We start from the raw sequence: 53,267 nt of genomic DNA, 5'->3' as shown, positions 1-53,267 counted from the left end.
CTACGTTCTCTTCTTGTTGTCATTTTCTTTTCCTCGCTCTTCTATTTTACCATGACAACCTTATCTTTTCTGTCTACTTTATTGTAGCCTATCCATCATGGCCTATGATACTTTTTTAATTTTCTAGCTTATAAAATTGCTTTGTTTTATGCAACAACAAAAATATCTTATCAATTGCTTTTTAAGCTTGCTATTAATTTTATCATTCCCATTTCCATCATTTCTATATAATACATTTATTCTTCCCTTGACATAAATTATAGCAACTTATCTTACTCTTTTCAATTCTTTATAGACTTTACAAAATTTTATATCTATTTAGAATGTCGTTATTACAATACTTCTTTATATACTCGCAATACATTCTTATAACAAATCTTTTCAATTTCTTCTTGGGTAAAATGTTCTTTTAAAAGTGCTGCTTCTAATTTCCCCATTTGTGAAGCATCTTCAATTTCTAACACAGAATCAATTCCATCAAAATCACTTCCTAAAGCAATGCAATCAATCCCCCCTATTTCTTTCATATGTTTAATATGTTTCACCATATCTTCAACACGTGAAGCAGCATTGCCAGTTTCACTTTCTACAAGAAAGTCTCCACAGAAATTAATTCCAATCACTCCCCCACGTTTTGCAATTTGAGCAATCATATCATCACTAAGATTTCTAGAAACTCCACAAACACTTCGTGCATTTGAATGTGATGCAACAAAAGGCTTACTTGTATATTTACATACATCATAGAATCCTGCATCTGATAAATGTGAAACATCAATAATAATACCTAAACGCTCCATCTCTTGAACATAAGCGATACCAAATTCACTCAACCCATCTTTTGTATTATATGAAAACATATCTTGGTATGCTTTTTTACTTTCCATATTAAAGTTAGGAGAACCTATAGCATTGGGATAATTCCATGTTAATGTAATCATCCTTACACCTAAACGATAATAATTTCTTAATATAGCTAAACTATCAAATACAACATCACCTTCTTCAAGTGTCAGCATTGCTGACATATATCCTGCTTGTCTATTTTTTTCAATATCATCATATGTATAAACAGCTCTTATATAGTCTTTATTTTTTTCTAACTCTTGATAATACAAGTCTATACCTTCTTGTACATGTAACATAAGATCATCATTTTTAAAATCCGTGAAGATGGCAAAGTTTTGCAATAAATAATCACCTTGTTTCATTTTCTTAACATCTATATGTTTATGATTATCAAACAAAGATACATCTTTTCCTTCTTTTTGTAATTGTAATAATCCAATAATCGTATCACAGTGCATATCTACTATTTTCATTGTTATTCCCTCCTTAAGCATTTATTCTATTATAGCAAACTTTCGCATTCTAAAAACAGAACTTCATCAAAAAAAAGAGCATTTAAAAATAGCTTTTATAATATCCTTACTGCTACTTTTCTTAGCTCTATTTTCTCTTTTTCTAAACTTTTTACATTTTCCTAGCCAAATGTTTTAATGTCCTCACCAACACTATTTATACCACTTATTCCATAATGTTCTACTAAATATGCTGCTGTATTTTTACTTAAATACCCTGGTAATGTTGGTCCCACTTTAATATCCTTAATTCCCAAATGCAACAACGACAATAAAACAATGATAGCTTTTTGTTCATACCATGCAATATTAAATGAGATAGGTAACTCATTTATATCATTTAATTCAAATACCTCTTTTAACTTCATCGCAACTACTACCCAGGAATATGAATCATTACATTGTCCTGCATCCAAAACTCTAGGTATTCCATTAATATCCTTAAGTTGTAATTTATTATAACGATATTTTGCACAACCAGAAGTTAAAATAATCGTATCATCTGCTAATGTTTTAGCAAATTCTGCATAATAGTTACGATCACGTTTTCTTCCATCACATCCACTCATTACCACAAACTTGCGAATGGATCCATTTTTAATATTTTCAACTACCGCATCTGCTAAGCTTAACACTTGATTATGTGCAAATCCACCAACTATTTCACCATTTTCAATTTCTTGAGGCGGTTGACAATTTTGGGCTTGCGCGATTACCTCACTAAAATCCTTCGTTCCATCTGGTAATTCTTTTATTCGTTTGAAGGTTGGATAATCACAATTTCCTGTTGCATATGTTTTATCTACATAACTAGCATTTGCTTTTGGTGGAACAATACAGTTCGTTGTGAAAATAATTGGTCCATGAAAAGATTCAAATTCACTTGTTTGCTTCCACCACGCATTTCCATAATTACCAACCAAATGATCATATTTCTTTAAATTTGGATAATAATGAGCTGGAAGCATTTCACTATGAGTATAAATATCAACACCACTTCCCTGGCTTTGTTCTAACAATTGTTCAATATCTTTTAAGTCATGACCTGATACCAATATTCCAGGACGCTTTCCTACTCCTATATTAACTTTCGTGATTTCAGGATTCCCATATTTTGTAGTGTTTGCATGATCCAATAATGCCATTACCTTTACACCATAATATCCACATCTATCACTAATTTTAAGCAATTCATCTAATTCCTTTATATCATTTATTTTTGCTAATGTCTCAATTAAGAAATTATGAATTTCATTATCTTCATGCCCTAAATGAATTGCATGAGAATGATAAGCGCTCATCCCCATCAAACCACCCATAATTAAAGATTTTAAAGCATTTAAATCTTCATCTTCTTCATAAATTGCTACTACATCATCTCTTTTGGTATACGTCTTTGCAAGCAATATTTGTTTTTGGATACTCTCGTGACTAAAATTTGCATTTGTAATTAATTTAAACATACTATTCATAATAAAATGCTTTTCTTCCAGTTTTCCTTCTTTCTCATCTTTAATTTGTAAAGATAAAACTTTAAGATACTCCTTTAATTCATCCATCAAATTTGCTAACTCACTATCTTTTCCACAAACTCCACTAACCGTACATGCTTTATTTGCTGCCGTCTCTTCACATTGATTACAATACATTGCTGTTTTCATAAAAAATAACATCTCCTTTATAGCTATACTATAAACTTGAGATGTTATTTAAGATGTGATAATTCCAACACTTTTAAAAGAATTCTTTATTTAATACATATTTTTGTTTCTCTACTTTTATAATTCCATCCTTTTCCATTAAATGAATTTCTCTTGATAAGCTACTTCGATTCACACATAAATATTCAGCCAATTGTGTCTTATTAAATGGTAAATTCACAATGTGAGATTGTTGTTTAATACGATAAAAATTCAATACCTCATATAAACGTTCTTTCACTGTATTCTTATTAAGACATTCCAATTTATGAGTTAAGAACGTATTTTTTGTTGAAAGTATGCAAATCATATTTTCCAAAACTTGTTTTGGAAATGTAAACATAATTTCTTTTGTAATATAAGCAACCTTTAAGGGTTTGGTTGCGATAATATCAAATGGTGAAATATGATCTTCACCCAAGGCAACCGATTCTGCAAACATTTCCCCTTCATCTAATACCGTTACTAATTTTTTATTGCCACCAATATCATAACTACATATTTCTAAATTACCTTCTAAAATCACAAAAACACCTTGAATTATATCTCCAATATGAAAAAGTATTTCATTTCGTTTATAATTTCTTATCGTTACTTTTTGTGAAATGATATGTAATGATTCTTCACTAACACCATCAAACAACCCAATATCTCTTAAATATTTCATAATTCTCACTTTCTACTCAATTATACTTTATATTAGTATACAACTATTTTTAATCCATCAATCGACTTTTCAAATCTTTAACTTTCTGTTCAATTATCTGTGCTGTTTTTTCAAACTCAAGTAAAGACTTGCCACTAGGGTCTTCTAATCCCCAATCTTCATAATATACACCATCAATGATTGGACAATCTACATTACAACCCATTGTTATAACGATATCTACAGGTGGAATATCAGATAATAACTTTGGATATTGGATTTCTTCCATATCAATAGAATAGCACTTTTTCATTGTTTCAATCGCATCATGGTTTATATTTGCTTTTATTTTTGTACCTGCACTATAGGATTCAAACACTTCGTTTGCGAAATGTCTCCCTAATGCTTCAGCCATCTGTGATCTACATGAATTATGAACACAAACAAAAGCCACTTTTTTCTTTTTATCCATTTAAAATAATCATCCTTTTTAGATTAATTCCTTAATTTGTTCTATGGTTAATACCTTCCCATAACTTACTACTTTTCCTTGATAAACCAAGGCTGGTGTTGACATTACACCATATGCTGCTATCTCACTCATATCTGTAACTTTTTCAATGTCTGTACTTCTACCTAATTCTTCTAATGCTTGTTTAGCATTTGATGCTAACTCAACACACTTCGCACATCCTGAACCTAAGACTTTTACTTCTGCCCCTTTTACACTGTTGGTAGTATCACTATTACCACCACAATCGCATTCCGTTTTTTTCTTATTAAATAATTTCATCTTACTTCCTCCTTAAAATAAATATTGAAATGTATTAAATCCATATCCAATCAAAATGATTCCTATCCCTACAATCACTACAAAGGTTGCCAACAATTTAGGCTTTACTGCTCTTTTCAACATTATAATCGATGGTAAAGATAAAGCTGTTACTGCCATCATAAATGATAATACTGTTCCTAATCCCACACCTTTCGCATATAATGCTTCTGCAATTGGAATGGTTCCAAAAATATCCGCATACATTGGAATACCAACAATCGTAGCAAGAATTACAGAAAATGGATTATTCTCACCTAAAATACTTTGAATGAAAGTTTCTGGTAATACATTATGAATAATCGCTCCTATTCCTACTCCCACAATAACATATGGAAACACCTTTTTAAAGGTAGATGCTACTTGTTCTTTAGCAAAATCTATTCTTTGTTTAGTCGTTGTTGATTCATCATCAATAGTCACATTAGGCGCATCTTTAATGAATTTTTCTACATATTTTTCCATGCCCATCTTTTCAATCAACAAGCCACCAAATACAGCAAGTACAAGCCCAACAAGGACATATACTATGGCAACCTCCCAACCAAACACAGACATTAACAATACAAGGGAACCTAGATCAACCATCGGTGATGAGATAAGAAAAGAAAAAGTTACACCAACTGGTAATCCTGCACTTGTAAACCCCATAAATATTGGGATTGATGAACAACTACAAAAAGGCGTAACCGTTCCTAGTAATGCACTGATTACATTTGCCCATATTCCTTTAAACTTTCCTAAAATTCTTTTTGTTCTTTCTGGTGGAAAATAACTCTGTATATAAGATATTCCAAATATTAGAACCGATAACAGTACTAGTATTTTAATTGTATCATAGATAAAAAATTGGATACTTCCACCTAATTGTCCTTGAATATCAAAACCCAGACTTACAAGTATATTGCCAATTAAGTCGTTTAACCATTTCATTCCTAAAAGTTGTTCTTGAATAAAATTCCACATCATTCTTCTCCTTATATATATCGATGATTACCGATATATAAATTATACCGATATATCGACAGTTGTCAATGTGTTTGTTAAAAAAAGAAATGATATATTTCTTTTTAACAACATGAACCATCAAATAATTCAAAAATACCATTCCGTATCTTTGAACAAACTTCTTTATTAATCGTATAATTTATCCACTTTCCATTTTTTCTAGCATTCACTAATCTACAATCTACTAATATCTTCATATGGTGTGAAAGAGTTGATTGGGCAATATTTAGATCCTCTAATAAATCACATGCACATCGCTCACCATGTTCTTTTAGTAAACGAAATATTTTTATTCTATTTTCATCACTTAAAGCTTTTAAAACCACAATCACTTCTTTATCCATAATAATTACCTCTTTATATTTTAAATATAGCGAACCCTCTTGCTTATGTCAAATGCTAATTATAAAACGTAATAAATGTTGTATTTTACATTTATTCGTTGTATTTTTTGTATTATGATAACATTTATTCGTTGTAAAAAATGTATAATCAGTGTATAATAGCCTTAAAGAGGTGATGTTAAATGTATAGGAGTGCTATTGAACAACTTCATAATTGGAAATATAAAAAAAATAAGAAACCTCTTATTATTCGAGGTGCACGTCAAGTTGGAAAAACATGGTTAATGAAAGAATTTGGACGCAAGGAATTTAAAAAAACTGTTTACATTAACTTTGACAACAATCCACAAATGAAGGAATTATTTTCTTTAGATATGAATATTCAAAGAATTATAACAGGAATCCAACTATACATAGGATTCAAAATAGATATTGAAAACACTTTAATTATTTTTGACGAAATACAAGAAGTCCCTCAAGCACTATCTTCATTAAAATATTTTAACGAAGAAGCTAGTGAATATCAGATTATTTGTGCAGGATCTTTACTAGGTGTGGCTCTACACGAAGGTACATCTTTTCCTGTAGGAAAAGTTGAATTCATGGACTTATATCCGCTATCGTTTAATGAGTTTATGCAGGCAATGGGGAAAGAACAGTATGTTGAACTATTAAATAAGAACGATTTTGAAATGGCTACTACATTTAAACTAAACTATATTGAATTGCTTAAATATTATTATTTTGTTGGTGGCATGCCTGAAGCGGTTCAACATTTTGTAAATAACAGAGATTTTAACGAAGTCAGAGTTATCCAGCAGAATATCCTAGATGCTTATGAACAAGATTTTTCTAAACACGCCCCAAACGACATTGTTCCTCGTATCCGAATGATGTGGAATAGCATTCCTAAACAACTTGCTAAAGAAAATAAAAAATTTATTTATGGACTCATTAAAACAGGTGCTAGAGCCAAAGAATATGAAATGGCACTTATGTGGTTAATCGATTGTGGTCTTGTTTACAAAATCCAACGCGTAACCACACCAAACCTTCCTCTGAAAGCCTATGAAGACCTAAAGGCGTTTAAATTATTTATCCTTGATGTCGGATTACTTAGTTGCATTGTAAATCTAGATCAATCAATTCTTATTAGCGGTAATACTCTATTTAAAGAGTTTAAAGGTGCACTAAGTGAGCAGTATGTTTTGCAACAATTAAAAACATTAGATAATATTGAACCATATTATTGGACAAATGATAGAGGTACAGCTGAAATTGATTTTTTACTTGATGCTAAAAATAAAATTATTCCGTTAGAAGTAAAAGCAGAAACTAATCTTAAGGCAAAAAGTCTAAAAGTTTTTTATGAAAAATATAAGCCTGAGATTGCAATACGTACATCAATGGCTGACTATAAACAAGAAAATTGGCTATTAAATCTACCTCTTTGGGGAATCAATACTATAAAGTAAAACAAAAAAGATTTTATCCAACTTGATAAAATCTTTTTTGTTTTACTCTTTTAACGCACTATAGTTAATTAACTCAATATCTTTATGATTCAGAATTCTATCTTTAAATTCTGAATTTATCAAGATATCTAAAACTTTAATCCTTAAATAAATTTATTTGATATTTTATTATTCTAAATTAGCATGCTTTCCCATTAAGATAGCATTATTTTCATCTAAACTTCTAGAAGATGTAATGTCAATGATAATTGCATCACCAAGCAATAAAACCATTTGTTCAAACGTATTTCCTCCAGGTTGAATAGAAGTTGTTGTTTTCACATCAATTATAAAATCTGCTAACTTACCTATTATAGAATCTTTATTCGCAGTAATAAGTGCTAATTTAGCATTTGTCTTTTTACACTTCTCTGCCATTACAGCTAGTGTTGAAGTACTACCAGATCCTGAAGCGATAATTAATAAATCATCTTCTTCAATTGCTGGGGTTACTGTTTCACCAACAACATACGCTGTAAATCCCATGTGCATTAATCGCATTGCCAATCCACGAATCATCATCAATGACCTTCCTGCACCAGCAACAAATATTTTATCTGCTTTTTTAATCTGTTTTTCTAGTTCTTGCAATTGTGCTTCATCTAAATCATGAATCGTTTGTGCTAACTCTTTTGTTATATTATCTAATATGTTCTTTACTTCCATTACTTCATATATCCTTTCATATCCATTACTGCTTTACGAATATCTGGTGCATTATATAAAGCCCCTCCAGAAATAATAATTTCTGGATTGTGCGCCGCATATGAGGCAACCGTATCAAGATTTACTCCTCCTGCTACTGCTACCTTTGAAGGTTCTATATCCACTACCAGCGTCTTTAAATCGGCCAATGGAGTACGTCCACTTTTTTGCATGTCAACACCTGTATGTACCCCAACATAATCAACACCTAATGCTAATAATTCTTGAGAACGCTTGCTTATATCATGAACACAAATTAAGTCAGCAAGTACTTTTCGTCCATATTTGTGTGCCACTTCCACAACTTCCTCGATTGTTGCATTATCTGCCAGTGCCAATACCGTAACAATATCCGCTCCTGCTTCACAAACATCTTCACATTCAATGGCTCCACCATCAACAATCTTGGTATCTGCTAATACGCATAAGTCTGGATATTTTGCTTTCAATTTCATCACTGGAGCTAACCCTTCTTTTATAATCACAGGAGTTCCAACTTCGTATATATCAATTACATCGTGAATCGTTTCAGCAATTTCTAGCACCTTATTTGTATCTGCAATATCTACTGCTATTTGTAATTTCATATTATATCCTCTTTACTTACTAAAATATTCTAATACATCTTTAGGAATATCTTTTGCTGCTTCTTCATCAATAACAAATTCTACATTTGGATGCATTCTTAACCATGAAACAGGAAATTGAGGATCTAATTTTTCTGATTCAAATAATTTTTTTAATAATGGCGCTTTATGTGCTCCAGAGCAAACTACAAAGTAATTTTTAGTTTTCATATGCTCTTCCATTCCCGTAGTAATTGCATACTCAGGAACCCCGGTTGCACAATCTGCAAAAGCATTCGCATTTTGCTTACGTGTAGCTTCATCCATTTTTACTACATGGGTTCTAGGTAACAAATAATCATTTGGTTCATTAAATGCAATATGACCATCATCTCCAATGGAAGTAATGGCAATATCCAACCCACCTGCATCAATGATTTCTTGTGCATATCTTTTACATTCTGCATCTAAATCTTCTACATCTGCATGTGGATATTTCACATTATCCAAATTCACATTCACATGATCCAAAAAGTGATAATGCATAAAATAAATAAAACTATGCGGATCATCCGGTGTTAGACCTGCATACTCATCCATATCAAAGGTTCTTAGTTTAGAATAATCTACTTGTCCATCTTGATACATCTTTACTAAATACTTATACATGCCAATTGGAGAATTCCCTGCTGGTAAACAAAACGTCAAATCCGGCTTTTCATTGATTAAATTTACTACCTTCTCTGCCATAACCCTACTAACATCATCAAAATCTTTACATAGAACAATTTTCATATTGTTACCTCCTTGCTCTCTATACTTGGATAATAGCACCACATTATAGCGAAGTCAATAGTTTTATTATTGACTTCGCTAATTTTATATGATATTTTTTGTTTATATCAACAAATTAGATTTGATATCCATTTTCTGATATTATGTGAGGGAGGTAATATTAATGCAAAATTCAAACAAAGTAAACAAACGTCATGAAGAAATTCGCAACTTACTCTTATCCAATGGTACTGTAACCTTACAAGAATTGTGTTCAAAACTAAATTGTTCACAAGCTACTATCCGAAATGATTTAGCTGCGCTTGAAAAACAAGGGGTTTTAAAAAGGATGTATGGTGGAGCGGTGGCTAATGAAAATACTGTTCGAAACTCTCGTATTAATAAACGTTTGAATGAAAATATAGAAGAAAAAGAACAAATTGCTGATTATGTAGCAAAAAACTTAATACAGCCAAATATGATTATCACCTTAGATTCAGGAACAACAACCATGGCGTTAGCACAAAAAATCTTAGATTATAAGATTCCTTGTACCGTTGTAACAAATTCATTTAATGTCGCAACCATTGTATCAAAATCAGAGGTTGTTAAATTGTATTTAGCAGGTGGCTTTTACGATTCTGATCATGGATCTTTCCATGATGAAACATCTGATTATATCCTAAAAAAATATCAAAGTGAGATTTGCTTTATTTCACCAAATGGTATTAGCTGTAATGGCCTAATAACAAATTCTGGCTCTTCTGAGAACCCAATAAAGAAAAGAATGATGGAACATGCTAATAAGACAATCTTATTAGCAGACCACACTAAGATTGGAATAAGTGAATTAAACATTTTAGGTGATTCACGAAATGTTGATTGCTTAATTACAGATAATAAAATAAAAAAAGAACAAGCTACCCAGCTAAAAAAAGCTGGATTAAAAGTTATTCTTGCTTCATAAGTTATAAATCAAAAAAGCCAACGCATGGCTTTTTCTTTTTTGTCAATCATTTGACTTAATGATATCTTTCTATATTTTGTGAATATTTTCTTTTTTCTTTATTGCTTCTTTACTACATGTTAAAAAACTAATTTTCTTTTATTATCCTTGAATATTAATAATGCTTAACTCTTTCTAAAATCAAATGACATCGGTAGGTAAGATATAGAGAAGGTTGTTTCTTTTGCCCAAACTCCCATCCTTTATACTTTTGAAAAACTGATTCCGGAGTAAAGAATCCATCTTCATCTTGTTTGCTTTTAATTATTTCTAACATTTCGATAAAACGTTTATCTTTTTTAACTGAATCAATTTGACTTAATACATCACTAACACTTACAATGTCATACCACATAAGTGGTGCTTTTAATTTTCTAAAATCGGTTCCCATATAAAACATATATGGGTGTCTTTCTAAACTATTCTCCCATAAAGAAAGTAATACATCTGCTAATTCTTTTACCATGTCACAATCTTTATATTCTGGAATCGCTAAAAGCAATCGCAACATTAACAAAGTCCCATAAGGACAACAATCACCTTTTCTTCCAGGTCCTCTAAAACTACCTGCTTCTGGCGATACAGTACAAGGAAAACCTTGTGGTTTATAAAACTGCAAAAGGTAATCCACACCTTGTTTTATATGGTTTTCATAATCTATACCAGCTTTCAATAACGCATACAACAATAAAGGCGCATCGCAAAGACACCAACTAAAGACATCTTCTCCACTACCACCAAAATGCTTAGGAATGTTTGTTAATGATTGATATACACCATATTCATCTTTATGTGCCATGATTTCATTGATTGCCAACTGTATTTCAGGTACATCCGTATCTAAACCAATATCTAATAAAAATATTAATTTATGAATTGGTAAATCTGGATTCTTATGATTACGTACTAGAATCCCATGAAAATTTGAAATATCATTTAAATAATTTTTAATTCTATCATCAGAAATAACTTGTTTGCGTAATTCCTGTAAATCTTCTTTGCGCTCCTTTAGCGTATTTACTCGTACAACATATTGCAACCATGCTTCACCATTTTCAATTACTTCATTATAAATATTCATTATTACCCCTCCGTTAGTGAAATTCTACAATCCTTATTTCACTATTATTCTACTTTGCTTCTTGATTTTACTTTTAATTACAATAAGTATATCATATTCGCTTACTTCTACATTTATATCCTAGATATTTTGTCATCAATAGTTTCTTCAAAGCTATTTCTCTATGCATCTACTACATCTTTCGAAGAAAGAAGAGTACATCCCTTTTTTTCATAATAAGCAAGCATTTCCTCTATTTTATTCTTATTATAACTTGTGATACAGTCTGCTAAAACATTCACTTTATAATCTGCTTTACGCATGTTGTAAGTAGTCGATTTCACACAAGCAACTGCATCTGCTCCGGTGATATAAAACTCAGATATCTCATGTTTATTTATAAAGTCTGAAAATTCTTTACTACTGAGTGCATTTCCTTTTGATTTAATAAAGATATTATCTGATACAACCTCTAAGTCTGAAACTAATTCTGCCCCTTCTGTATCAGGCTTAAACGTTCTTGTTAATGGTGTTAAATTATGATGTCTTATATAGACTACATGAAGATTGTTTCTTTGTGCCCAATCAATAGAATTGTTTACATTCTCAATTATTTCCTTATAATTTTTTGTTATATCATTTTGAAGATCGATAACTACTAAAGCTTTTTCCATTGTATTACTCCTCCTTGTGAATAGAAATCATCATTTACATATTTAAATGTCGTTTTTAAATATGTCACCCACAGAATATCACACATAACTTGCAACAGGGTGTCAAGTTTTATATTTTTCTATAATTTTTTCTATTCTTTTTGCTATTATATCCCGAATTTTTTGCGGAGCTAATACTTCTACCTTATCTCCATATGAAAGAATATATCGAAATAACAACTCATTATTAGGCATTTGTGTATGCACGATTAAATTACCATCTTCGTTTTTTACTACCTCATCATCAAATTCTTCGTATACTTTAACTAAGACACTTTTATCAAACAAAAGCTTCACTTTTATCATATCCATTTCAAATTCCGCTGATCGTTTGAAAATTTCTGCAGGTATTGTCCGCTCATATTCGTCCTCCATCATTTTCAAATCTTTGATACGTATTAACTTAAAGAAGCGATAATCTTGTCTCATTGTGCAAAATCCATATACATACCAATCATAGGATTTAAAGACAATTTTAAGCGGTTCTACGATTCTTTCAATAGCATCTCCATTACTGTTATAGTATTGAAAAAATACTTTTCTACGTTTAAAAATAGCTTCTTGTAATGTTTGAAAAGTCTCTTTCCTAGCACTTGTTTTTGTCCATCCTGAAAAATCAAATTCAAACCAATTTGTATTTTGCTTTTGAAATACTCCACTGAGCTTTGACAAAAGTTGATTCGTATTTTCTTCTTCCATCACTTTAGTACCTTGTAAGGCCATTAGAATTTGTTGCTGTTCTTCCTCACTTAGAATTGATTTATTAAGTACAAAATTATCCTGAATAAAGATTCCCCCACCCTTACCTTGGGTAGCGTATACAGGGATACCAGCTGAACTTAAAATATCAATATCACGATAAATCGTTCTCACTGACACTTCAAAATGCGCAGCAAGCTCTGGTGCTGTCATTTTACCTTTTTCTAATAAGAGATAAATCATTTGAAAATATCGATTTTCTTTCATGCATACCACCTCTCATCCATTATACTAAACTTGACATTAGTAGTCATGATTAAAAATACTATTTAAACACTATGACTTCCGATTTTCCTTTTGTGCTTATTTATGATACAATTTAAGCACAAACAGGAAATGAGTGATTCAATGAAAAATATCAGTGAAGTTAAATCATACATTTCGCAAAGTAGCGGAATTATTACAAGTAAGGAATTTAAAACAAATAATATTGAAAAATATTACATAAATAAGCTTATTTCTGAAGGTATTATAGAACGTTATAAAAAAGGAATCTATATTAGAACTGATGTATTTGAAGATGAATTCTATATTCTCCAAAAGAAGAATCCTTCTATCATTTTTTCATATAATACAGCTATGTATTTACTTAATAAAACTGAAAGAACTCCAATCAATATAGATATTACAGTATATAGTGGTTTTAACGGACATCGTCTGCCAAAAAATATTAAAATTCATTATGTTAAAAAGGAAGATTTGAAACTTGGTTGTATAAAAGTTAAGACACCTTTTGGTTTTGAAGTTGTCACTTATAATAATGAAAGAATTATATGTGATTTGATAAAAAATAAAAATCATGGAACTGATAAAGAACAAGCTAATAAATTTATTAGAGAAATGTTTTTAGAAAAACAAATTGATATCTTAAAATTAATTGAATATTCTAAACTTTTGAATTGTGAAAAAAAGGTGCGTACAATAATGGAGGTGTTTATATAATTAAAAATGTAGAATCATTGAAAGCAAAGGCAAAACAGTATTCTAAAGCTACCAATTTAACAACTCAGCAAGTTTTACAAAATTTTATGTTTGAACGTTTTTTAGAAAGATTATCTTTTTCAAAATATAAAGAAAATTTCGTTATTAAAGGTGGTTGTCTTCTCTCATCGATCATGGGCTTAGACATGCGAACAACCAATGATATTGATATGATTTATGTTATTATCTTTTAATGTCCACCCATGTTATTAACGGAACTATCATTTTATATTCCACTTTTAATATGGAAATTTTTATTATCATAAAAAAGGCAGTTCATCGTATAGATCAATTGCCTTTCTTATATGTCTTCATTTACTAAATCTTTATACTAATCAAGATTCTCTCCATTTGTCTTAATTACTTTCTGATACCAATAGAAAGAATCTTTTCTTATTCTTTCCCCTGTACCTTCTCCATAATCATCAATATCTACATATATTAATCCATAACGTTTACTCATCTGGTGACTTGAAGCAGAAACAATATCAATTGGTGACCACATCGTATAACCAATCACTTCTACGCCATCTCTAATTGCATCTCGAATATTGGCAATTGATTTTGATAAATACTCTATTCGATAATCATCATGGATTTTCCCATCCTCTACAACATCATTATATCCAATTCCATTTTCAACGATAAACAATGGTTTTTGATAACGATCATAGTATTGAGATAAACTATTATACATGACCTTATAGTCTAAATTCCATCCCCAAGCCGTTGTTTCACTTACTAAATCATTTTCAACAAAACTATCAATTGGAATTTTACATGTTCGATCCGCACAAATAGAGAAATATAATGAAAAAGCTAAGAAATCTAACGTATTTTCTTTTAATAATTGTAATTCATCTTTAGATACTTCAAAATGAATGTCTTCATCTTCAAAATACCGCAAACTATATTTAGGATATTCTCCTCTAAGTGCTACATCTGTATAAAAATAGTTATTCATTCGATTTTTCTTCATTGCTGTAATAACATCTTCTGGATGTGATGTTTTTGGATAACAAGTAAAATCTGCTAGCATAATTCCAATATTACAATCTTTATATTTAGCACTATGTCGCTTGATTTCAGCACCTGCAACAAACTGATTATGAATCGCTTGATAATAGTCACTTAAAGATAACTTTCCGCCTTCGGTAGCTATTCCTAGTGATGTAAACATATACATCTCTGCCATATTCATCTGATTTATAACAATCCAATATTTTACTCGATCATGATAGCGATCTACAACAAATTTCGCATATTTTATAAATGCTTCATTAAATTTGTGATGGTTCCATCCACCATATTTTTTTATCAATTCAAGGGGAAGCTCATAATGGGATAATGTAATAACGGGTTCCATATTTTGAGCAACAATTTCATTAATTAAATTATCATAAAATTTAACCCCTTCCATATTTGGTTCTTCATCATCCCCATTTGGAAATATACGAGCCCAATCAATTGAAGTTCTAAACGCTTTTAATCCACATTCATTCATCAATTTTAAGTCTTGCTTATAAGTGTGATAAAAATCAATTCCACTTCTTTTTGGAAAATGAACATTTGTTTTTGAAAGTGCTTCTTCTATAAATCTAAGACTTTTATCTTCGGTACTGAAGCCAATATTTTCATTATGTTCATTATACTCTGAATCTGCTAATATTAATCCTTTCCCTCCTACATTCCATGCTCCTTCACATTGGTTTGCTGCTACTGCACCACCCCATAAAAAATTATTCGGAAATCCCTTTACTGCTTTCATTTATTAACGCCTCCAATTTCTTTATTTTTTGATCATTATCTTTTAAAATTGTTATCATTTTCAAAGTCATATTATATTCTGAAAATATTGTCATCATGGTATCTTGTGCATGTGAGAACAATACACTATATTTAAACTCTGCTCCATTCGCCTCTTTTTGAATCGTCTTTGTTTGACATGCATGAGCTTCTTTTATCTTTTCATGTGCACTATTAAGCAAGATATTCGCTGCTGTAAAATCGGTTTGCGCAGCTTTATCCAATGCTTCATAAATAAGCCTTTTAGCATCTCCAGCATGTAATATTATTTCCATGCTCAATTCCATAAGTTCCTCTTTAGACACTTTCATTTTCTAAGCTTGACCTTTCCTCTTTCAATTTTTGATTTTCATAAACTTTAAAGAATGGAAAATAAATCGCATACGAAACAATAAAGATAACTACCAGTAAAACAATACTTGCAATGGATGGTGAAATTAGCCATGTAGACACACCTAAAGGAACTCCCATAACAAAGAATGCTTCACTTGGAATTGCTACAAGTCCCATCGATAATACCACATAAGTAATGGCTGGTACTACTATAGAAACAATCCACATAGGTATCATTAAGAATGGATTAAATACGATTGGTGCTCCAAACACAATCGGTTCATTAATATTTAATAATGATGGGAAAATGCAAGCTTTTCCAATCGCTTTTATTCCTTTTGCTTTGGAAAATAACATCATGATATTAAGAGGCAATGTAGTCCCTAATCCTCCTAATGCAACCCATCCAAAATATACTGTTTCTTGTGTGTTAATATTAATAGGCTCCAAACCTTTGGCTACCAATTCTGCGTTTTCTGCTATACCAGGCAACATGATTCCATAAATAATAGGAACTAATACCCATGGACTTACTCCAAAAGAATAGAAAATAACACATACAAAATTCAATAGTACAAATCCTGCAAAAGATTGTCCAATATTCAACATTGGTGAGAACAATTGAACAATTAATTCAAAGATGTCTAAATTGAAAATATAGATCAACAAAAACCCTGTAAATAAAACTAAGAATATTGGTATAACATTATTAAACCAATTTCGTACAAAATCAGGTATTGATGAACCTTCTTTGAATAAACTAAATTTATAAAATGATTTCATTATAACAGCTACAAATAAGCCACTTATAATTGCACACAACATACCTTCAGCACCAAGCCGACCAAAGGTTATTGTTGCTGGATCACCACTGAAGTCAATTCTAATAAACATAAAAAACAAACTGATTCCAGTTAATCCTGCTAATACTTTCGTTCTACTCATCTTTTTCTTTTCCAATACATTATATGGTGTTAGAAAGGAAATAAAGACTGCAAATAACCCGAAACTGAAAGTATTTAAAGGACTTAAATCTGGTACTTCCAAATTTGGAAAAAGCGATAAAAGCGACATTATAATTGAAGCTAAAGAACCAACAAAAATCATTGGTAATGCTTGTGTGATTGCAGCTTGTAATGCTTGTATATAAATATTGTTTGTAACCTTATTCATTATAGGAACTAGCTTTTCATTTAAAACATCTATAAACTTAGTCATCATGTACTCCTTTCGCCATTAAATCCAAAGCATTTTGTAATGCCATTTCCCCATTCAACGATCCATATGCTATTTGTGAAATACATGCTACTGGAACATTAAAAGGTTTCCCTTGCTTCTCATATTCTTTTTGTATATAAGCTAAATGTGGACCTAAGAGAACACAATCAACTTTATCCCAATAATCTTCTAGTTCAGCTTCACTAACTGCTTCTACAGCATAGTCCAAGCCTTTAGCTTTGGCAGCTTTACGAATGCTATTTGCCATAAAACCACTAGAAGCTCCACTTCCACATGCTAATAATATAAATTTTTCTGCCATATCAATTCTCCTTTCAAATAAGTATCACTTGTGACACTTACATTATGAATTTTATTTGCTAGATAAACAATTAATAATTTGCATATGGGGTGTGCAAATTATTAATTATCCTTACCTAGTAACTTTGTTATAATAAAATTACAGGGGGTGTATATATGCACCAAAAAGAGAAAGATTTAATTGATATCCTTCATAGGTCAAAGAAGTGGAAAACTGCCAAATCTTTAGCAGCGGAACTAAATGTTTCTGTACGTTCTATTCACAATTATTTGAATCGCTTAAAAGAACAAGGTGATATTCGTCTTGCATCTTCTTCACAAGGTTTTCGTTTATTGGAAAGCAATTTTACAAATGAAAAGAGTAAGGAACAAAATGATATACCTTCAACTCCTGAGGAAAGAATTAAATATCTCATTATCCTTTTAGCTACTCATTATTCAGATAAAAATAGTCCCTTTGATATATTGGATATTGGTGAAGAGTTATATGTCAGTGAATCAACCATAAGGTTAGATTTACAAAAAGCAAAAAGAGCCTTTACTAAAAATAGAATTTCTTTAAAAATTGAACAAAATAAATTTTGGATTGAAGGTAAAGAGATTGATAAACGCAAAATGGTAAGTAGTATTTTGTATTCTGAAAGCAGTGATCATTTTATGGATATTTCAACATTAGAAGCCGCTTTTCCTAACTTTGAAATATACGCCCTTTCAAAAGAAATATCTACCATCCTTGAAAACGCTAAATATTTTATTAACGATTATGCCTTTATGAACTTAATGCTCCATATTATAATTGCTGTAGATCGTTTGCATTCAGGCTTCCCATCAATCCCAATAAACAATGATACAAACATTCCAAATGACTATAAAGAAATTGCCTTAAAGATTAGTGCTTCTATCACAAAATTATTAAAGATAACTTTAGATAGTAATGAAATAGATCAATTATCTATTCTATTATTAGTGCGAGCTACAAGATTTAATCCTCAAGAAATAAATCTTAAAGATCTTCACCAAATTATTGACAATCAATATATTGAATTTACCAAAAATGTAATACAGGAAATCGATGATTATTTTAATATTGAGTTAAATGATGAAATGTTTTTTGTGCGTCTAACTCTGCATATCAATAATCTTATTCTTCGTTGTAAAATGAAATATAGTAATCGCAATCCGCTCTTGCAAAATATAAAGACAAGTTGCCCTATGATTTATGAAGTGGGTGTATTAATATCAAAAAGAATTCAAGAAGCATTTAATGTAAAACTATCCGAAGGTGAAATTGCCTTTATCACTATGCATATCGGTGGAGAAATTGAAAACAAGAAGAATTATGAAGATAAAATAAAGTGTTATCTTTTCTTTCCTGAATATAATGGATTGTCCTTCGAAGTAGCAAATCGCATTAAAAAGATATTTGCACAAGAATGCATTATTCTAGGTGTTATACATACTGAAAAAGCACTTGAGAAACTAACAGATTTTGATTTGCTGATTACGACAACATCCATTACTAACAAAGCTATTCCTTACATACAAATAACACCATTTCTTACCAATAAAGATATAACCATATTAACCAATTCAATCAATGAAATGAATGAGAGTAAAGAAGTAAATGAATTCAAAAACCGCTTACGTGAAATTTTCTCAGAAAACCTATTTAAAATAGATACAAGAATTGATAATTATAAAGAAGTAATCCATTGCATATCTCGTGAACTTTATGCACTAAGCTATGTTAATAGTGATTATGAAGCAAAAGTAATCGAACGTGAAGAAATGTCCAAGACTTGTTTTGGGAGTGTCGCTCTTCCTCATACGATACGCTTAGATGCGAAAAAAACTGGAATCTATGTTTGGATAAACCCATTTGGTATTGATTGGGATGGAGAAAAAGTGAAACTGATTTTTTCTCTTTCTATTGAATATAGTGATCGTTATGATTTCAGAAATATACTAAACAACCTAACAAAGCTATTAGCACAAAAAAATAATGTAGATAAATTAATAAATTGCAAGACATATGATGAATTCTTTGAGTGTCTATTTAGTCTTCTACACAACATATAATTTTCAAAAAAACAACCAGAAAAATTACCTGATTGTTTTTTCTTCATCATACTTATATATGATTCAATTTAAGCACATAAAATGAAATTATAAGTTACCTTTTTGTATCACTACTATATAGAAATATATCTTCTATTTTCTTATCAAAGAAAGCAGCTATTTCAAAGGCTAATTCCAATGATGGGTTATACTTCCCTATTTCAATAGCAATAATAGTCTGTCGACTAACATTTAATTTTTTGGCTAAATCATCTTGACGAAGATGATGCTCATGACGTAGTTCCTTCAATTTGTTTTCCATATACGCCTACATGTGTAAAAATATATTGAGAAATCCCATTACAATAAATATCACATAAAATAATGTCTGTAAATTAAAGCCTATGACTTTATCATGATAAGTTGTCATTTTATTTTCATAATATAGTCTTCCTACTAAACTTGTTGTAATGATTATCTCATAATAAATCCAATCAATTAGCGTTAAGCTTTCTACTTGATCGCTTATAAATACATAAGCATAACGAAGAACCAAGAATAAGAAAAGTATTTTCATGGTTAAATCTGATACTTTATAATCAATAACATTTTGCATTTCATCTTTCTTTTTTGAAAAAAGCATTCTAATCACCTCACTAATGTAAATGTTCCTTTACATTAGTAGAATACCACATATTTTTTTAAAAGTAAAGGAAACTTTACTTTTGAGTTATAATTATACCTACACATCATTCATTATATTTCGTATGTTCTTTCAACATATCAATAAAAGCTTTCATTTGTGGGGTTAATAGTTTATTTTTATGATAGACTACCTGACTCCACATGGTAACATTTACTTCTTTGATATCTAAAATAGTCAACTCTCCTTGTTCTACAAGTTCTTGTACTACATAGTAAGGTAAAAAAGAAATACCATAATTATTTAATATTAACTTCAAAATTACATCTGTATTTCCTATCTCCAATACAGGATGTAATTCCATATTCTTAGAAGCAAGATATTGTTCTAGGTCGTAACGATAACTCAGTCCTTTTTCACTTAAGATCAAAGGTTCTTCTAAAACCATCTGTAAGGTTATATCTTTATGATTTAAAAAGGGATTTTTTGAAGAAGTAACAAACACAATAGGTTCTTCTTTTTCTAATACTTTTATCCATTTAGGAAAATTTAATTTTTCATCTAAGAAATATATTAAATCGATTTGATTATTTTTAATCATTTCATACATTTCTGAGTTAAGCCCTGTTTTAATAGTTGTTGAAACATGTGGATATTTTTGTTGGAATTCAATTAAAATATCGGGTAATACACTTGTAGATAAGGATTCGATTACACCGATATCAAGGTTCCCTGCTGGTGCTTCATTTGTATGAACAATTTCTTTTGCTATTTCAATCTCTTTTAAAATAACTATGGCTTGTTGAAGAAAGGTTTCACCATAGTTTGTAAGCTTTACTTGCTTTCCTATTCGTTCAAACAACTGTACACCCAATTCCTTTTCTAATTGCTTAATCTGAACTGTTATCGCTGATTGAGAGTATCCTGATAGTTCAGCAGCTTTTGTGAAGCTCTGTAGTTCTGCCACATTTAAAAAGGCTTTCATATTTCTTATTTCCATCATACACCTCTTTCATTATAATTTTTAATCAATATCATAAATTCTATAAATTTAACTAATTTATAATCTAATGATAAACTATTCATGAAGTTACTTCAATTAGAAAAAGGAGATATATTTATGAACAATGAAATTATTTTTCAAAATATTCTAGAATTTATTAATGACTATCAGACGTTTCATGAAAATATAAATTCACAAAAAGTCTTCCCACCCATCGATAATGAAAAATTATCACAACTTGAAAAGATTCCTTTTGCTGATGAAGGTAGAAATGTTGATGAAGTGCTAAAGGAAATGCAAACACTAGTATATGCAAACCAAGCATACATGCAACATCCTAAATGCTTTGCCTTTATCCCTAGTCCTACTTCCCTGTTATCTTGGACTGGTGATATTATGACGAGTGCCTTTAACCCACATGCTGGGAGTTGGTTACAAAGCTCTAGTGCTAGTTGTATTGAAAGAAAGTTAATCAAATGGATGTGTTCACTCGCAGGCTATCCAGATAGTGCAGGAGGCTTATTTGTCTCTGGCGGTTCAATGGCAAATCTAACCGCGTTAGTAGCAGCAAGAAATGTGAAACTTCGTGAAGATGAGTACCCCAAGGGTATTGCCTATGTCTCTGATCAAACACATTCATCAGTTGCCAAAGGATTAAAAATCATTGGGTTTAGAGAAGATCAAATACGTAAAATTCCTACAAATGAAAAATATGAATTAATAACTTCTTCATTAGAAGAAGCAATTCATGCAGATATAAAAAAAGGATTCATTCCTTTTGCCATCATCGCTACCTCTGGTACAACCAATACAGGGAGTGTTGATCCTTTACATGCAATTGCTGATATATGTGATAAATATAGTCTATGGATGCATGTCGATGGTGCTTATGGAGCTACGGCTTTAGTTTCTTCAAAATATCGTCATATATTAGATGGTATATCACGTTGTGATAGTATTAGTTGGGATGCCCATAAGTGGCTTATGCAGACCTACAGTTGCAGTGCCCTACTAGTTAAGAATAAAGATTATTTACTAGATACGTTCGCAACTCATCCAGAATATTTAAAGGATGCGAAAGTGAATGATGAACAAATTAACTATTGGGATTTTGGACCTGAATTAACCAGACCTGCAAGAAGTTTAAAATTATGGATTACTTTACAAGTTCTTGGTATCAAAAAAATCGAAGAAGGCATTGAACATAACATTCAATTAGCAGAATACATGGAACAAGAAATAAGCAAATATGATTATTGGGAAATTATATCAACAGCAAAATTGGCAATTGTAAATTTTCGCTTTGCACCACAAGGTATTTCAAACCAACAACTTGATGTGCTTAATAAAGCTATATCAAAGAAATTAGTAGAGCTTGGTGAAGGAATTTTAACTACTCAACTAGATGGTAAAACCGTATTACGAGTTTGTACAATAAACCCTCAAACAACAACATACGATATACAAAATACAATAAAGTTATTAGTAGAAACAGCAAATTCATTTCTATAAAATAGATTTTTATAAAAGAGGCAAACTTTTGATTCCTTGTTTATCCATATATACATTTTTGGTATAATGAAATCACTAAAAATTATAAAAGGAGATAAACGATGAACTGGGAACCATGGAGTGGATGTTATATGATAAGTGATGGTTGTTCGCATTGTTATTTTTATGGACCTCATGCCAAACGATATGGACAAAATACGATCACAAAAACCGATAAGTTTGATTGGCCAATAAGAAAAAAAGCCAATGGTGAATACAATATTAAAGGTGATAAAATCTTAGCAACCTGCTTTGCCACTGATTTTTTTCTTCCGGAAGCTGATGAATGGCGTAAAGAAGTATGGGCAATGATAAAGCAACGACAAGATATTGATTTTTTGATTCTAACGAAACGAATTGATCGCTTTATGGAATCACTTCCTGATGATTGGGAAGATGGATATGACAACGTGAATATAGGTTGTACAGTTGAAACGCAGGCTATCGCCGATTACCGATTACCACTCTTTCTTTCTTATCCTATGAAAAGAAAATTCATATCTTGTTCGCCAATGTTAGAAGCAATTGATCTAACTCCTTATCTTGATGGTGTTGATCATGTTACAGTAAGTGGAGAAAGCGGCAAAGAAGCAAGAGAATGCAATTATGATTGGATTCTTAGTATTCGTGAACAATGTGTAAAAGCAAACGTTACTTTTTGGTTTAAAAGTACAGGAACCTTTTTCAAACGTGATGGGGTTGTTGAGAAAATAAACCCCTTTAAACAAACTACGTTAGCAAAAACATTAAACATAAATATTTTAGATGGCAAAAAATTGTTTTAATTATATTGATGAAACAAAAAATGAATAGAGAGGATGTGAAATGATGAAATCATTTCTAATGTTAGGACAGTCAAATATGGCTGGTAGAGGTTTTATCCATGAGGTAGAGCAAATTTATTATGAAAATATAAAAATGTTACGCAATGGTAGATGGCAAATGATGGTTGAACCCATCAATTACGATCGTCCTGTTGCTGGTGTTGGACTGGCTGCATCTTTTGCGGTAGCTTGGATAAATGACCATCCAGATGATACTATTGACTTGATTCCTTGTGCAGAAGGCGGTAGTTCCATTGATGAATGGGATGTTGATGGTCCCCTTTTCAAACATGCGATAAGTGAAGCTAAATTCGCTATGGAACATAGTGAATTAACAGGTATTCTATGGCATCAAGGAGAAAGTGATAGTTATCATGGCAACTACAAAGGATACTATCCAAAACTTCTAAAAATCATTGAAACACTTAGAAAGGAATTGGATGTTCCTACAATACCTGTTCTCATTGGTGGATTAGGTGATTATTTAGGAAAAGCAGGATTTGGAAAATCCGCTGAAGAATATAATTATATTAACCAAGAATTAGAAAGCTTTGCTACTACGCAAAAACATTGTTATTTTATAATAGCAAAAGAATTAACTTGTAATCCTGATGGTATCCATATCGATGCTATTTCACAAAGAAAATTTGGGTTGCGTTACTATGAAGCTTTTTCCAAAAAAGAACATGTTTTTGAACCACTAAAAAAGGAACCAGAATTAATTGCTAGCATTCATAAAAAAGAGTATACGAATACAGAAAAGATGTTTATAAAAAGTATGGAATTAGCTTTTGGAAAGATAACCTATGAAGATTTTGAAAAGGGATTAAAAAATAATATGTAGGATTATCTATTAATTTAGAATTAACTTATACTCAAAAAGAGACTATCATAAGTCTCTTTTTTGTCATCATCTCTTTATTTATTTAGTTCTTCCACTAAATCATTCATAATCTTTTCGGCATTCATAATTCCAAAGTCTTGCGCTGCAATCACCATGACTGGCTTATCTTCACTGACCATCTTTCTTACATCATTATATGCAAAACGAATCTGTGGTCCTAACAATACTGCATCACTGTCTTTTATATGATCATCGATTTCACTCATGGGAATCGCTAATACTTCTGCATCTAGATGAAGCTTTTGTGCTTCCTCTTCTAATTTCATTTGCAAAATACCTGTACTCATACCCGCATTGCAAATTAGTAAAATTTTCATTATGCCTCCTTTCCTGAGTTTAATTTCTCTTCCGCTATTTTTTGTTTCTCATACACCTTAAAGAATGGTAAATATATTAGCATATCAATTACAATTAATGCAAGTACCAAAATTACAGCTTTGATATCTAACGTTGAAATCAATGCTCCAATCGGACTAAACATATTCCAACTTGGATTCGCAAAAGTACTACCAACAATACCTAAGTTCATTAAAATATAAGTAATCACTCCATTTAATGGCATAACAAGTGCAAAGGGTACAAACATCGTTGGATTAAACATTAATGGCAATCCAAAAATGAGTGGTTCATTAATATTGAAGAAAGCTGGTACAATAGCAAGCTTTCCAACCGTTCTAATCTGTTTTGATTTAGAACGAAAACATAGGATTGCTAATCCAAAGGTTGCTCCACTTCCTCCAATTGCCATAAAGGTAAACCAGAATGGCTCGGTTAAAACAAAAGGTAATGCAACCGCTGCTGTTCCTGCTGCATAAGCTGTCATATTGGCTGTTAGGTTTGAATAAAGTAATGGTGATAATGGTCCTGTAATAACCGTATCGTGAATACCAAACCACCAAAATACCATTACAATTAGAGCTAAAATCATCACACCCCAAACATTGTCTACCAAACCTACAATCGGTCCCATCATTTTTCCAATTAATGCTGGAAACATATCTCCTGTAAAATGAATTACAAGCGCGCTTAACGTTCCCATAAAGACTGTAATAATAGCAGCTGGTACTAACGATTTAAATGATTCTGTCAATGCTGGTGGAACGCCATTTCCAGTAAGTTCAATTGCTCCTATTTTCTTATTCGTTAAGAACCGATACATTTCTACCGTTAGTGCAGAAATTACAATTGCACCAAATAAACCAACACCTTCAAAATAAGTAGCATTGAATGCCCAATCACGATCGATTGCATTTACAATAATGAAGGTTCCTCCAGCTAAAATCGTTGGTAAGAAACTATCCATTTTATATTGTTTTGACAAATTATAAGCTAATCCCAATGCTGTAAATAATGAAATACTTCCTATTGTTCCCATAAATACTGCACTTAATGCAGGATCACAGAAATTAGCAACATTTTGCCATCCCTCCATAAAACTTCTTAAGATTCCAGCATCCATGGTTGTGAAATCTACAGGAGGTGAAATAATGATAAGTGCAAAAGATCCAATTGTCATAAATGGGATTAAAGTTAAAAATGCACTTTGAATAGCTTGAACATATTTATTACGAGCAAGTTTATTTGCTACTGGTGCAATATGTTTTTCAATAAAATTAGTTAGTTTTTCCATAGTTAATTATTCCCCCTATTTTTAATAAAATCTCGATACCAATAATAACTTTCTTTTGGATAACGTTTATTATTATCTTCATAGTCTACATAAACTAAACCATAACGTTTCTTATACCCATTAATCCAACTATATAAATCCATTGTTGACCATACTAAATACCCTCTAACATCACACCCCTCCGCTTGTGCTTTATTCATCCATTCAATAAAACCTTTAAGATAATCGATACGATAATCATCTTTTACTGTGTTATCTTTAAAATCATCATAATATCCCACTCCATTTTCAGTAATGATAATTGGTGTATTTGGATATTGCCTTTTCAAATCTAATAGCAAATCATACATGGTTTTTGGATATACTTCCATTCCCCATGGATTCTTTTCAGTTGTTGGATCTTCATCAATTGTGAACCATCCTTCAACTTGCATGACTTCTTTTTTCCCATCCCCTTTATTATTTGTATTTAATCTTGTGCCACCTGTTTCATATGGTTTTACCAAGTATCTAAAATAAGCATTTAGACCTAGATAATCGATGACACCTGCTTTGAAAATTGGTAAATCTTGCTCCTTGATATAGTCTGTTTCAAAGCCACTAGTTTTAAGTTTTTCTACAAACCCTTTTGGAAACTCTCCTTTAATTGCTAAATCATTAACACTTGTATTATAGAACCAATCCGCATTTTGAATTGCTTCATCATAAGCTGGTGAAGAATCTAAAGATTCAATTGGATATGCATCATTAACAAGTCCAATCATGCCATCCTGTGTCTTTTTATATTCAATTACAGCTTTCGCACTTGCTAGTAATTGATGGTAGATTGCTTGAAAACGATGACTTAAATTTTTATCATTTGGCGGATAGTTTCCAAACCCATAACAACATAAAGTTTCATAACTAGGTTCGTTAATTGTCATCCAATATTTTACTCGATCACCAAAAGCATCAAAACATACTTTGGCATATGCTACAAAGGCATCAACGACATTTCTATTTAACCATCCTCCATCATTGTATATACCTAGTGGTAAATCATAATGATATAAAGTAACAAGTGGCTCAATCTCGTATTTTAAACAACAATCAATTACACGATTATAAAAATCAATTCCTTTTTGATTTACCTCACCTGTTCCATTTGGAAAGATACGAACCCAAGAAATTGAAAAACGAAAAGCATTTTGGCCTCCATCAGCCATCATCTTGATATCTTCTTCATAACGGTGATAAAAATCACTTGCTACATCTCCAGTAACAGGATTTACATTATTTCGTTCACTATGAACAAAGTCATCCCAATTTGACAAACCCTTTCCATCTTCATTCCATGCTCCTTCGCATTGATATGCTGCCGTAGCACTTCCCCATAAAAACTTACTCATTACGTATCCTCTCTTTCTGCATAAAGCGTAATAAACTCTCTAGCAACACGTTCAAACATTATGGTTGTCATTAAATGATCTTGTGCATGTATCATAATTACACTAAACTCAATATTCTCTCCCTTAGCTTCACTTGTAAGAAGATTTGTTTGACTTTGATGTGCCAATGAAAGGCTCGCTTGTCCTTCCTTCATGATTTTATTTGCTTCCTCAATATTACCTCCCCTAGCACTATCAATTGCTCGATAGAAGGCATCAAAAGCATCTCCTGCATGTCCTATAAGTTGAAATGCCATCGTCTGCATGTTCGCTTTGTCCATCTGATCACCACCTTTACACCTTCATCATAGTTGAGCTTTTATATCCAATCAATTTTATTTTTGCGGTGTACACCGCAAAAGTTAACTTACTTGTGTGATTACTTTTGCTATAATGTAAGTGAGGTAACATATGAATAGATTCAGTGATCGGCAACGAGCAATTATCAATTTGATTTCTCAACAAAAACAATACATTCCAGGTAAAAGCATTGCTTCTACTTTGGATTTTTCTTTGCGAACGGTACAAAGTGAAATTGTAAATATCAATAGAATTTTACCTTTGATTGAATCGACAAATCGTGGATATTTACTACACGATGATATGCGAAACATATTAAAGCCATTTAAAGAAAGAACCTTAAATGATTCTCACTCTTTATTACGAAAACTAATCTTTAATGATCGTTTATCACTTGATGATTTAGCGGATTTCTTTTATATAAGTACATCCACCTTAGAAAAACGTCTACGACAAATAAAACCACTTCTTCAAAAATATGACTTGAAGCTTAAGCGTAGTCGTAATCATGTATGGATTGAAGGAAGTGAGATGGCAAAACGTAAACTTATTAATATGTTAATTAAAGAAGAAACTGATTTTTCATTTGAAGAACTTCAAAACTTAGATGATTATTTCAAAGGTATCAACACTGGTAGAATTAAGATAATTATTACCGAATCCGTATTACGACATAATTATTATATCGAAAGCAATTGTGTGCAAAACCTTTTAGTCAATATCGTAATCGCTTTATATCGTATGCGTAGTGATGACTACATAGAAGAAAATATAATTACAACAGTTGAAGAATCAACTGTAGAATATAAAATTGCTGCTGATATTTGTTCTACTTATGCGACACATTGGAATATCAACCCAACCGAAGAAGATATTTCCTATATTGCTATGTTGCTCGCAGGACAAATAAAGCCACAACTATCAGGTAGTGAAACAACGGAATCAATATATGTAGATGAAACATTCTTACAAAAAATCGACGATATTCTCTTCTCAACTTTTAACTACTACTTGTTAGAGATCAACTATAAAGAATTCTTACATCCTTTCGCTTTACACGTGGATGCTCTTATCAAAAGAGCAAATGCAAAGCAAAGTGTCAATAATGATATCTTGGAGACCATAAAACGAAATACTCCATTTATCTACGATTTTGCGGTATCCATCGCCCAACAAATAGCTACTACTTTTCATATTGAAATCAATGATGAAGAAATAGGATATATTAGTATTCATATTGGTTTTCTAATTGAAAATCAAACAGAACAAAACAATAAACTACAAACGATTATCATAAGTAGTGAATATATGAAAATAAAAACCAATTTAATAAAAAAAATAAATGATAACTTTAATGATTTAATCCATATTAAAAAAGTAATTAACAATGTTGGAGCACTTGATATATCAGAAAACTATGACTTAATACTTACAACCAAACAATTTTCTAGCAATCGTTCTAACACCGTAGTGGTTTCTCCTTTTTATACATTAGAAGATCATTTAAACATCAATGAAATGGTTCATACATTAATTAGAAATAAAGATCGTAATAAACAAAGAGCTTTATTAAGTTCCTTCTTTAGCGAAGACTTATTCTTTGTCATTGATGAAGAAATTGATAAAAATAAAGCAATTGAATTTTTAGGTCAAAAAGCCATTTCCATAGGTTTAACAAACCCTGGTTTTATTGAATCGGTTAAACAACGTGAAGCATTGTCTTCTACTTGTTTCTTTAACACTTTTGCAATTCCTCATGCCATTGAATTAGATGCCAAAAAGACAATGTTTGCTGTAATGGTTAACAAACAAACCGTACACTGGGATGATAATAATATTCATTTGGTATTAATGATTACCGTCCAGCAAAAAGATCGCAAAGAGTTCGTAAAAATTTATAATGGTATTATTAAAACACTATGTGATCCAAATCGAACAAATGATTTAATTTCTTCAAATTCACTAAATGATTTTGTAAAGAAATTAACGAATTAACAACCATTAATTACAACAATAAAAGCAGGTAGTCATAGTTGCATAAAGACAATTATAGCCACCTGTTTTCTTACATCTGCACATAATGGTTTTTCACTTAAGGTCCCACTACTCTTCAAAATCATCATTCATGCTACCATCTACATGCCATGAAACAAATACCGTTTTTTGGTATTTTTTGCTAGTAACATCAAACACTACATTCACATAATCAGAATGACTTTTACACCCCACATATTCAAATTCTTCATCATATTTATTTTCTAAGTATTCCAATGCTTCTTTCTTTAATAATTCTTCATCATATTCCATTCCTATTTCAATATGCCTCGTAGAATCACTTATTGCTCCCTTCTCCTTATCCCATGTAACAATTATAAGTACTGTTTCTTTATCATTAGAATTATCTAAATCCTTGAACGTCGCTTCTACAGAAATTGAACCCCCTGGATTATCACTACTTTCAAATTCATAATTACCACCATATTTTTCTTCTAAATATTGTAATGTTTCTTTTTTCATTTGTTCTTCATCATACTCCATTCTACCTCCACCATCACAGCCAAGCAGCAGTGTAGAAACAATTAACATTAATAATATTTTTCTCATAAGCTTTCCTCTCATTTATTAAAGCAAACAACTCCATTATTCCTTAAAATTATCAGTCATTACACCATCTTCTCTCCATTTTACTGTCACAGTATTTTGCTTTGTCTTATCAACAACATCAAACACTACATCTACATAGTCAGGATGAGCCATACACCATCTAAACTCAAATTCTTCATCATATTTATTCTCTAAGTATTCCAATGCTTCTTTTTTTACTTTATCCTCATCGTAATCCATGGTTTTGGGCATATAATCCTCATAATCACTCATTACACCACTATCTTCATACCATATAACAATTATGAACATTGTTCCTTCATCATCTGATCTATCTAAATCTTTAAAAGAAATTTGAACAAAATTTGATCCAGCTGGGCTACTACTATTGCTAAATTCATAAGATCCCCCATATTTTCCTTCTAAATATTTTAATGACTGTTCCTTAACTTGCTCCTCATCATATTTCATAACATATCCGCCACAACCATAGAGTAGTAAGGATATTAGAATAATTGATATTATTTTTTTCATAATATTTCCTTTTTCCTATTCATACTCAATTATTTCAAACAAACTTGGCATGAATTTGTTTGTCTTTCTTGCTGGATTTTTCTATGTCTTTTTGAAGATATGTTTCAATTCTATTTAGAAATGAAAAAACATCATTATCTAATGATATTGATTGATTTTTAGAAGTTATATTTATTTGATTACTATATGTTGGTTTATTATTAGCACCACAAGCAATATCTTTTTTATTTTGTAATGTGGTTACTTGACTTGATACTAATTCTAAGTTTGATACTACTTTCATACTTTCCCCCTCCAAAGAACTACTTAAATTATATCAATAATAAAAGGCGTTTTCAAATCGCCATCATAAAGGGAAATACTATTATCTAAATGGGAAAATGATTACCCGAAAAGAAGTGTAAGCTTAATCCACACACATAAAATCTATATGTTATTCAATTTATAAAAAAACAACTTCAAAGAATTGACCTATTAGGTAAAATGTATTATGATGATATTAACCTAATAGGTCAAAGGAGTGATATTTTGAATATCTCTAACTTAGATACAGAGCGACAACAACTCATTTTAAATTCTGCATTAAAAGAATTTGCAACCCAAGGATACGATCATGCTTCAACCAATGAAATTGCTAAAAATGCTGGCATATCAAAAGCACTCATGTTTCATTATATTCAAAATAAAGAAACATTGTTTCTTTATTTGATTGACTATTGCAAAGATAAAATCAACACAGAATACCTTGAAAAAATGACGTTTGACGAACCCGATATTTTCAAAAGACTACAACAGTCATTTCTCTTACAAATTGATTTAATGAAAGAGCATCCTTGGATTTTTGACTTCAATAAGTTATCTGTAAATACAAAATCAAAGCATATAAATTCAGTAATTCAAAAGCAATTAAGCAACAATGACCCACTGTGTTTTCAAAAAATATTTGAAAACACAAGTGAAACTAATTTTCGTAAAGATTTAAGTGTTGATAGATGTAAACAACTTATATTATCTAATGTACTTGGTTTTTCCAATCAAATCTTAGAAATTCTTAGAGTCACAGAATATGCTAATTTGGATTTTAATGAATTAATTGATTCGATTATTTTATACTTTAAAGATTTGCGTACCATCTTCTGCAATACTGGTGATACTTATGATGTATAATCCAATAATAATTCAATTTCCTCTAAGAGGCGAATGGTATTCCCCTACCACTCCTGCTAGTAAAATTCCAAGCCATGGGACTAATCGAATGGGATTGCGTTATGCTTTTGATTTTTTGCAAGTAGACTGGCAAAACCACAGAAAATTTTACCATGCTAGTTTTCTAAGATATTTGCTATTTGGTGTTCCATTAAAAAAATGTATCTGTTGGGGACAACCGATACATGCTCCTGCTGATGGAAAAATTGTATATATTAAAGATGGTATCCCTGAGCGGAAAATTGTACACTGGCTCATTGATTCTATTCTTGCACTTAAACATTCAACTTCCTTTAATGAAAATGTTCATGATTATAGTAAAATAGCTGGTAACTATATTATGATGAAATGTGATAATGGAGTATATATGGCATTCGCACATCTTCAAACAAATTCTACTAATGTGTCCATAAATGATGAAGTAAAAAAAGGGGATATTATTGGAAATGTTGGTCATTCTGGGAACTCAACAGGTCCTCATCTACATTTTCAATTAATGGATAGTGCAAATATTAAGGTAGCGAAAGGAATTCCTTGTTTATTTGAAAAATATGAAATATTTCAAGATAACAAATGGACAACAATATACAATTCAATTCCATCAAAAGATGATCAATTTCGATTTATTGATTAACCTTAATGCTTTTAAAACTAATGTGAATTAGTGCATATAATCACTTAAGAAACATAAAAAGATACTCATACTATTAAAATTATAGTATAAGTATCTTTTTCATCTTACAGACATATATAGAATCGTGTCTTTATGTTGGGTTAGGTTTATTACTCATTAGGTATTTATAACCTAACTTTTATTCCTAAACAAAATTACTTTGCATAAAGCATTTTATGAATCTATATTTTTTCTATATCTACTGCGCGATCTCCTTTTGTATCACTCTCTCTATTAAACTGAATTTCATCGTTTTCATTCAAAATAAGTCCGTCTTTTACACCACTGATATGAAAAAATAATTCTTCATTTTCTTTAGCAGTAATAAATCCATAACCTTTTTTTTCATTAAAAAATCGTACTTTACCTGTTTCCATAGATACCTCCTAACTAGATTAAGAAGTATCTGCCTAATATACTACAAATAGTACTACTTATCTAGACTCATCATAACACGTTAATTACTTTATCGATACCATTATTTATTTGATACTCTTTATCTATTAATAATAAATTTTTTATTCTTACAATAGTAGCTACTTTAATAAAGATAAAACATTTACTTTTGTTAGAATTCCTTGTAATTGCTTTTCTTCATCAATAACTGCTAGTGGATATTTAGATATTGTCATTGTATCAATCAAATCTGTAATATATGTATCTAATGATACAGAAAATATTTCAATCAATACATCTTCAATTTGTAAATTCTCATTTTTTGCTCTTATCGTATCTTCTAATGTAATAATTCCCTTTAAATGCATTTGTTCATCTACCACATAAGCACTTGATACTTGAGCATTCTTCATTTCTCTTAAAGCAATAATTGGAAAATCATTATATTTTGCCACACAGTTTGGATTGATCATTACATTTTTAGCACTGAATATTTTTGTTTTATCCGTATTATCAATAAAACTTCTTACATATTCATTTGCTGGGTTTTCACACATTTCTTCAGGCGTTGCAATTTGAATAATCTTCCCATCTTGCATAATCGCTATACGATCTCCTAATTTGAATGCTTCATCCATATCATGCGTAATAAAAACAATTGTTTTATTTAGTTTCTTTTGAATCTTTAAAAGTTCAAATTGCATTTCTTTTCTTACTAATGGATCTAACGCTGAAAATGGCTCATCCATAAGAAGAATTTCTGTCTTATTGGCAAGTGCTCGTGCAATTCCAACTCGCTGTTTCATTCCACCTGATAAATTTGCAATTCTTTCATGCTCAAATCCATCTAAACCAACCATAGAAATCATTTCTTTCGCTTTTTCTAAACGTTCTTCTTTGGGTACACCTTTTACCTCAAGACCATATGCTACATTTCCAATAACATCACGATGGGACATCAAACCAAAACTTTGAAATATCATCGATACCTGTTATCGTCTAAATTCAAGCAATTCTTTTTTTGATAAAGATAAAACATCAATATCATTCATATAAATTTTTCCACTTGTTGGTTTTACAAGTTCAATAAGACAACGTATAAGCGTTGATTTCCCTGAACCAGATAGTCCAATTATACAAAAGGTCTCGCCTCGCTTTACATTAAAACTAACATCCTGTAAAGCGACAATCGCTCCTGATTTTTCATAAATTATATCTTTGCTTTCTTTTTTATCAATTAACTTTTGTGCAGTTTTATTCATTTTAAAAACTTTACTTATTGATTCTACGCGTATAATATCATGATTATTCATATATCTTCTCACTCTTTTTCACTATTCCTTGGGTTAGCCGATCTAATATAATCGCAAGAAAAACGATTGCAAGTCCTGGCAATAAAGCTTTTCCCATTTCCGTTCGATTTGTGGCAACAAGAATTTCCATTCCCAATCCATTTGCACCAATTAGCGAACATGTAACGACCATAGACATCGCCATCATCAATGTCTGGTTCATCCCTGTCATGATAGTCGATAATGATTGTGGTATCTGCACCTTTAATAAGGTTTGCATTGTTGTTGAACCAAAAGCTCTTGCTGCTTCAATCACTTCTTTATCCACATGTGATATTCCATGATTTGTCATTCGAATCATAGGAACAATAGAATAAATTGTTGTTGCCATAATTGCTGGTACCTTTCCTACTCCAAATAAAATAACTGCAGGAACCAAATAGACAAAGGTTGGCATTGTTTGCATCATATCTAAAATAGGTCTTATAATTTTTTCTGCTTTCTTACTTAATGCAATTAGGACACCTAATGGAAATCCTAATAATAATGATATTGCTACTGAAGTAATTACAATGCTCAACGTTTCCATCATATGTGACCATAATCCAAAAAAACCTATAAGTGTAATCAATCCCCCATATAATAATGATGTTCTTACTTTTTTAGTTACATAATATGTTAATGCAACAATTAAAATAATAAATAACCACCATGGTATCATCATAAGTATACTATTGATAGAATTGACAATCCAAATACCTGCTGCTTTGATTGCATCAAAGAATGCCTGATATTTTATACTGATAGATTTAATAAAATTATCCACAGCATCTCCTATATTAACCTTCCATTCTTCTGGAAATGAAGATGCGATTTCCAAGAGAGACATTATTTTTTACCTATATATTCTTTTACTTTGTCTGCTTGTTCTTTATTTAACCATGCATCCAATAGTTCTGGATGTTCTTTTAACGTCCATATAGCTGCCTCTTCATAAGTTGCTTGTTTGTCATCCATGTATGCCAGTGCTTCATTTACAATATCACTACCAGTCTGATAATTACTAAAGAAATCTACCAACTCAGGATAATCATCTTTAAAAGATTTGTTACTTACAATCTTTAATTCTTGTAAAGGGAAATCAGAGCCTCCTTTGTGATATGTTTCAGGGTCATATGGAGCATCTGTAAGACGAATCAAATCCAATTTTCCAGCTACCCATGTTGGTTCATAACAATAACCAACCCATGGTTCCCCTTTGTTGTATGCTGCTACCAATGATGCAAATAAAGTTGACTCACTACCTAAACGAAAGTACTCATATTGTGCATCTAATCCATGATATAGAAATTTAGCATACAAAGTTTCATCAATCATCCAACCTGCTATCCCACCATAAATTCTTCCTTTATCAGGATTCTCATCATTTACAAATAAATCAGGATATTTTTCTAAATCTTTTACTGTTTTTAACTCGGGAGCTACTGCTTTAATCCCTCTTTCACTATCCCCTTCAACTACATATCTTGGAACATAAAAACCTTGCTGACTATCAGGTACTAATACACCTATATCAACAATGTCTCCGTTTTCTTTATCTTTTTCATATGTAGCAACATTACCAGTCCAACTTTCAATGTCTAAATCAATATCTCCTGAAATAATTGACTGCCAATTCATAGTAGATGAACCAGTGGACACTTCAAGCTCATAGCCATCAAACCCATTTTCTACAACAATTTTTGCGAGTGCATTATGGTAACTTTGCGAATCAAATTGATTATCTGTTACGGTAATAACTTTAGCCGCTTCCTCCGAGGAACACCCCACTAATGCTAGTATTGTTATCATCAATACTATACTTAAATATTTTTTCATTTTAGACCTCCTAATTGATCTATCATCTCACTTTTTAAAGTGTATGAAGTTACTCTATGTACCCAAAAACACTTTAATTACAGTCTCTTTGATATTTCTATATCGATAGTCTAAAATTCATATTTCCATTATTCTATGTAGTTACATCATAACACAGTTTCAGTATTAATAGAAACTGGCCCTACAACATTCCAAAGGTATGAGGTATTTCACATCCCTTATAAAGGTAGTGTTTTTGTATTATATATGATAGTTATTTTGAACTACAGTAATCATATCTTATACTTACTAATCGTCATCATCAGCAAATAATCTATCAAAGTATTCCTCTTTTGATTCTAACTCAGGATTCCATGATTCATACACCTCTATTACTCGCAAACCTGTTGGATTTAGCTCTAACATTTTTTCTACTACACTTCGATGATATAGGATACTTGGTGTATTTCCTTGTTCAATAAATACCAAACGCTCTTCCAAAGGAATCTTTTTAATAATTTCATGATAATTATATGGGAATTTATTATATACATTAATAATATTGAATCCTTCATGTTCCTTACCCTTTGTATCTTGAATACTTACTGGAATGAATTGTACATCTTTTAAATTAAAACTTTTTAAAACAGCTGTTAATGCTTTTGATATAACAGGGTTATCTTGTTCAAAATAATTAAAATCTGCTAATTCTGTAGCTTCTGAATCAAATTCTAAAAACATTGATAAATGTCGGATAGATGTATCATCTAAAGGCTTTTGATCAAGTAAGTCTAATGAATCCTTCCACGTTCCTGGCGTATAGTGAAGATATGCATGTTTCTTTGATGCATGAATTCCTAATTTAAAATAGTCTTTATTTTTTCCATAACTTTCTCCTTTTTTAATCCAACAAATTCACATTTATTTAATTATCATCATGTTGTGATGCAAATTTATTTATCAAATCAATTTCGTTTTTTATTGATTTTATTCGTCTTCTTAAGACCAATAAGCTTTCTCCATCATATTCACCATATTTTGATCTTATACCACTTAATATAGCCACAATCACTCCAAAACTCAAAAAGATAAACATGATATAACTTGGTATTTTATCTATATTTGATAAATACGCAGAAACTAAAAAAAGCATTAAGAAAACTGATGCTATTATTCGCATAGCTATTAAAACCTTAATATGTACAAGTAATTGTTTTGATTCTTTTTCTAGGTTATCAATTTTTTTCAATTCATCCTTCGTCAGCACAACTTAGTCTCCTTTTTCATTTGTAATATCTACCAATAAATCATTTAAAGTGCTATTCAATCATCACTGAATTATATTATAACATTCTTAATATCACAATAAATATTAAAAAATGACAAGTAATCATAACGTTTACTTGTCACAGTGATATCACAAGGTTTCAATTTATAGATTGTTTTTATTTTTCTCAATAACTACTTCTTTATTGTATTCAACTGATCCATTTCTTTTTGTGAATAATAATCAAAACTAGATTTTCTAGAGTGCTGTTTCACAAATACAAAAGTATCATTTATTGAAAGTCTTTTATAATAGGGGTCACTTAAATCAAGTGTATATTCGCTTCCATCACTCATTTTAAAAAAAGCATTATAATGGATGATTTCTCTTATACAACTTTTTCCATCTTCGTAATAAACTTCTTTTTCAACTTCCATTTCTTTTTTAAAACACAGTCCTCTAGCAGCGAATAATTCACCTTTTACAAAATGTTTTATCTTTAATTTTGTATACGTCCTAAAAGCAACATTTGCTAATACTAATATAATTAATGCGATAATGCCTTTTGTAATACCTGTATTCGCATGAATTCCTCTTTGAAATTGAATGAGTACAATAATTGCACCAATAAAAGTTAATACTTTTCTTATTGCATTTAACCCATTCGTATTTTCTACTGCATATAATTTTTTCACCAACGCTTCATCATGTTCATTCATCACTTCCCATATTCTTTCATTTTGAAGCATTTCTTTTCGTTGATCCATATTTGTTTACCCTTCTACATTTCAAAAACTTGTTTAACATCTGTATCTTCATCTTTTGCCCAGCTATATACCGTTGGTATTCCTTTGCCATTCATAAAATCAAGAAACATGTTTTGAACTTCTAAACAAGATTTAGTTTTGTAATAATAGTTAATCAAATCGCTATCTTCATCAATATCTGCTACTGCATGTATTCTATAGTATGCATCTATTACCTTATTCTTTTTAAACATACCCTTTTCTCTTACTTCTACACAATCTACCATAAGCATAATAATTTTATCAAAAGGTGATTCAATCTCAATCGTGATACAAGTTCCAACTACTTCATTCATTAAGTTGTTAATCGCATCTTCTAATTCTTTTTCATCTTTTAATGTAATTAAATCTCCATTTAATTTTTCTAATGTTATTTCATATTCCATTGTTTTCTCCTTATCATTTCATCTGATTTTCATATTCATGTATTTGTATAAATATAACAAGTGCAAAGTTTAATTCAAGACAATATATCCTTGCCTTCTTTTATAAGTTGATATTCGTATCTATTAGGTTCATTAATACTACAACACAAACTAAAAGAGGTTACGTAAACAGCATATAAGTATAGCTAGATTATTAAACCTCTTAAAAATGATTTTGCATGAACGTTATTAAATGATTACATTAACTTCTAATTTTTACTATTTTATATTTAAGTTTATATTAAATATTTTATTTTCTATTATTTCTTCTTCAGAACCATGATTTAGATGAACCAAATTAATTCATACATGGGAATCAAAAAACATTTATGATAGAATTAATTCATAGTTTAGGAGGAATAGAATGAATATTTGGCTAGAAGGATTCTTTATATCTGCAATCTTTGGCGCATCATGGATATATAGCACAATGAAGCTTTTATCACCTATCTTTCATAAAAAAGGATGGTTTTTAAGTACGATTGTGTTTGTAATTATACAGATTGCTTTCAACTACATTTTTCTTTTGACAGATTTATATGACATTCTTTATGTAAAATATCCTTTCACCTTTGCCTTAGCCACTTATTCGATCCAATTCATCTTTATAGCAATTATCTTATATCGTTATTATCACAATGCATGGAAAATTCTTTCTGCTCTTGGGTTTACTTTGTATTGTATGAATACATTTCATACTATGGTTTCCTATTCAAGCCTTTTAATCATAAATCATTTTTCTATACCAATAGAAGGAATTGCAGCATCCTACTATAATATAATCATACATTCTATCTCATCATTATTTGGACTAGCATTAGCACATATTTTTACTAAATATTCGCTTTCAACTCATACAGAATTATTATTCAAAACAAAACAAAGGAAACTTATCACAACGATTATTTGTGTAGGGGGGTGGAATATGCATGAAATGATATTTGTTTTTTATCCAATCCTTCCCCTTTCTGCTGAAGCAAATCTTATTATTGGATTTGTATTCTTACTATTAATTACAATTATCTTCATCATTGTGATTATCATGCAAAATAATCGAAGGAAACTAGAATTACAGAAAGCAATTGTTGATCAACAAAACTTTCATATCAATGAGCTTAGTGAAATGCAAATAGAATTATATTCCTTGAAACATGATATTAAAAACTTGATTACTTCTTTTCTATTAGAATATAAAAACACAAATACTGAACAATTACATGATATAGTAGAAAAAGCTTTATCTAAATCGCAATCCTTTAACTTGGATGATAATTCAAAACAATTGAATGTAAATCTTTACCCTATTCGTTCTTTCTTAACAAAGGAAAACCTAAAAAAAGCGTTTCATAATTTCTTTCAATACCATCGATTCTTTATTATTTTCTTCTGTAGTATTTTAGGTATGGTAACAGCTCAGATGTTGTATCATAATATTGAAAAAAATCTATTTCAATTTGTTATTTTTGTTATCATTATTTTATTGTTGTTAATTCCTGTTTTTATCTGTGGGATTTCAACCATCATTATCAACTTACAAAATGAACAATTGCAACAAGATTTATTGCTTTCTCAACAATACTATTTCGAAATGACATCAACTGCTAAACACTCAATTGTTGCCATGCACGAATACTATCAAACATTATTGAACTATCTATCTAATGAAGTAAATAATACAACAATTAAGAAAATTGAAGCATTTATTGGCAAACCAATTACTAGCTTGCCTAATAATTCAAATTATCACTCAAGTTTGAAAGCACTTCACAATATTAAAATACCAGAGGTTAAGAATTTACTTTTAATGAAATGTTCACAGATGATTCAAATGAAGATTCCATTTAAACTAGAGGTAATTTATCCAATTCACTCTGCAATTATAGCGAATATTGATTTGATTCGCTCTCTGGGTATCCTATTAGATAATGCAATTGAAGAATCTATAAATAGTGATAACGCTAAAATTTCGATTATCTTTTTAGATGAAGGTGATTCTATTTATATTAATATCAATAATGTATTATGCAATGTTGATACAAATTTAAAAAACATTTATGAATATGGATATTCCAGTAAAGGCAAAGATCGTGGAATTGGATTATTCAATTATAAGAAAATTATTGGTGCTTATAGCAATGTGATAACTCGTACCAAGATTCGTGATAATTTATTTATACAAGAACTAACCATTCAGAAATAGGAGGTATATGATGATATCTGTATATATATGTGAAGATGAGGCAAAAATGTGCTCTTTTATTGAAACAACAATTGATAACTATATAACGATTAATAATCTGGATATGCAGATTGGTCTTGCAACAAATAAGCCAACCAAAATTGTGGATGAAATTGCTGGTAATCACGTATCAAATATATACTTCTTGGATGTTGATTTAAATGATGATACTTATACTGGTTTTACCTTAGCTAAGAAAATTCGTGAACTTGATCCAAGAGGTTTTATTATCTTCATAACTTCTCATGAAGAGTTGTCATTTGAGACCTTTCGGCATCGTATTGAAGCGATGGATTACATTGTAAAGGGTAATCTTGATACAATCAAAGAACGTATCGCTGTGTGTCTAGAAAGCATTCAGGAGCGCTTGTCAAATGAAAACGATAGTTACAACCCTTATTATCAAATTAAAATATTAGATCGTGTCTATCATATTCCAATTAAGGAAATTATGTTCTTTGAAACATCTGCTTCCAAACATAAAATTATCATGCATGCAGAACAGGAAACATTGGAGTTCTTTGGAAAACTATCAGAAATTGAAGAGACGATTGGCGGCACTCAATTCTTACGAATTCATCGCTCGTTTCTAGTTAACACAGATAATATACAAACCATTTATCTTGCAGATAATAAGGTAGAATTGAAAAATAATACCTTCTGTCTATTATCCAGAAAAGGAAAGAAACTCCTCAAAGAATTATCATTATAGAAGTAATTTAGGAATACAAATCTACCATTTAGGACAGATTTGTATTCTTTTTATATAGAATTGATAGACTAGATGTATATTGAGGAGAAAAAATTATGATAGAGGTTAAAAATCTTACAAAAGACTATGGAAAAGTAATTGGAGCAAATGATGTATCATTAGTTGCAAAACCAGGAGAAATAACTATTTTATTAGGATCAAATGGTGCAGGTAAAAGTACAACAATAAAAAGTATCATTGGGTTATTAAAATTCAAAGGAAGTATTAAAATATGCAGTTTCGATAATATGAGTGTAGAAGCGAAAAAACGTTTTGGATATATTCCAGAGACACCAGTATTATATGACTTACTTACAATCCAAGAACATATAGATTTTATTGGTAATGCTTATCAGATTGATAACTACCAACAAATTGCTGATAAATATCTTACATTATTCAAACTGATGGAAAAGAAAAAGACCATCGCAAAAGAATTATCAAAAGGAATGCGTCAAAAGTTATCAATGATTTTAGCTCTTATGACAAATCCTCAAGCATTGCTGGTAGATGAACCTATGATGGGTTTGGATCCTAACAGTATTCAGGATACTTTACAAATATTAAAGACACTAAAAGATAACGGTGTTAGTATTCTGATGAGTACCCATATCATTGATATGGTGGATGATGTTTGGGATCATGCAATCATTATGAAACAGGGGCATGTATTAGCCGATATTGAACGTAATGAGTTAAAAGATAAATCACTCAAAGAACTGTTTTTTGAATTAAATGGTGAGGACAAAGAACATGAAGAACTTATTTAAACTATTTTTCACTAAGAAAAAAGCAAAAGTAAGAAGTATCTTTGCGAAACCATCTTCAGCAATAGCAACACTGCTTTCATTGCTGGTGTTTGCAAGCATGTTTTTCCCAGTATTTGATACAAGAGATAAACCTGTAATGGATCTTTTGACTTATTCACTATTTACTTTATTTGTAATTGGATTTTCCACTTTCTTAAATCTAATTACCTTATTTCAAAAAAAGAAAGCATTGTTTTTTGAGGAAGATTCTTACTATTTATTTGTAGGTCCTTTCTCAAATCGTCAAATACTATCATACTTATCAGTTGAAACAATGTTTGATTCCTTTATATTAAGTTTAATAAGTATAGTATCTCCAATGATGATTATATCAATGATGGCTATTATGCCAATTACCTACATTCTTTTTGCTTTTCTGATTACAGCTCTTTATAACTATATCATTTTAGTATTACTACAATACTTCTATATTAAAGATATGATTAAAGAAAAAAAAGGAAACACACAGCGTTGGATTGGATTATGTATTTTCATTATTTTAGTAGCTTATGCAATATATAGTTATTTTCAAAGTAGTTTTAATTTCACTGATATTTTTGTGAATTTCACGTATACAAATGATTTCGATTTTATTCCCATCTTAGGTTGGATTAAAACTGCAATGTTTGGTTTTTATCAAAATGATACCCTTATTGTTTTGATTGTAGTAGCTGCATTTATTGTAATTGATATTATATTAGCAGCTTTACTAACACACGTTAAAGGTTACTTCTATGAGCAAGCGATGATTGATGCTATAGACTTTAGTGATTACTATAAAAAAGCGATGGCTGGAATTGAATCAAAAGAAGAAAAAATACATGATGTAACAATTAACTATAAGCAATTAAGTGGTGCAATTCTTTCTAAGAACTTTCTAATTATGAAAAAAACTCGTTCTTTTATTGGTAGACAAGACTTATATAGTTTTATCGCCTTAGCAGTATTTACGTTAATGATTAATCCAAATGTTTATGTATTCTTTGGGTTATTAATATTTTATTTGATGAACTCCGTAGGAAATTCTACTCTAAGTGATGATCTTAAAAATAATTATATTTATTTTATTCCTGATAAACCAATCAAAAAAATGCTTTACTCATTATTGATTCCTGCATTAAAATCAACACTCTTTGCAGTTACAATGATACTAATTGGTTTTATCTTCGTTGATTTGAAACTAACGGAAACGCTCATTGGTATTCTAATCACTTTATCATTTATTCCTGTCTTCTATGCAGGAGTTGTATTGTCAACTCGATTACTAAAAAGTAGAGGAAATAAACTTATTGAATCCATGCTACATATGCTTGTAATGGTAGTTATCTGCTTACCTAGTGGTGGTATTGCTTACTTGGCATTTAAAATGACAGGTGATTTTAGTCAAACTATTACCGTATTAATTCCCACCCTTATAGTATTTAATTTAGCACTAAGTTTACTTATATTCTACATCTGTTCACCAATGATGAATGGAAACGCATATGCTGCTGAATAAACGTATTATAGTCCAATGCAATTTGGACTTTTTTCTTTATGTGGATAAAAATTATGATATAGTTAAATCAACAAAGCGAACATTAACAGGAGGGTTTTATGTCACTAGATATACATTTAAAACAAACAAAATTAATAAAAAAGAAATTCACCTTTGCGGATATCACGAATGCACTTCATGGTTATGCATATGGCATTAGTGATGTAGGATTTATTCTAAGTGATTTTGAAGGTGAATTTGAAGATACATATATTATTTTCTATGATCCTAAAAAAATAGGTAGAGGATTTAGCTTACAGTATATAAGTAGTGAAAGAACAATCAATCTGAATTTGAATGTACCTTGTACTTATCATGATATTGAAGATTTTTATGAATGTACAAAACGATTATGTAAAATGATGGGTATTCAAAAATTCGATCATGATGGAGAAACCCTAACGCTTGAAGATATTCCTGAAAAAGTAAACTACACAATGAACTGGGTTGGTAATGTATTGGATTCTTTTGTGAAAGATAAAAAATTTGGTTATACCTTTGGTGCGCTTTATCCACTTCATGTGGAAGAAAACTTTATACAAAGCATCATAGATTTAGATGAAGAAAACAAAGTAATTGCTTTTGAGGAATATTTACATGAGAAGCAAAATCAGGATTTATACTATGCGAAAGCTAAAGTTTATAAAATAGACAATGATAAGTTAGTTGGATTTTTCACTTTGTCAGAAGGTGTTGATTCTATTTTCCCAGACGAACCTGCACTTCCTATTATGTCAGATGATTTAGACATAAATGATTGGTACATTGGAATTGTATCTTTTGCTGGTGAACCCCATTTAGAAGGGCATATACTATTCAATACATTAAAAGAAGTATTGGATTTATCTAACCTACCTAGATTTGATGAATCACATTTTATTATTACCTTAGATAGGAAACAAATTGAACAACTTCGTCCTTATTTTGTAGAGATATAAATAAATATCCACCGGCTAAGCCGGTGATTTTTTACTATGCGGGCATAGCCCTCCTCCAACAGCTGCCCCTAAATGGGGCCTCATTTCATTTGGTTACACCTTTACGTGTTGCATTTTATTTTCCAAATGGGTCCTTCAAATCCATTGTTAGTTGTTCTGCCTCCCGGTCCTCTTTCAACTGATTTTGTATATACTCCGTTATCTTCTTTGTATTTTTCCCTACTGTATCTACATAGTATCCTCTACACCAGAAAGAGCGACCTCGATACTTGAATTTCATATTCCCCCATTTTTCATATATTATTTGGCTACTTTTTCCTTTCAAATATCCCATAAATCCTGAAATACTATATTTTGGTTGGATTTCAACTAATATATGTATATGATCTATACATACTTCTACTTCTAGTATGTTTACCCCTTTCCATTCACAAAGTTCTCTTATTATCTTTCCTATTTCTAGTCTTTTACTATCGTAAAATACTTTCCTCCTGTATTTCGGTGCCCATACTATATGGTATTTACAGCACCATTTACTGTGTGATAAACTATGTACGTCATTGTTATTCATTGACTTTCCTCCTTGTATTTTTGTTAAATGCAGTTGCTATGCCGCACCTCAATTATACAGGAGGTTTTTTTCATTATCTCTTCGCTTAAGCTTATTGGAACCCCCAGATTATCTGGGGGTATTATTAATACAAAAAACACACAAATACAAAATTTGCGTGTTTTGAAATTCACAAGTTTGTATGAACCCTGATATCTTCCTCTTACTAGAAACTAAATATTAATTATTTCTTTTATAATTAATTCTTCAATACAATTATTTATATTATTCATTTCTCTAACCCATTCAAATGGTTTATTAACTTTCAACTCTTCTGTGATATTTCTTTGTTTTTTGTAATCATCTACTAGTTGAACATATAATTCATTTCCTTCAATATCAATTCTATGAAGGTGTATATATAGTGAATTACTAAGTTTCATTGACATGAACTGCGGATATTTATGTTCTCTTAAATATCTTTATAATAACAACATACTTCCCACTTCTTTGTTTTCTTATTTTCTAATACTGCTATTCTTTAACTTGTCTCCTTTACTTCACCAGTTTCATTCGTTCCATACATCCTTTCTTCAAAAAACTTCTTGTTTATTTTTCCTGCAATGACTATATATCCTCTTGCCTCTAGTTCTTTATTGAGTTGTTTGATTATTTTATATGCGAACGGTTTTGATATGTTTAGATATTGAGAAACTTTGTCATCATTCATAAACACATGCTTTGTCATTTATGGTTTCTTCACCTCTTTTCTGTTATGTATATTATCCGTTCAATATCGAACTGTACCAGTGTGTTATCAGTTCACTTATGACTGTCAAGACTTTTTATTCAATTCCCTTATTCATATTATTTATACAGTTCATTTTTGAAACTTTTTTACTTTTATTCCTACTTTTACTTTGCTATACTTACTTTTGAAAGAGAGGTGCTACCTTATGGACTATTCAATCAGAGAATTAAAACCAAATGAATATTTTCTATTAAAGGATTTTCTTTATGAAGCTATTTTTCAAAAAGATAAGGATAATTTGCTTCCTCGATCAATTTTAGAGAAACCTGAACTGCAAATATATATTGATAAATTTGGTAAGCTTCCCGATGATTATTGTTTATGTGCAGATATTAGTGGTAAGGTTGTTGGCGTTGTATGGGCACGCATTATCAATGGCTATGGCAGTTTAGACTCTCAAACACCTGAATTAGCAATATCCGTCTATGATAAGTATAGAGGAAAGCAAATTGGTCAAAAACTACTCGAACAAATGCTTTCCCTTTTACAATCGAAACACTACAAAAAAGTAGCTTTAGCAGTTCAAAAAGAAAATCGTGCTCTTTCCTTATACAAAAGAGTTGGCTTTAAAATTGTAGGTGAAAATGATGAGGAATATCTCATGTCGTACGCTCTACAAGAGAGAGGATAATTCATAATGACAATAGGAACAAAAATACGAAATCAAAGAATGAAGAATAAGTTATCACAGAAAGATCTTGCTTTAAAAGTAGGAATTAGCGAACCTTCTATTCGTAATTATGAATTAGGTAATCGTATTCCATCTCGCGACATATTAGAAAAAATTGCAGATGCACTGAATATCTCTGTTTTTGCATTAAGTGATCCTAGTTATGATAATAACTACTCAATCATTCACTCTTTGTTTTAACTTGAAAATATAATTGAATTAAAACCAGCTAAAATAAATGGAAAAGTTTATCTAGTTCCCCCTTTCCCTAATGCTATTTATGATGATATTTCCAATTGGTTTGTAGCTTATGTGAAACTCCAGCAGGGAAAAATAACACAAGAAGAATATCAATGATGGAAAGATAGTTATCCAAAAGAAGTAGCCATTAACACCAAAAAGAAAAGATGAACTTTTTGAATGTATTGTCAAAAATATTGTCACACCTCCTATAAACCAACAAAAAACGCCGATAATATCGACGTTTTCTTAGTTTCTATTCTACTCCCACTCGATTATACCGAATGATTATTAAACATATTTGTTTAACTTTTGGGTGCTTTTATTACTACTTTCTATAGTTATTATACTACCTATACGATTTTTGACAAGAAAACAGTATCAAATTAGTATCATTTTTATTCTGCATTGTTTAGATTTGATCAATGACATAAATGAGTGTTATAGACTAGTGCATTTTTATAATTAGTTGGAAGTTTTATGACAAAATAACTTTTCAAACTGTCAACTATATTTATTATTTTAGTTCCATGTTATATTCATTAATTTTATGTATAAATTCTGTATTTTAAAAAAGCATAATTAAATTTTTACTTAAAAAGTATATTTAGTTTTTCTAAATTTTCGGATTCTGCAATTAATACTATATGATCATCTGCATGTAATATGTAATCTGGAGAAGGTGTGACATTCATTTTTTCATCTGGACGTCGAATTCCTAAAATATTGATCCCGTATTGATCGCGCAAATTCAAATTAATCAGCGTTTTATTGACCCATATTTTGGGAGTATTAATTTCTATTACAGAGTAATCATTATCAAATGCAATGCGCTCAATTATATTATCATTTAACAGAGATTTTGCTGTTACTACACCCATTTCTTTTTCAGGACGTACCACTTTATGTGCCCCTACCTTTTTAAGAACTTCCATATAGCGTTTATTCTTTGCCTTCGCTACAACAAAAGGAACGCCAAGTTCCCGTACATTAAAAACAGCCATAATGCTTTCTTCAAGATGTGAACCGACTGCTACAACTGCAATATCACATTCTCCCACTCCAGCATTTCTTAAAACTTCTATATCTGTTATATCCCCTTTTACTGCACTTGTGACACAATCTGCAAGGCGTTGTACACTCTCTATATCTTTATCAATAGCAATTACTTCACAATTCGCATTGCTCAAAGTTTTTGCTATTGTAGAACCAAAAATTCCTAAACCCAATATTGCATATTGTTTATTTTGCTTTACCATATTTATTCTCCTATCCAATCATAATATTTCCTTCAGCATAATCAACAGATTTTTTAGTTTCCTGTCTTATAATTGAAACTAAAAATGTCAAAATACCAATTCTACCTACATACATTAAAACAACAACGATTATCTTTGCAATTGTTGGTAATAGTGTTGTAATCCCTAAAGTTAATCCAACAGTTGCTAATGCTGATACTGCTTCAAATATAATTGTTATAAAATCAAAATCACAAACTATTAGCAACCCAAAAATCCCAAGGAATAATACACCAAGATTTATTACCAATATCGTCGTGGATCGTACAATGAGATCGCGTGATATATGACGATGAAAAATTGATGTCTTTTCTTGACCTCGAATATTACAAATAACATTGATCAGTATAATTGCAAGAGTGGTTGTTTTGATACCTCCTGCTGTCCCTCCAGGTGAGCCACCAATAAACATACAAATTATCATAATAAATTGAGATACTGGATAGAAACCTGCAAAATCAAGCGTTGCAAACCCTGCGGTTCTCAGAGTTACTGAACTAAATAATGAAGCATAAATTTTACCATCAACTCCCAGATTACCTAATGTTGCAGGATTATTAAATTCTATAATAAAAATTAGTAATGCTGGAATAAAAATTAAAATCGCAGAAATAACAATTACAATTTTTGTCTGTAACATCAGTCGCTGTTTTAACCTTATAAATGAAAGCTTACCTCTGAAAAAATCTTTGAACTTATCTCTCAAATCAAAATATACTATAAACCCTAATCCACCTGCAATAATTAAAATCATTACTGTAAAATTCACAATTGGATTATTTACATACTCCACTAAACTATTACTACCAATAATATCAAATCCTGCGTTACAGAATGCAGAAATTGAAGTAAATATTGAGATATAAATCCCCTTCAAACCATATTCAGGAACAAATGCAAATGATAATATAATTGTACCAATAATTTCAAAAACAAAAGTAAAACGAATGATTCCGAAAAGAAATTTTCTAAAATCCAACATATTTGTTTGATTTAACATCTCTCTCATAGCTAACTTGTTTTGAATAGAGAGTTTTTTTCTAATACTAAGAGCAATGCTCGCAACCATACTCATCAAACCCAAACCACCAATTTGAATTAGCAATAGAAGAACCACTTGTCCAAAAGTAGTAAACTGTATAGCGGGAGGCACAACAGCGAGTCCTGTAACACATGTTGCGCTAGTAGACATAAAGAGTGCATCAATAAATGAAAAATACTTCCCATCAACATTCGAAATTGGTAGCATTAAAGCAAATGCTCCTAGTACAATTACTACTACAAAGCTTATCGCTATCTTCTGTGATGGGGAAAACCCATCTAATTTTATTATTTTTTTTAGCGTAGAAGTCATATCTAATATTTTACATCTTTTTCTTTATATTACAAGAGTATGAACAACTAAGTAGTAATGGTAAAAAAAATGACTATGAAAATGAAGGCTTTTAACGATTAAATGACCAAAGGATTAAAAAGAAAATAATATATTTATTAAATAAAAGATCTTTTCGGTCTTTTCTATTCCCACTCGATAATACCGAATGAATGTTAAACATATTTGTTTAGTTTTGGTTGCTTTTATTACTATTTCCTATAGTTATTATACTACCTATATGTTTTTTGACAAGAAAATAGTATCAATTTAGTATCATTTTCTAAGGTTATTCTTGAAATAAGCTTGTTTAAATATCATCTATTAATCCATTTTTTCCACTTGATGAAAACTCTATTATTAAATCTTCTTTAGGTAAAAATTCAGGATAGCCATTATTAACAATAATCAATTGAATATCATTCTCATTATCTTTACATATTTGTATAAGATAACGAATAACTGCATAATATATTTCATCATCTTGAAAGTCTTTTTCTGTTGATGAAGACCCTAAGTTTTTACGTGGAGTATCTATCATTAATAAATTTAAATGATTAAAATCAGGTGATTTTGATTCAATAAATATTGATAAATAATATGCCATAGTTATTAAAGTAACTGCTCCTAAACTACCGATATCATTATACTTATTCCCTCTAACATAGGGTAAATAATTAGTAGTGTTTATATATGAATCACTTAATTTTGGAAACCTAAATGATTGTAAAATATCACTAAACTTATTTGACAAATTATGAAGTATGTCTTTTTTATCAACAGCTGCTGATTTTGATTTAATTTGCTCATTTAGATCGTCAACTTCTTTTTTCTTTTGCTCTAAAAGTATAGTCAATCTATTTAATTCTTTAATAAATCTTAAACTATTTTCTAATTCATCTAATTCCTTATACTTCTCTCCAATCTTTAAATTTATTAAGCTTATTTCTTCTAGATAGGGATTAATAAATTGCTCAGTTAATTCATTAATTGTGCGATTATTAATCTCAATTTTTTCTAATAATTGTTTCTTTTCTTTTTCGATAAACTCCTTTTTTACACTTTGCTCTTTTATATGTTTGTCTAATTCATTCCTTTTTCTAATTACACTACTTCGTTCTGACTTAAGTAATAATATATTTTCCATTACTTCGTTCATTTCATTACCGCATAATTGACAATCCATACCCTCATGTTTTGCTATAGGTTTTAAGCAATTAGGACAATATATAAAATCATATTTATTTATCTCATTAATTCCTACCCTTGCTGCATCAATTTTTTCTACATCTCTATCATATTGATTTGAAAGTTGACACAATTTTTTTATATATTGTTTTTGATTATCTAATTGCTTGTCTAATTTTATTAATTCTAATTTATTAGTTCTAACTATTTCATTTAACTCCTTAACATATTTATTCTCAGACTCTTCATAAGATTTAGATTTGATTTTAAGTAATTGAGTTTTTAAGTTTTTAATTTCTTCTATAATTTTGTTTTTATTAATTTCAATCTCGTTAAAATCATTTATATCTGCCGTTTTTAAAAATTCAGATATCCCATTGTATTTAATTCTATCATTATTTAGTTCTTCTTTCTTTTCTTTTAATCTTACCTTAAGTTCTCCAATTAGATTATTATAGATACTAAATACAATTTCAAATGTCGCTTTTCGCTTAATATCTAAAATATAATTCTTTTCTGCATTAAATATGTCCTCATTGTCTATCTCTGTTTGCTTTAAGTACGAATATTTAAATAAATCACGAAAACTGAATCTTTGGTTTGCAATAGTAAGTCCATCTAACCCAATTTTTGATAATAAAAAATCAGATAATGTTTCTTGTCCATCCACAGGATTTTCATAATAAACACCATTTTTAACAAATGACTTACTATCTATATCATAGATTTCTACTAAAATTGGAAGATCTGGACTAAATAATTTTCTTCGAATTCTAAAAAGTGTATCATTTAATAAAATTTCAATTTCAACATCTTTACATTTCTCACGAACTTCAATGTAATTTTTGTGTGAATCTGCTCCTAATGCATAATTAATCAGTTCAAGTATTGTCGATTTTCCTGTAGAAGTTGGACCTGATATAAAATTCAAACCTCTTTTAAAATTTACTTCATAATTTTTACTATCTCCAGTTAATCGAAAAGCTTTCATAAACATTTTCATAACTATAATCCCCTCTCCTTATAAATTAAATTGTTAATATCACTTATTATATCTTTATTACTAAGTTTGCATATATTTGAAATCAAAAACTTACTGTTTTTATTAGTTCTATCTAAATAAGGATTCTCTATATCTCCAATAAAGTTAGTACCTAGTTCAGTTATTGAGTAATTTCCATTTTCATCCTTATGAATTAAGCCTCTAGCTTCTAAATTTATTAGTACAGAAGAGTAAAGAGTATAATTAGGTACCCAATAAAAATAAGAAAACTCTGTATCAAAATCTGGTCTATAATCTTCTTGATTTATCAACTCCGGAAATTTCAAATAAAAATCATACAATGCCATTCTATCTCTAGTAGTATTTTTTTTGTGTCCCATACCTAGACAATTTAAGAAGCTAATCAATCTAAGCATTATTAATATAAACTCTTGATAACTTACCTTTCTAACAATTTCTTTCATGACTATATCTCCATATACTCGGATAGCTTTAAAAGATAATCCTCTATCCAACCAAGTTTTTTTTCATCCGCTAATTGATGTAACACACCTTTTTTAGCTAACAAAGAATATTCTTCAGTAGATTTGAGAGTAGTAGTATGTAGATCTTCTATTCTCGCACACACTCTACCTAATAACGCATTACCGTCTTTCGAATGGCAATAGATATTATATTGTGAGTTCCAAACTGAATATATTTTATTTTTTAAATTGTTACGCTTAATTCAACCAAAGAATACCTAATGGTACAAAAATAATGTAAGAATGATTGATACAATACAGGAATAAAGGCAGGTATTAAAAATGAAACA

59 protein-coding genes and 2 pseudogenes are annotated in these 53,267 nt (G+C 30.3%); 18 read left to right on the top strand and 43 right to left on the bottom strand.

The window, feature by feature from the left end; translation table 11 throughout:
• Positions 1-332 precede the first annotated feature (332 nt).
• The 7 genes from M2475_RS04475 to M2475_RS04445 all read right to left on the bottom strand — a co-directional run bounded on the left by M2475_RS04475 (position 333) and on the right by M2475_RS04445 (position 5,891).
• The gene (locus M2475_RS04475) at positions 333-1,322 is read right to left on the bottom strand and encodes a dipeptidase (RefSeq protein WP_277489859.1); all 990 of its coding nucleotides are present in this window, start codon (positions 1,320-1,322) and stop codon (positions 333-335) included.
• A 161-nt stretch (positions 1,323-1,483) separates the two neighbouring features.
• A complete protein-coding gene (gene hcp, locus M2475_RS04470; protein WP_277489858.1) occupies positions 1,484-3,022 on the bottom strand; it encodes a hydroxylamine reductase in 1,539 nt (512 codons plus the stop codon).
• Positions 3,023-3,095: 73 nt separating this feature from the next.
• Positions 3,096-3,728, bottom strand: coding sequence for a Crp/Fnr family transcriptional regulator (locus tag M2475_RS04465; protein ID WP_277489856.1), 633 nt, complete (start codon positions 3,726-3,728; stop codon positions 3,096-3,098).
• 49 nt (positions 3,729-3,777) lie between these two features.
• Positions 3,778-4,179, bottom strand: coding sequence for an arsenate reductase ArsC (locus M2475_RS04460; RefSeq protein WP_277489855.1), 402 nt, complete (start codon positions 4,177-4,179; stop codon positions 3,778-3,780).
• A gap of 18 nt (positions 4,180-4,197) precedes the next feature.
• Complete coding sequence (locus M2475_RS04455) at positions 4,198-4,500, bottom strand: thioredoxin family protein (RefSeq protein ID WP_277489854.1); 303 nt, start codon at positions 4,498-4,500, stop codon at positions 4,198-4,200.
• A 12-nt stretch (positions 4,501-4,512) separates the two neighbouring features.
• On the bottom strand, positions 4,513-5,505 hold the full coding sequence (locus M2475_RS04450) for a permease (RefSeq protein ID WP_277489853.1): 993 nt from the start codon (positions 5,503-5,505) through the stop codon (positions 4,513-4,515).
• A 104-nt stretch (positions 5,506-5,609) separates the two neighbouring features.
• The gene (locus tag M2475_RS04445; protein WP_277489852.1) at positions 5,610-5,891 is read right to left on the bottom strand and encodes a metalloregulator ArsR/SmtB family transcription factor; all 282 of its coding nucleotides are present in this window, start codon (positions 5,889-5,891) and stop codon (positions 5,610-5,612) included.
• 182 nt (positions 5,892-6,073) lie between these two features.
• Between M2475_RS04445 and M2475_RS04440 the strand changes: the two genes are divergently transcribed.
• Complete coding sequence (locus M2475_RS04440; RefSeq protein ID WP_277489851.1) at positions 6,074-7,366, top strand: ATP-binding protein; 1,293 nt, start codon at positions 6,074-6,076, stop codon at positions 7,364-7,366.
• 168 nt (positions 7,367-7,534) lie between these two features.
• Here the strand turns inward: M2475_RS04440 and hxlB are convergent, their stop codons facing one another.
• The 3 genes from hxlB to M2475_RS04425 are packed head-to-tail and all read right to left on the bottom strand — an operon-like array spanning position 7,535 to position 9,471.
• On the bottom strand, positions 7,535-8,071 hold the full coding sequence (gene hxlB, locus M2475_RS04435; protein ID WP_277489850.1) for a 6-phospho-3-hexuloisomerase: 537 nt from the start codon (positions 8,069-8,071) through the stop codon (positions 7,535-7,537).
• Entirely contained in the window at positions 8,071-8,697 is a 627-nt protein-coding gene (gene hxlA, locus M2475_RS04430) for a 3-hexulose-6-phosphate synthase (protein ID WP_277489849.1), read from the bottom strand. The genes hxlB and hxlA overlap by 1 nt, the downstream gene beginning before the upstream one ends.
• 12 nt (positions 8,698-8,709) lie before the next feature.
• A complete protein-coding gene (locus M2475_RS04425) occupies positions 8,710-9,471 on the bottom strand; it encodes a glucosamine-6-phosphate deaminase (RefSeq protein WP_277489848.1) in 762 nt (253 codons plus the stop codon).
• A gap of 163 nt (positions 9,472-9,634) precedes the next feature.
• Here M2475_RS04425 and M2475_RS04420 point away from each other — a divergent pair, with 163 nt between their 5' ends.
• Positions 9,635-10,417, top strand: a complete 783-nt coding sequence (locus M2475_RS04420) for a DeoR/GlpR family DNA-binding transcription regulator (RefSeq protein ID WP_277489847.1) — start codon at positions 9,635-9,637, stop codon at positions 10,415-10,417.
• 154 nt (positions 10,418-10,571) lie between these two features.
• Here the strand turns inward: M2475_RS04420 and M2475_RS04415 are convergent, their stop codons facing one another.
• The 3 genes from M2475_RS04415 to M2475_RS04405 form a co-directional block, all read right to left on the bottom strand.
• Positions 10,572-11,537: a hypothetical protein gene (locus M2475_RS04415; protein WP_277489845.1), complete on the bottom strand. Its 966-nt coding sequence runs from the start codon at positions 11,535-11,537 to the stop codon at positions 10,572-10,574.
• Between the two features lie 161 nt (positions 11,538-11,698).
• Entirely contained in the window at positions 11,699-12,190 is a 492-nt protein-coding gene (locus M2475_RS04410) for a cysteine hydrolase (RefSeq protein ID WP_277489844.1), read from the bottom strand.
• Positions 12,191-12,292: 102 nt separating this feature from the next.
• Positions 12,293-13,195 (bottom strand): YafY family protein, encoded by a 903-nt coding sequence (locus M2475_RS04405; protein WP_277489843.1) that lies wholly within the window; start codon positions 13,193-13,195, stop codon positions 12,293-12,295.
• A gap of 141 nt (positions 13,196-13,336) precedes the next feature.
• Here M2475_RS04405 and M2475_RS04400 point away from each other — a divergent pair, with 141 nt between their 5' ends.
• Both M2475_RS04400 and M2475_RS04395 read left to right on the top strand, forming a co-directional pair.
• Entirely contained in the window at positions 13,337-13,930 is a 594-nt protein-coding gene (locus M2475_RS04400; RefSeq protein ID WP_277489841.1) for a type IV toxin-antitoxin system AbiEi family antitoxin domain-containing protein, read from the top strand.
• A gap of 86 nt (positions 13,931-14,016) precedes the next feature.
• Positions 14,017-14,163 carry a nucleotidyl transferase AbiEii/AbiGii toxin family protein gene (locus tag M2475_RS04395; protein ID WP_277489861.1) on the top strand — a complete coding sequence of 49 codons (147 nt, stop codon included), beginning with the start codon at positions 14,017-14,019 and terminating at the stop codon, positions 14,161-14,163.
• A 137-nt stretch (positions 14,164-14,300) separates the two neighbouring features.
• Here the strand turns inward: M2475_RS04395 and M2475_RS04390 are convergent, their stop codons facing one another.
• The 4 genes from M2475_RS04390 to M2475_RS04375 are packed head-to-tail and all read right to left on the bottom strand — an operon-like array spanning position 14,301 to position 17,648.
• Complete coding sequence (locus M2475_RS04390; protein ID WP_277489838.1) at positions 14,301-15,737, bottom strand: glycoside hydrolase family 1 protein; 1,437 nt, start codon at positions 15,735-15,737, stop codon at positions 14,301-14,303.
• The gene (locus M2475_RS04385; RefSeq protein WP_277489836.1) at positions 15,709-16,062 is read right to left on the bottom strand and encodes a PTS lactose/cellobiose transporter subunit IIA; all 354 of its coding nucleotides are present in this window, start codon (positions 16,060-16,062) and stop codon (positions 15,709-15,711) included. The genes M2475_RS04390 and M2475_RS04385 overlap by 29 nt, the downstream gene beginning before the upstream one ends.
• Before the next feature lie 10 nt (positions 16,063-16,072).
• Positions 16,073-17,326, bottom strand: a complete 1,254-nt coding sequence (locus M2475_RS04380; protein WP_277489834.1) for a PTS transporter subunit EIIC — start codon at positions 17,324-17,326, stop codon at positions 16,073-16,075.
• Positions 17,319-17,648 (bottom strand): PTS sugar transporter subunit IIB, encoded by a 330-nt coding sequence (locus M2475_RS04375; RefSeq protein ID WP_277489832.1) that lies wholly within the window; start codon positions 17,646-17,648, stop codon positions 17,319-17,321. The genes M2475_RS04380 and M2475_RS04375 overlap by 8 nt, the downstream gene beginning before the upstream one ends.
• A 155-nt stretch (positions 17,649-17,803) precedes the next feature.
• Between M2475_RS04375 and M2475_RS04370 the strand changes: the two genes are divergently transcribed.
• A complete protein-coding gene (locus tag M2475_RS04370; protein WP_277489830.1) occupies positions 17,804-19,726 on the top strand; it encodes a PTS sugar transporter subunit IIA in 1,923 nt (640 codons plus the stop codon).
• A 94-nt stretch (positions 19,727-19,820) separates the two neighbouring features.
• Here the strand turns inward: M2475_RS04370 and M2475_RS04365 are convergent, their stop codons facing one another.
• From M2475_RS04365 to M2475_RS04355, 3 genes are all read right to left on the bottom strand, one after another.
• Entirely contained in the window at positions 19,821-20,027 is a 207-nt protein-coding gene (locus tag M2475_RS04365; protein WP_277489829.1) for a helix-turn-helix transcriptional regulator, read from the bottom strand.
• Positions 20,028-20,033: 6 nt separating this feature from the next.
• Positions 20,034-20,348: a hypothetical protein gene (locus M2475_RS04360; protein WP_277489828.1), complete on the bottom strand. Its 315-nt coding sequence runs from the start codon at positions 20,346-20,348 to the stop codon at positions 20,034-20,036.
• 106 nt (positions 20,349-20,454) lie between these two features.
• Positions 20,455-21,348, bottom strand: coding sequence for a LysR family transcriptional regulator (locus M2475_RS04355; RefSeq protein WP_277489827.1), 894 nt, complete (start codon positions 21,346-21,348; stop codon positions 20,455-20,457).
• Between the two features lie 120 nt (positions 21,349-21,468).
• Between M2475_RS04355 and M2475_RS04350 the strand changes: the two genes are divergently transcribed.
• The 3 genes from M2475_RS04350 to M2475_RS04340 all read left to right on the top strand — a co-directional run bounded on the left by M2475_RS04350 (position 21,469) and on the right by M2475_RS04340 (position 24,570).
• Entirely contained in the window at positions 21,469-22,863 is a 1,395-nt protein-coding gene (locus M2475_RS04350; protein WP_277489826.1) for an aspartate aminotransferase family protein, read from the top strand.
• A gap of 101 nt (positions 22,864-22,964) precedes the next feature.
• Positions 22,965-23,687: a DUF5131 family protein gene (locus M2475_RS04345; protein WP_277489825.1), complete on the top strand. Its 723-nt coding sequence runs from the start codon at positions 22,965-22,967 to the stop codon at positions 23,685-23,687.
• A gap of 43 nt (positions 23,688-23,730) precedes the next feature.
• Entirely contained in the window at positions 23,731-24,570 is an 840-nt protein-coding gene (locus tag M2475_RS04340) for a sialate O-acetylesterase (protein WP_277489824.1), read from the top strand.
• A gap of 74 nt (positions 24,571-24,644) precedes the next feature.
• On the opposite strand, the gene M2475_RS04335 is transcribed toward M2475_RS04340, so the two are convergent.
• Genes M2475_RS04335 through M2475_RS04320 form a run of 4 tightly spaced genes read right to left on the bottom strand, consistent with a single transcriptional unit; the run spans position 24,645 to position 27,968 of the window.
• Positions 24,645-24,947, bottom strand: a complete 303-nt coding sequence (locus M2475_RS04335) for a PTS sugar transporter subunit IIB (RefSeq protein ID WP_277489823.1) — start codon at positions 24,945-24,947, stop codon at positions 24,645-24,647.
• The gene (locus tag M2475_RS04330; protein ID WP_277489822.1) at positions 24,947-26,260 is read right to left on the bottom strand and encodes a PTS transporter subunit EIIC; all 1,314 of its coding nucleotides are present in this window, start codon (positions 26,258-26,260) and stop codon (positions 24,947-24,949) included. The genes M2475_RS04335 and M2475_RS04330 overlap by 1 nt, the downstream gene beginning before the upstream one ends.
• A gap of 2 nt (positions 26,261-26,262) precedes the next feature.
• Entirely contained in the window at positions 26,263-27,648 is a 1,386-nt protein-coding gene (locus M2475_RS04325; RefSeq protein ID WP_277489821.1) for a glycoside hydrolase family 1 protein, read from the bottom strand.
• Positions 27,648-27,968: a PTS lactose/cellobiose transporter subunit IIA gene (locus M2475_RS04320; RefSeq protein WP_277489820.1), complete on the bottom strand. Its 321-nt coding sequence runs from the start codon at positions 27,966-27,968 to the stop codon at positions 27,648-27,650. The genes M2475_RS04325 and M2475_RS04320 overlap by 1 nt, the downstream gene beginning before the upstream one ends.
• A 130-nt stretch (positions 27,969-28,098) precedes the next feature.
• On the opposite strand from M2475_RS04320, the gene M2475_RS04315 reads away from it, so the two are divergent.
• Positions 28,099-29,982, top strand: coding sequence for a PTS sugar transporter subunit IIA (locus M2475_RS04315; RefSeq protein ID WP_277489818.1), 1,884 nt, complete (start codon positions 28,099-28,101; stop codon positions 29,980-29,982).
• A gap of 108 nt (positions 29,983-30,090) precedes the next feature.
• Here the strand turns inward: M2475_RS04315 and M2475_RS04310 are convergent, their stop codons facing one another.
• Genes M2475_RS04310 through M2475_RS04300 form a run of 3 tightly spaced genes read right to left on the bottom strand, consistent with a single transcriptional unit; the run spans position 30,091 to position 31,408 of the window.
• Positions 30,091-30,591: a hypothetical protein gene (locus M2475_RS04310; protein ID WP_277489817.1), complete on the bottom strand. Its 501-nt coding sequence runs from the start codon at positions 30,589-30,591 to the stop codon at positions 30,091-30,093.
• Between the two features lie 36 nt (positions 30,592-30,627).
• Complete coding sequence (locus M2475_RS04305) at positions 30,628-31,125, bottom strand: hypothetical protein (RefSeq protein ID WP_277489815.1); 498 nt, start codon at positions 31,123-31,125, stop codon at positions 30,628-30,630.
• Between the two features lie 34 nt (positions 31,126-31,159).
• Complete coding sequence (locus tag M2475_RS04300) at positions 31,160-31,408, bottom strand: hypothetical protein (protein ID WP_277489814.1); 249 nt, start codon at positions 31,406-31,408, stop codon at positions 31,160-31,162.
• A 245-nt stretch (positions 31,409-31,653) separates the two neighbouring features.
• Between M2475_RS04300 and M2475_RS04295 the strand changes: the two genes are divergently transcribed.
• Entirely contained in the window at positions 31,654-32,292 is a 639-nt protein-coding gene (locus tag M2475_RS04295) for a TetR/AcrR family transcriptional regulator (RefSeq protein ID WP_277489813.1), read from the top strand.
• A complete protein-coding gene (locus M2475_RS04290) occupies positions 32,282-32,965 on the top strand; it encodes a M23 family metallopeptidase (RefSeq protein WP_277489812.1) in 684 nt (227 codons plus the stop codon). Before M2475_RS04295 ends, M2475_RS04290 begins: the two co-directional genes overlap by 11 nt.
• A gap of 221 nt (positions 32,966-33,186) precedes the next feature.
• Here the strand turns inward: M2475_RS04290 and M2475_RS04285 are convergent, their stop codons facing one another.
• The 9 genes and pseudogenes from M2475_RS04285 to M2475_RS04245 all read right to left on the bottom strand — a co-directional run bounded on the left by M2475_RS04285 (position 33,187) and on the right by M2475_RS04245 (position 39,008).
• Positions 33,187-33,381, bottom strand: coding sequence for a cold shock domain-containing protein (locus tag M2475_RS04285; RefSeq protein ID WP_277489810.1), 195 nt, complete (start codon positions 33,379-33,381; stop codon positions 33,187-33,189).
• 159 nt (positions 33,382-33,540) lie between these two features.
• Positions 33,541-33,873, bottom strand: a complete 333-nt coding sequence (locus tag M2475_RS04280; protein WP_346780364.1) for a CBS domain-containing protein — start codon at positions 33,871-33,873, stop codon at positions 33,541-33,543.
• A gap of 273 nt (positions 33,874-34,146) precedes the next feature.
• A pseudogene (locus M2475_RS04275) lies at positions 34,147-34,662 on the bottom strand (ATP-binding cassette domain-containing protein); the annotation flags it as partial.
• 43 nt (positions 34,663-34,705) lie between these two features.
• The gene (locus M2475_RS04270) at positions 34,706-35,518 is read right to left on the bottom strand and encodes an ABC transporter permease subunit (RefSeq protein ID WP_277489809.1); all 813 of its coding nucleotides are present in this window, start codon (positions 35,516-35,518) and stop codon (positions 34,706-34,708) included.
• A 62-nt stretch (positions 35,519-35,580) separates the two neighbouring features.
• On the bottom strand, positions 35,581-36,570 hold the full coding sequence (locus M2475_RS04265; protein ID WP_277489807.1) for a glycine betaine ABC transporter substrate-binding protein: 990 nt from the start codon (positions 36,568-36,570) through the stop codon (positions 35,581-35,583).
• Between the two features lie 288 nt (positions 36,571-36,858).
• Positions 36,859-37,290, bottom strand: coding sequence for a hypothetical protein (locus M2475_RS04260; protein WP_277489805.1), 432 nt, complete (start codon positions 37,288-37,290; stop codon positions 36,859-36,861).
• A gap of 184 nt (positions 37,291-37,474) precedes the next feature.
• On the bottom strand, positions 37,475-37,816 hold the full coding sequence (locus tag M2475_RS04255; RefSeq protein ID WP_277489804.1) for a hypothetical protein: 342 nt from the start codon (positions 37,814-37,816) through the stop codon (positions 37,475-37,477).
• 194 nt (positions 37,817-38,010) lie between these two features.
• Entirely contained in the window at positions 38,011-38,583 is a 573-nt protein-coding gene (locus M2475_RS04250) for a hypothetical protein (protein WP_277489803.1), read from the bottom strand.
• Positions 38,584-38,597: 14 nt separating this feature from the next.
• Positions 38,598-39,008 (bottom strand): hypothetical protein, encoded by a 411-nt coding sequence (locus tag M2475_RS04245; protein WP_277489800.1) that lies wholly within the window; start codon positions 39,006-39,008, stop codon positions 38,598-38,600.
• 403 nt (positions 39,009-39,411) lie between these two features.
• Here M2475_RS04245 and M2475_RS04240 point away from each other — a divergent pair, with 403 nt between their 5' ends.
• The 5 genes from M2475_RS04240 (at position 39,412) to M2475_RS04220 (ending at position 45,321) form a co-directional block, all read left to right on the top strand.
• Complete coding sequence (locus M2475_RS04240; protein ID WP_277489798.1) at positions 39,412-41,247, top strand: GHKL domain-containing protein; 1,836 nt, start codon at positions 39,412-39,414, stop codon at positions 41,245-41,247.
• Between the two features lie 10 nt (positions 41,248-41,257).
• Positions 41,258-41,998: a LytTR family DNA-binding domain-containing protein gene (locus tag M2475_RS04235; protein WP_277489796.1), complete on the top strand. Its 741-nt coding sequence runs from the start codon at positions 41,258-41,260 to the stop codon at positions 41,996-41,998.
• Positions 41,999-42,093: 95 nt separating this feature from the next.
• Positions 42,094-42,807 (top strand): ABC transporter ATP-binding protein, encoded by a 714-nt coding sequence (locus tag M2475_RS04230; protein ID WP_277489795.1) that lies wholly within the window; start codon positions 42,094-42,096, stop codon positions 42,805-42,807.
• Entirely contained in the window at positions 42,791-44,344 is a 1,554-nt protein-coding gene (locus M2475_RS04225) for a putative ABC exporter domain-containing protein (RefSeq protein WP_277489793.1), read from the top strand. Before M2475_RS04230 ends, M2475_RS04225 begins: the two co-directional genes overlap by 17 nt.
• 98 nt (positions 44,345-44,442) lie before the next feature.
• A complete protein-coding gene (locus M2475_RS04220; RefSeq protein ID WP_277489791.1) occupies positions 44,443-45,321 on the top strand; it encodes a DUF4299 family protein in 879 nt (292 codons plus the stop codon).
• A gap of 115 nt (positions 45,322-45,436) precedes the next feature.
• On the opposite strand, the gene tnpA is transcribed toward M2475_RS04220, so the two are convergent.
• From tnpA to M2475_RS04205, 3 genes and pseudogenes are all read right to left on the bottom strand, one after another.
• Positions 45,437-45,892: an IS200/IS605 family transposase gene (gene tnpA / locus M2475_RS04215; protein ID WP_277489789.1), complete on the bottom strand. Its 456-nt coding sequence runs from the start codon at positions 45,890-45,892 to the stop codon at positions 45,437-45,439.
• A gap of 212 nt (positions 45,893-46,104) precedes the next feature.
• Positions 46,105-46,341: pseudogene (locus M2475_RS04210) on the bottom strand (TnpV protein); the annotation flags it as partial.
• Between the two features lie 71 nt (positions 46,342-46,412).
• The gene (locus tag M2475_RS04205) at positions 46,413-46,619 is read right to left on the bottom strand and encodes a LysR family transcriptional regulator (RefSeq protein ID WP_277489787.1); all 207 of its coding nucleotides are present in this window, start codon (positions 46,617-46,619) and stop codon (positions 46,413-46,415) included.
• Positions 46,620-46,827: 208 nt separating this feature from the next.
• On the opposite strand from M2475_RS04205, the gene M2475_RS04200 reads away from it, so the two are divergent.
• Both M2475_RS04200 and M2475_RS04195 read left to right on the top strand, forming a co-directional pair.
• Complete coding sequence (locus tag M2475_RS04200; RefSeq protein WP_277489786.1) at positions 46,828-47,313, top strand: GNAT family N-acetyltransferase; 486 nt, start codon at positions 46,828-46,830, stop codon at positions 47,311-47,313.
• A 6-nt stretch (positions 47,314-47,319) separates the two neighbouring features.
• The gene (locus M2475_RS04195) at positions 47,320-47,553 is read left to right on the top strand and encodes a helix-turn-helix transcriptional regulator (protein WP_277489785.1); all 234 of its coding nucleotides are present in this window, start codon (positions 47,320-47,322) and stop codon (positions 47,551-47,553) included.
• Positions 47,554-48,182: 629 nt separating this feature from the next.
• Here M2475_RS04195 and M2475_RS04190 read toward each other — a convergent pair.
• From M2475_RS04190 to M2475_RS04175, 4 genes are all read right to left on the bottom strand, one after another.
• The gene (locus M2475_RS04190; RefSeq protein WP_277489784.1) at positions 48,183-48,851 is read right to left on the bottom strand and encodes a TrkA family potassium uptake protein; all 669 of its coding nucleotides are present in this window, start codon (positions 48,849-48,851) and stop codon (positions 48,183-48,185) included.
• Positions 48,852-48,861: 10 nt separating this feature from the next.
• Positions 48,862-50,244, bottom strand: a complete 1,383-nt coding sequence (locus M2475_RS04185; RefSeq protein WP_277489783.1) for a TrkH family potassium uptake protein — start codon at positions 50,242-50,244, stop codon at positions 48,862-48,864.
• Positions 50,245-50,572: 328 nt separating this feature from the next.
• Complete coding sequence (locus M2475_RS04180) at positions 50,573-52,453, bottom strand: hypothetical protein (protein WP_277489782.1); 1,881 nt, start codon at positions 52,451-52,453, stop codon at positions 50,573-50,575.
• A gap of 2 nt (positions 52,454-52,455) precedes the next feature.
• On the bottom strand, positions 52,456-52,917 hold the full coding sequence (locus tag M2475_RS04175; RefSeq protein WP_277489781.1) for an ABC-three component system middle component 2: 462 nt from the start codon (positions 52,915-52,917) through the stop codon (positions 52,456-52,458).
• Positions 52,918-53,267: the final 350 nt, after the last annotated feature.

Origin of the sequence: Breznakia sp. PF5-3 (genome assembly GCF_029504745.1) — a bacterium.
GTDB lineage: Bacteria > Bacillota_I > Bacilli_A > Erysipelotrichales > Erysipelotrichaceae > Breznakia.
This window is presented reverse-complemented; position numbering and strand designations above follow the sequence as displayed.

Coding starts and splice junctions, on each gene's coding strand:
- M2475_RS04440 (WP_277489851.1), top strand. CDS start 6,074: ATGTATAGGAGTGCTATTGAACAACTTCATAATTGGAAATATAAAAAA.
- M2475_RS04335 (WP_277489823.1), bottom strand. CDS start 24,947: ATGAAAATTTTACTAATTTGCAATGCGGGTATGAGTACAGGTATTTTG.
- M2475_RS04410 (WP_277489844.1), bottom strand. CDS start 12,190: ATGGAAAAAGCTTTAGTAGTTATCGATCTTCAAAATGATATAACAAAA.
- M2475_RS04405 (WP_277489843.1), bottom strand. CDS start 13,195: ATGAAAGAAAATCGATATTTTCAAATGATTTATCTCTTATTAGAAAAA.
- hxlA (WP_277489849.1), bottom strand. CDS start 8,697: ATGAAATTACAAATAGCAGTAGATATTGCAGATACAAATAAGGTGCTA.
- M2475_RS04425 (WP_277489848.1), bottom strand. CDS start 9,471: ATGAAAATTGTTCTATGTAAAGATTTTGATGATGTTAGTAGGGTTATG.
- M2475_RS04290 (WP_277489812.1), top strand. CDS start 32,282: ATGATGTATAATCCAATAATAATTCAATTTCCTCTAAGAGGCGAATGG.
- M2475_RS04175 (WP_277489781.1), bottom strand. CDS start 52,917: ATGAAAGAAATTGTTAGAAAGGTAAGTTATCAAGAGTTTATATTAATA.
- M2475_RS04375 (WP_277489832.1), bottom strand. CDS start 17,648: ATGGCAGAAAAATTTATATTATTAGCATGTGGAAGTGGAGCTTCTAGT.
- M2475_RS04315 (WP_277489818.1), top strand. CDS start 28,099: ATGAATAGATTCAGTGATCGGCAACGAGCAATTATCAATTTGATTTCT.
- M2475_RS04305 (WP_277489815.1), bottom strand. CDS start 31,125: ATGAAAAAAATAATATCAATTATTCTAATATCCTTACTACTCTATGGT.
- M2475_RS04200 (WP_277489786.1), top strand. CDS start 46,828: ATGGACTATTCAATCAGAGAATTAAAACCAAATGAATATTTTCTATTA.
- M2475_RS04205 (WP_277489787.1), bottom strand. CDS start 46,619: ATGACAAAGCATGTGTTTATGAATGATGACAAAGTTTCTCAATATCTA.
- M2475_RS04370 (WP_277489830.1), top strand. CDS start 17,804: ATGCACCAAAAAGAGAAAGATTTAATTGATATCCTTCATAGGTCAAAG.
- M2475_RS04300 (WP_277489814.1), bottom strand. CDS start 31,408: ATGAAAGTAGTATCAAACTTAGAATTAGTATCAAGTCAAGTAACCACA.
- M2475_RS04240 (WP_277489798.1), top strand. CDS start 39,412: ATGAATATTTGGCTAGAAGGATTCTTTATATCTGCAATCTTTGGCGCA.
- M2475_RS04400 (WP_277489841.1), top strand. CDS start 13,337: ATGAAAAATATCAGTGAAGTTAAATCATACATTTCGCAAAGTAGCGGA.
- M2475_RS04445 (WP_277489852.1), bottom strand. CDS start 5,891: ATGGATAAAGAAGTGATTGTGGTTTTAAAAGCTTTAAGTGATGAAAAT.
- M2475_RS04225 (WP_277489793.1), top strand. CDS start 42,791: ATGAAGAACTTATTTAAACTATTTTTCACTAAGAAAAAAGCAAAAGTA.
- M2475_RS04320 (WP_277489820.1), bottom strand. CDS start 27,968: ATGGACAAAGCGAACATGCAGACGATGGCATTTCAACTTATAGGACAT.
- M2475_RS04380 (WP_277489834.1), bottom strand. CDS start 17,326: ATGACTAAGTTTATAGATGTTTTAAATGAAAAGCTAGTTCCTATAATG.
- M2475_RS04455 (WP_277489854.1), bottom strand. CDS start 4,500: ATGAAATTATTTAATAAGAAAAAAACGGAATGCGATTGTGGTGGTAAT.
- tnpA (WP_277489789.1), bottom strand. CDS start 45,892: ATGAATAACAATGACGTACATAGTTTATCACACAGTAAATGGTGCTGT.
- M2475_RS04330 (WP_277489822.1), bottom strand. CDS start 26,260: ATGGAAAAACTAACTAATTTTATTGAAAAACATATTGCACCAGTAGCA.
- M2475_RS04395 (WP_277489861.1), top strand. CDS start 14,017: ATGTTTGAACGTTTTTTAGAAAGATTATCTTTTTCAAAATATAAAGAA.
- M2475_RS04245 (WP_277489800.1), bottom strand. CDS start 39,008: ATGGAATATGAAATAACATTAGAAAAATTAAATGGAGATTTAATTACA.
- M2475_RS04190 (WP_277489784.1), bottom strand. CDS start 48,851: ATGGTAAAGCAAAATAAACAATATGCAATATTGGGTTTAGGAATTTTT.
- M2475_RS04195 (WP_277489785.1), top strand. CDS start 47,320: ATGACAATAGGAACAAAAATACGAAATCAAAGAATGAAGAATAAGTTA.
- M2475_RS04350 (WP_277489826.1), top strand. CDS start 21,469: ATGAACAATGAAATTATTTTTCAAAATATTCTAGAATTTATTAATGAC.
- M2475_RS04460 (WP_277489855.1), bottom strand. CDS start 4,179: ATGGATAAAAAGAAAAAAGTGGCTTTTGTTTGTGTTCATAATTCATGT.
- M2475_RS04260 (WP_277489805.1), bottom strand. CDS start 37,290: ATGTTTTTAGAATTTGATTCAGAAGCTACAGAATTAGCAGATTTTAAT.
- M2475_RS04325 (WP_277489821.1), bottom strand. CDS start 27,648: ATGAGTAAGTTTTTATGGGGAAGTGCTACGGCAGCATATCAATGCGAA.
- M2475_RS04465 (WP_277489856.1), bottom strand. CDS start 3,728: ATGAAATATTTAAGAGATATTGGGTTGTTTGATGGTGTTAGTGAAGAA.
- M2475_RS04450 (WP_277489853.1), bottom strand. CDS start 5,505: ATGTGGAATTTTATTCAAGAACAACTTTTAGGAATGAAATGGTTAAAC.
- M2475_RS04385 (WP_277489836.1), bottom strand. CDS start 16,062: ATGGAATTGAGCATGGAAATAATATTACATGCTGGAGATGCTAAAAGG.
- M2475_RS04345 (WP_277489825.1), top strand. CDS start 22,965: ATGAACTGGGAACCATGGAGTGGATGTTATATGATAAGTGATGGTTGT.
- M2475_RS04365 (WP_277489829.1), bottom strand. CDS start 20,027: ATGGAAAACAAATTGAAGGAACTACGTCATGAGCATCATCTTCGTCAA.
- M2475_RS04280 (WP_346780364.1), bottom strand. CDS start 33,873: ATGATCAATCCAAACTGTGTGGCAAAATATAATGATTTTCCAATTATT.
- M2475_RS04310 (WP_277489817.1), bottom strand. CDS start 30,591: ATGAGAAAAATATTATTAATGTTAATTGTTTCTACACTGCTGCTTGGC.
- M2475_RS04415 (WP_277489845.1), bottom strand. CDS start 11,537: ATGAATATTTATAATGAAGTAATTGAAAATGGTGAAGCATGGTTGCAA.
- M2475_RS04250 (WP_277489803.1), bottom strand. CDS start 38,583: ATGGATCAACGAAAAGAAATGCTTCAAAATGAAAGAATATGGGAAGTG.
- M2475_RS04220 (WP_277489791.1), top strand. CDS start 44,443: ATGTCACTAGATATACATTTAAAACAAACAAAATTAATAAAAAAGAAA.
- M2475_RS04285 (WP_277489810.1), bottom strand. CDS start 33,381: ATGGAAACAGGTAAAGTACGATTTTTTAATGAAAAAAAAGGTTATGGA.
- M2475_RS04340 (WP_277489824.1), top strand. CDS start 23,731: ATGAAATCATTTCTAATGTTAGGACAGTCAAATATGGCTGGTAGAGGT.
- M2475_RS04180 (WP_277489782.1), bottom strand. CDS start 52,453: ATGAAAATGTTTATGAAAGCTTTTCGATTAACTGGAGATAGTAAAAAT.
- M2475_RS04355 (WP_277489827.1), bottom strand. CDS start 21,348: ATGGAAATAAGAAATATGAAAGCCTTTTTAAATGTGGCAGAACTACAG.
- M2475_RS04230 (WP_277489795.1), top strand. CDS start 42,094: ATGATAGAGGTTAAAAATCTTACAAAAGACTATGGAAAAGTAATTGGA.
- M2475_RS04475 (WP_277489859.1), bottom strand. CDS start 1,322: ATGAAAATAGTAGATATGCACTGTGATACGATTATTGGATTATTACAA.
- hcp (WP_277489858.1), bottom strand. CDS start 3,022: ATGAAAACAGCAATGTATTGTAATCAATGTGAAGAGACGGCAGCAAAT.
- M2475_RS04420 (WP_277489847.1), top strand. CDS start 9,635: ATGCAAAATTCAAACAAAGTAAACAAACGTCATGAAGAAATTCGCAAC.
- M2475_RS04235 (WP_277489796.1), top strand. CDS start 41,258: ATGATATCTGTATATATATGTGAAGATGAGGCAAAAATGTGCTCTTTT.
- M2475_RS04390 (WP_277489838.1), bottom strand. CDS start 15,737: ATGAAAGCAGTAAAGGGATTTCCGAATAATTTTTTATGGGGTGGTGCA.
- M2475_RS04360 (WP_277489828.1), bottom strand. CDS start 20,348: ATGCTTTTTTCAAAAAAGAAAGATGAAATGCAAAATGTTATTGATTAT.
- M2475_RS04265 (WP_277489807.1), bottom strand. CDS start 36,570: ATGAAAAAATATTTAAGTATAGTATTGATGATAACAATACTAGCATTA.
- M2475_RS04185 (WP_277489783.1), bottom strand. CDS start 50,244: ATGACTTCTACGCTAAAAAAAATAATAAAATTAGATGGGTTTTCCCCA.
- hxlB (WP_277489850.1), bottom strand. CDS start 8,071: ATGGAAGTAAAGAACATATTAGATAATATAACAAAAGAGTTAGCACAA.